38 protein-coding genes and 4 pseudogenes are annotated in these 43627 nt (G+C 66.7%); 20 read left to right on the top strand and 22 right to left on the bottom strand.

Annotated elements, in window-relative coordinates; genetic code table 11:
- The 3 genes from ACYP5B_RS02300 to ACYP5B_RS02290 all read right to left on the bottom strand — a co-directional run.
- Positions 1-1287: sensor histidine kinase (locus tag ACYP5B_RS02300; protein ID WP_459568412.1), on the bottom strand; the 1287-nt coding region annotated here is incomplete at its 3' end.
- A gap of 3 nt (positions 1288-1290) precedes the next feature.
- A complete protein-coding gene (locus ACYP5B_RS02295) occupies positions 1291-1992 on the bottom strand; it encodes a response regulator (RefSeq protein ID WP_459568411.1) in 702 nt (233 codons plus the stop codon).
- A 6-nt stretch (positions 1993-1998) separates the two neighbouring features.
- On the bottom strand, positions 1999-2316 hold the full coding sequence (locus tag ACYP5B_RS02290) for a PepSY domain-containing protein (RefSeq protein WP_459568410.1): 318 nt from the start codon (positions 2314-2316) through the stop codon (positions 1999-2001).
- Positions 2317-2550: 234 nt separating this feature from the next.
- On the opposite strand from ACYP5B_RS02290, the gene ACYP5B_RS02285 reads away from it, so the two are divergent.
- From ACYP5B_RS02285 to ACYP5B_RS02260, 6 genes are all read left to right on the top strand, one after another.
- Complete coding sequence (locus ACYP5B_RS02285; protein ID WP_459568409.1) at positions 2551-2793, top strand: hypothetical protein; 243 nt, start codon at positions 2551-2553, stop codon at positions 2791-2793.
- A gap of 189 nt (positions 2794-2982) precedes the next feature.
- Positions 2983-3945, top strand: coding sequence for a cyclase family protein (locus ACYP5B_RS02280; protein ID WP_459568408.1), 963 nt, complete (start codon positions 2983-2985; stop codon positions 3943-3945).
- Between the two features lie 132 nt (positions 3946-4077).
- A complete protein-coding gene (locus ACYP5B_RS02275; RefSeq protein WP_459568407.1) occupies positions 4078-5760 on the top strand; it encodes a class I adenylate-forming enzyme family protein in 1683 nt (560 codons plus the stop codon).
- 346 nt (positions 5761-6106) lie between these two features.
- Positions 6107-6571 (top strand): HU family DNA-binding protein, encoded by a 465-nt coding sequence (locus tag ACYP5B_RS02270; protein WP_150984488.1) that lies wholly within the window; start codon positions 6107-6109, stop codon positions 6569-6571.
- A 236-nt stretch (positions 6572-6807) separates the two neighbouring features.
- On the top strand, positions 6808-7770 hold the full coding sequence (locus tag ACYP5B_RS02265) for an alpha/beta hydrolase fold domain-containing protein (protein WP_459568406.1): 963 nt from the start codon (positions 6808-6810) through the stop codon (positions 7768-7770).
- Between the two features lie 65 nt (positions 7771-7835).
- Entirely contained in the window at positions 7836-9425 is a 1590-nt protein-coding gene (locus tag ACYP5B_RS02260) for an FMN-binding glutamate synthase family protein (RefSeq protein ID WP_400098242.1), read from the top strand.
- Between the two features lie 9 nt (positions 9426-9434).
- Here the strand turns inward: ACYP5B_RS02260 and ACYP5B_RS02255 are convergent, their stop codons facing one another.
- The 4 genes from ACYP5B_RS02255 to ACYP5B_RS02240 all read right to left on the bottom strand — a co-directional run bounded on the left by ACYP5B_RS02255 (position 9435) and on the right by ACYP5B_RS02240 (position 13763).
- The gene (locus ACYP5B_RS02255) at positions 9435-10349 is read right to left on the bottom strand and encodes a helix-turn-helix domain-containing protein (RefSeq protein WP_459568404.1); all 915 of its coding nucleotides are present in this window, start codon (positions 10347-10349) and stop codon (positions 9435-9437) included.
- Positions 10350-10441: 92 nt separating this feature from the next.
- Entirely contained in the window at positions 10442-11404 is a 963-nt protein-coding gene (locus ACYP5B_RS02250; RefSeq protein ID WP_459568463.1) for a Bug family tripartite tricarboxylate transporter substrate binding protein, read from the bottom strand.
- A 59-nt stretch (positions 11405-11463) separates the two neighbouring features.
- A complete protein-coding gene (locus tag ACYP5B_RS02245) occupies positions 11464-12495 on the bottom strand; it encodes an NADPH:quinone oxidoreductase family protein (protein WP_400098288.1) in 1032 nt (343 codons plus the stop codon).
- Positions 12495-13763, bottom strand: coding sequence for a CaiB/BaiF CoA transferase family protein (locus ACYP5B_RS02240; RefSeq protein WP_459568402.1), 1269 nt, complete (start codon positions 13761-13763; stop codon positions 12495-12497). Before ACYP5B_RS02240 ends, ACYP5B_RS02245 begins: the two co-directional genes overlap by 1 nt.
- 100 nt (positions 13764-13863) lie before the next feature.
- Between ACYP5B_RS02240 and ACYP5B_RS02235 the strand changes: the two genes are divergently transcribed.
- Complete coding sequence (locus ACYP5B_RS02235; protein WP_400098248.1) at positions 13864-14814, top strand: LysR family transcriptional regulator; 951 nt, start codon at positions 13864-13866, stop codon at positions 14812-14814.
- A gap of 202 nt (positions 14815-15016) precedes the next feature.
- Here the strand turns inward: ACYP5B_RS02235 and tnpA are convergent.
- A pseudogene (gene tnpA / locus ACYP5B_RS02230) lies at positions 15017-15380 on the bottom strand (IS200/IS605 family transposase).
- A 133-nt stretch (positions 15381-15513) separates the two neighbouring features.
- Between tnpA and ACYP5B_RS02225 the strand changes: the two are divergent.
- From ACYP5B_RS02225 to ACYP5B_RS02215, 3 genes and pseudogenes are all read left to right on the top strand, one after another.
- Positions 15514-15795, top strand: a pseudogene (locus ACYP5B_RS02225) (efflux RND transporter permease subunit); the annotation flags it as partial.
- Positions 15796-16398: 603 nt separating this feature from the next.
- A pseudogene (locus tag ACYP5B_RS02220) lies at positions 16399-17094 on the top strand (carbohydrate porin); the annotation flags it as partial.
- 254 nt (positions 17095-17348) lie between these two features.
- The gene (locus tag ACYP5B_RS02215; protein WP_459568462.1) at positions 17349-18080 is read left to right on the top strand and encodes a hypothetical protein; all 732 of its coding nucleotides are present in this window, start codon (positions 17349-17351) and stop codon (positions 18078-18080) included.
- An 87-nt stretch (positions 18081-18167) separates the two neighbouring features.
- On the opposite strand, the gene kdgD is transcribed toward ACYP5B_RS02215, so the two are convergent.
- The gene (gene kdgD, locus ACYP5B_RS02210) at positions 18168-19082 is read right to left on the bottom strand and encodes a 5-dehydro-4-deoxyglucarate dehydratase (RefSeq protein WP_400098250.1); all 915 of its coding nucleotides are present in this window, start codon (positions 19080-19082) and stop codon (positions 18168-18170) included.
- Positions 19083-19587: 505 nt separating this feature from the next.
- Here kdgD and ACYP5B_RS02205 point away from each other — a divergent pair.
- From ACYP5B_RS02205 to ACYP5B_RS02195, 3 genes are all read left to right on the top strand, one after another.
- Positions 19588-20943 carry an MFS transporter gene (locus ACYP5B_RS02205; RefSeq protein ID WP_400098252.1) on the top strand — a complete coding sequence of 452 codons (1356 nt, stop codon included), beginning with the start codon at positions 19588-19590 and terminating at the stop codon, positions 20941-20943.
- 128 nt (positions 20944-21071) lie between these two features.
- On the top strand, positions 21072-22610 hold the full coding sequence (gene garD, locus ACYP5B_RS02200) for a galactarate dehydratase (RefSeq protein WP_400098294.1): 1539 nt from the start codon (positions 21072-21074) through the stop codon (positions 22608-22610).
- A 280-nt stretch (positions 22611-22890) separates the two neighbouring features.
- Positions 22891-24273 carry an FAD-binding oxidoreductase gene (locus ACYP5B_RS02195; RefSeq protein ID WP_400098254.1) on the top strand — a complete coding sequence of 461 codons (1383 nt, stop codon included), beginning with the start codon at positions 22891-22893 and terminating at the stop codon, positions 24271-24273.
- A 21-nt stretch (positions 24274-24294) separates the two neighbouring features.
- Here ACYP5B_RS02195 and ACYP5B_RS02190 read toward each other — a convergent pair whose 3' ends face one another.
- Positions 24295-24816: an OsmC family protein gene (locus tag ACYP5B_RS02190; protein WP_400098256.1), complete on the bottom strand. Its 522-nt coding sequence runs from the start codon at positions 24814-24816 to the stop codon at positions 24295-24297.
- Positions 24817-24929: 113 nt separating this feature from the next.
- On the opposite strand from ACYP5B_RS02190, the gene ACYP5B_RS02185 reads away from it, so the two are divergent.
- Positions 24930-25298 carry a type II toxin-antitoxin system RelE/ParE family toxin gene (locus tag ACYP5B_RS02185; protein ID WP_459568398.1) on the top strand — a complete coding sequence of 123 codons (369 nt, stop codon included), beginning with the start codon at positions 24930-24932 and terminating at the stop codon, positions 25296-25298.
- Positions 25288-25608, top strand: a complete 321-nt coding sequence (locus ACYP5B_RS02180) for a helix-turn-helix domain-containing protein (RefSeq protein ID WP_400098259.1) — start codon at positions 25288-25290, stop codon at positions 25606-25608. The genes ACYP5B_RS02185 and ACYP5B_RS02180 overlap by 11 nt, the downstream gene beginning before the upstream one ends.
- A 35-nt stretch (positions 25609-25643) precedes the next feature.
- Here the strand turns inward: ACYP5B_RS02180 and ACYP5B_RS02175 are convergent, their stop codons facing one another.
- The 7 genes and pseudogenes from ACYP5B_RS02175 to ACYP5B_RS02145 all read right to left on the bottom strand — a co-directional run bounded on the left by ACYP5B_RS02175 (position 25644) and on the right by ACYP5B_RS02145 (position 31299).
- Positions 25644-26582, bottom strand: coding sequence for a LysR family transcriptional regulator (locus ACYP5B_RS02175; RefSeq protein ID WP_318232301.1), 939 nt, complete (start codon positions 26580-26582; stop codon positions 25644-25646).
- Positions 26583-26613: 31 nt separating this feature from the next.
- Positions 26614-27504, bottom strand: coding sequence for a 2-hydroxy-3-oxopropionate reductase (locus ACYP5B_RS02170; protein ID WP_400098261.1), 891 nt, complete (start codon positions 27502-27504; stop codon positions 26614-26616).
- 51 nt (positions 27505-27555) lie between these two features.
- Positions 27556-28347 (bottom strand): 2-dehydro-3-deoxyglucarate aldolase, encoded by a 792-nt coding sequence (gene garL, locus ACYP5B_RS02165; RefSeq protein ID WP_400098263.1) that lies wholly within the window; start codon positions 28345-28347, stop codon positions 27556-27558.
- Positions 28348-28387: 40 nt separating this feature from the next.
- A pseudogene (locus tag ACYP5B_RS02160) lies at positions 28388-28555 on the bottom strand (hypothetical protein); the annotation flags it as partial.
- Between the two features lie 70 nt (positions 28556-28625).
- Positions 28626-29000: a 5-carboxymethyl-2-hydroxymuconate Delta-isomerase gene (locus tag ACYP5B_RS02155; RefSeq protein WP_318232304.1), complete on the bottom strand. Its 375-nt coding sequence runs from the start codon at positions 28998-29000 to the stop codon at positions 28626-28628.
- 45 nt (positions 29001-29045) lie between these two features.
- Complete coding sequence (locus ACYP5B_RS02150) at positions 29046-30140, bottom strand: malate/lactate/ureidoglycolate dehydrogenase (protein WP_400098266.1); 1095 nt, start codon at positions 30138-30140, stop codon at positions 29046-29048.
- A 112-nt stretch (positions 30141-30252) separates the two neighbouring features.
- Positions 30253-31299: a Bug family tripartite tricarboxylate transporter substrate binding protein gene (locus ACYP5B_RS02145; RefSeq protein WP_400098268.1), complete on the bottom strand. Its 1047-nt coding sequence runs from the start codon at positions 31297-31299 to the stop codon at positions 30253-30255.
- A gap of 281 nt (positions 31300-31580) precedes the next feature.
- On the opposite strand from ACYP5B_RS02145, the gene ACYP5B_RS02140 reads away from it, so the two are divergent.
- The 4 genes from ACYP5B_RS02140 (at position 31581) to ACYP5B_RS02125 (ending at position 36945) form a co-directional block, all read left to right on the top strand.
- On the top strand, positions 31581-33284 hold the full coding sequence (locus tag ACYP5B_RS02140; RefSeq protein ID WP_459568393.1) for a thiamine pyrophosphate-binding protein: 1704 nt from the start codon (positions 31581-31583) through the stop codon (positions 33282-33284).
- Between the two features lie 37 nt (positions 33285-33321).
- A complete protein-coding gene (locus ACYP5B_RS02135) occupies positions 33322-34746 on the top strand; it encodes an FAD-binding oxidoreductase (protein WP_459568391.1) in 1425 nt (474 codons plus the stop codon).
- Positions 34747-34836: 90 nt separating this feature from the next.
- Positions 34837-35829: a Bug family tripartite tricarboxylate transporter substrate binding protein gene (locus ACYP5B_RS02130; protein WP_459568389.1), complete on the top strand. Its 993-nt coding sequence runs from the start codon at positions 34837-34839 to the stop codon at positions 35827-35829.
- 42 nt (positions 35830-35871) lie between these two features.
- Entirely contained in the window at positions 35872-36945 is a 1074-nt protein-coding gene (locus tag ACYP5B_RS02125) for an Ldh family oxidoreductase (protein WP_400098275.1), read from the top strand.
- A gap of 34 nt (positions 36946-36979) precedes the next feature.
- On the opposite strand, the gene ACYP5B_RS02120 is transcribed toward ACYP5B_RS02125, so the two are convergent.
- The 4 genes from ACYP5B_RS02120 to ACYP5B_RS02105 form a co-directional block, all read right to left on the bottom strand.
- Positions 36980-37507 (bottom strand): nucleoside deaminase, encoded by a 528-nt coding sequence (locus ACYP5B_RS02120; RefSeq protein ID WP_318232311.1) that lies wholly within the window; start codon positions 37505-37507, stop codon positions 36980-36982.
- A 132-nt stretch (positions 37508-37639) separates the two neighbouring features.
- Positions 37640-38446 (bottom strand): IclR family transcriptional regulator, encoded by an 807-nt coding sequence (locus ACYP5B_RS02115; protein ID WP_459568386.1) that lies wholly within the window; start codon positions 38444-38446, stop codon positions 37640-37642.
- A 39-nt stretch (positions 38447-38485) separates the two neighbouring features.
- Positions 38486-40051 carry a class I adenylate-forming enzyme family protein gene (locus ACYP5B_RS02110; RefSeq protein WP_459568384.1) on the bottom strand — a complete coding sequence of 522 codons (1566 nt, stop codon included), beginning with the start codon at positions 40049-40051 and terminating at the stop codon, positions 38486-38488.
- Positions 40052-40184: 133 nt separating this feature from the next.
- Positions 40185-41789, bottom strand: a complete 1605-nt coding sequence (locus ACYP5B_RS02105) for a methyl-accepting chemotaxis protein (protein WP_459568382.1) — start codon at positions 41787-41789, stop codon at positions 40185-40187.
- Positions 41790-42077: 288 nt separating this feature from the next.
- Between ACYP5B_RS02105 and ACYP5B_RS02100 the strand changes: the two genes are divergently transcribed.
- Positions 42078-42875 carry an EAL domain-containing protein gene (locus ACYP5B_RS02100; RefSeq protein WP_459568380.1) on the top strand — a complete coding sequence of 266 codons (798 nt, stop codon included), beginning with the start codon at positions 42078-42080 and terminating at the stop codon, positions 42873-42875.
- On the opposite strand, the gene ACYP5B_RS02095 is transcribed toward ACYP5B_RS02100, so the two are convergent.
- Positions 42782-43627 (bottom strand): response regulator transcription factor (locus tag ACYP5B_RS02095; RefSeq protein WP_459568378.1); only part of this gene is annotated, 846 nt, incomplete at its 5' end. The genes ACYP5B_RS02100 and ACYP5B_RS02095 overlap by 94 nt on opposite strands.

The following is a 43627-nucleotide window of genomic DNA, read 5'->3' as shown; positions in this document are numbered from 1 at the left end:
GCCCAGCTCGCTGCTGCCGAGCTCCAGTCCCCCTTCATACAGGGCCGCCATCTCGCTGACGATGGCCAAGCCCAGTCCGCTGCCGGCAGCGGACTCATCCAGCCGCCCAAAGCGTGCGGTAGCCAGCTCGCGGGCCTCGGCCTGCATGCCTGGGCCATCGTCTTCCACTACGACTTCAAGCATGCCGCCGCGCTCGGCGAGCTGGACGCGAACGCGCGAGCGAGCCCATTGGCAGGCGTTGTCGAGCAGGTTGCCGAGGATCTCGATCAGGTCCTGGCGGTCGCCGGCGAAGTGCCCGTTGCCTTCCACCCGGATATCGATCTCGCGCCCGCTGTGCAGGCGGGTCAGCGCGCGCGCGAGCTCGCCTGCCGCGGGGCCGGCTTCGATGCGCGCCCCGCGCGTGCTCGCCGCCCCTGCCGCCCGTGCGCGCGCCAGGTGGCGATCCACCTGCCGGCGCATGGCCTCGACCTGGCTGGCGGCAGCGCGCGCCGCTTCGCCGGGCAGGCGCTCGGCTTCGTTGGCGAGGATGGCGAGGGGTGTCTTGACGGCGTGGGCGAGGTCGGCCGCCTGGCGCCGCGAGCGCTCCAGCGCATCGGCGTTGCGCGCCAGCAAGCTATTGATCTCGGTGACCAGCGGCACCACCTCGGACGGCCACGTGCCCCCCAGCCGGCTCTCGCGGCGTGCCTGCAAGGTAGCCAGCGCCTGGCGCAGCCGCGCCAGCGGCGCGAGGCCAAACTTCACCTGGGCCGCCACCGCCAGCAGCAGGCCCGCGCCCAGCGCCGTCAGCGACCAGCCCAGCAGCCGGTTGAAGGCCTGGCGCGCCGCGCGCAGCTCGGTGCGATCCAGCGCCACCGACAGCATCACCGGCGTATCGGCCGACGCCAGCACGATGGGGCGCGACACTACCAGCAACGATTGCCCGCTTGGCCCGGGCCGGATCTCGGCATGGCTGCCCGCTACCTTGTTGCCCACCGTGGCTGGCATCTCGGCGTCCCAGAGCGAGCGTGAGCGCAGCGTGGCCCCTGGCGCCTGTGCCTGCCAGTAGGCGCCGGAGTAAGGCAGATCGAAGCGCGGGTCGGCCGGGGCGTGGGTCAGCGCGAGCTTGCCGTCGGCGCTCCAGTCCAGCGCGGCAGCCAGGCTGGTGAGCTGGTTGTCGAGCTGGCGCACATAGGTATCGTTGACATGGCGCGCAAACAGGGTGGAGAGCAGCCAGCCGGTGCCGCCCAGCGCCGCGGCCAGCCAGATGGCCGCGACCGCTAGCAGGCGGATGGCTAAGGACTGGCGCATGGGTCAGTTGGCGGGGGCTGCCGAAGCTTCGGGAGCGTCGGGAGACGCCGGCGGGCGCAGGCGGTAGCCCTGTCCGCGCACGGTCTCGATCACGTCCACGCCGAGCTTGCGCCGCAGGCGTCCGATGAAGACTTCGATGGTGTTGCTGTCGCGGTCGAAATCCTGCGCGTAGATGTGCTCGGTCAGCACGGCCTTGCTGATGATCGCGCCCGGGTGGTGCATCAGGTAATCCAGCACCTTGAACTCATGCGCGGTCAGCATCACCGCGGCGCCGTCGACGGTCGCCACGCCCGTGCGCGCGTTCAGGCGCACCGGGCCGCATGCGAGCTCAGGCGCGGGCATGCCGTGGGCGCGGCGGATCAGCGCGCGAATGCGGGCCAGCAACTCCTCCATGCGGAAGGGCTTGGCGAGATAGTCGTCGGCCCCGGCATCGATGCCTTCCACCTTGTCGGTCCAGCTGTCGCGCGCGGTCAGGATCAGCACCGGCAGGCTCACCTGCGCCGCGCGCCAGCGGCGCAGCACGGACAGTCCATCCAGCCCGGGCAGGCCGAGGTCGAGCACCACGGCATCGTAAGGCTCTTCGGCGCCCAGGTGCCAGGCATCGATGCCGTGCGCGGCCGTATCGACCGCGTAGCCCGCGCTGACCAGGCTGGCGTGGATCTGGGCGGCCAGCACGGCCTCGTCTTCTACCAGGAGGATGCGCATGGGGGGTCAGGGCTTCTTGCGAGCCTGGTCAAGGTCGCGCCCCTTGGCCTTGAGCAGGGTGGCGGTCTTTGCGTCGTACTCGAGCTTGGCCACCGAGCCGCTCGCCAGCAGCAGCTTGACCTCGTACTGCCAGACGCCATCGTCGCGGTCGAGCTTGACGCCGATCACATCGCCCGTGTACTGCGCCGACACCGTCTCCAGGATGCGCGTGAGCGGCAAGATCTCGCCGGACTGCACGGCGGCGCGGGCGCGGTCGGCGTCCTTGTCGGCATGGGCTTGCGGCGGTGCCGCCAGCAGCAGCGACAAGGCAGCTAGAAACGGCAACAGTGCGCGAGGCAGGGATGAGGTGCGCGGGGAACGCGCGGTGCGGGACGAAGGCAATGGCGTGAGGGAGCGGGGCAATACGATTGTGAGCAAGCCTTGATGGAACGAAGCAGTCTGCCGTGCCTTGCCTGAACGCAAGCTGAACGGCGCGCTCAGCATGGGTTCAGGCAGGGATCACGACAATGGGCGCCATTGAATCGATTGTCATCGTCACAAGTTCCCAGGAGTCAGGCCATGCAAGGCGTCCGCGCTTCCAATGATAACCCTTCCGATATGCACCGCCGTGCCACGCGCGACGGCCTCGCGCTGGCCGCCGCGGTGATCGTCGTCCTGTTGGGCGTCGTGTCCCTGTTCTGGGCGCAGGTCGATGCGCGCGCCGTGCTGCACGAATGGAAGCACATGGACAGCGGCCTGTCCATGATCGTGCTCGGGGCCCTGGTGCTCGGGCCGCTGCTGGCCTTTGGGCTGGGCGACTGAAGCGGGTCCCTGAAACCCTCGGACGGGTTTTCCATGTGTGGACATTGTCCTGCGCCTGGTCCTACACTCGACCCACAATAAAACGCACGACCGTTCTAATTTATGTTCTCCACGCATGTTCGACCATGCACCGCGGACATGACCGGCACAGTGCGATCCCCCAGGGTCAATCCAAAAAGGAGACATGGCATGGAATCGAAGAACGTCCCGCTGGTAGCCGAGTTGCTGCGCGATGCACCGAAGAACTGGGGCAAATGGGGGCCGGATGACGAGGTCGGATCGCTGAACTATCTCACCCGGGCGGAGGTGCTGCGCGGCGTGGCTTGCGTGCGCTCCGGCAAGACCTTCACCCTGCAGATCCAGATGGGAAACCCCGCCGGCGACCCGGTCTGGCCGGGGCGTTCGCAGGCACGCCGCCTCAACGTGATGGACAAGGGCCACTACCTTTGCGGCAAGGGCCCGAAGTTCCCCGGCGAGGCCGAGTACGCGGACGACATGATGATCATGTACCTGCAGGGCTCGACCCAGTACGACGCCCTGGGCCATGTCTGGTACGGCGATCAGCTGTGGAACGGCTACGATGCCAAATCCACCATCGGCGGCCTGGAAAAGGCCAGCATCCTGCCGATCGCGGAGCGCGGCGTGGTCGGGCGCGGCATCCTGATCGACATGGCGCGCCATCGCGGCAAGGACGTGCTCGGCCCGGGCGAGACTTTCACCCACCTGGACTTGCTGGCCGCGGCCGAGATGCAGGGCGTGCGCATCGAGAAGCACGACATCCTGGTGATCCGCACCGGCTGGATCGGCTCCTTCTACAAGCGCGACCAGGCCGAGTTCTATCGCGAGTTCGTCGAGCCGGGCCTGACCTACAGCCCCGAACTGGTCGAGTGGTTCCATCGCATGGAGATTCCCAACCTCGTCACCGACACGATTGCCAACGAGGTGACGGTGGACCCGGTCTCGGGCGTGGCCTTGCCGCTGCACAATGCGCTGATGCGCAACCTGGGCGTCACCCTGACCGAGATCGCGCAGCTGGACCCGCTCGCGGCGGACTGCGCGGACGATAAGCAGTGGACCTTCCTCTATACGGCAGCGCCGCTCAAGGTCGTGAACGGCAGTGGCGCGCCGGTCAACCCGGTGGTCATCAAGTAAACCAAGCAGAAAACCAGCCCTCGGCGCCGCCCGGTGGAGAAGCCTCAATGGCCTATTGCGCCGGGCGGCGCCAGCTTCGTTTCGACCAAGCGCAATTCTTGACACTACCCGCCGTGCCTATCGAGGTGCCTCATGACGCCCTATGAAGAGAAACCCTGGCTCTCCAGCTACAACGCCGGCCAGCCGCACACCATCACCCCGCAGTTTACCGACGCGCTGTCCATTTTCCGGGCCGCCGCGGAGCGCGCGCCGGCCAGCCCGGCAATCCACTACTTCGACGCCACGCTCAGCCATGCCGAGGTGGATGCGCTTTCCGACGCGCTGGCGGTAGCGCTATCATCGCGCGGCTGTACGCGCGGCGAGCGGGTTGCACTGTACCTGCAGAACGTGCCCCAGTTCGTCATCGGGCTGGTTGCCGCGTGGAAGCTCGGCGCCATCGCGGTGCCGGTCAACCCCATGAACCGGGCGCGCGAACTGCGCCTGGTGCTGGCCGACTCCGGCGCGAAGGTACTGATCTGCCACGAATCGCTCTATGCCGATGTGGTGAGCGGGCTGTTCGATGCTGAGCGGCGCGGCCAGGGCGACGGCAGCGCGCCCCTTGCGCTGCCAGCGGTGATCACCACGTCCGAGCTGGATTTCCAGAGGCGCGCCGATCCGCGCTTGTTTGCCGCGACCAAGCGCCAGCCCGCCGAGGGCGTGCCCGATCTGCTGGCGCTGGTGCAAGAGTACCTGGGCCAGAGCCCTGCGCCGGTCACGCTCGCGGCAAACGATATCGCGATGCTGGTGTACACCTCCGGCACCACCGGTGTGCCCAAGGGTGCGATGAACACCCATGGCAATGTTGCTTTCAATGCGCAGGTGTACCGCGACTGGATCGGATTGCGGGAGGGGGGACCGATCCTCGGCGTGGCGCCGCTCTTCCATATCACCGGCCTGGTGGGCCACGTGGCGGCGGCCTTTATCTGCGCCGCGCCCCTGGTGCTTGCCTGCCGCTTCGAGCCGGGCGTGGTGCTGGAGGCCATCCGCGACCGGCGGGTCGAGTTCACCATCGGCTCGATCACGGTCTTCATCGCGCTGATGAACCACCCCGAGGCTACCCGCGAGCATTTCGCCACGCTGGGCAAGATCTACTCGGGTGGCGCGCCGATCCCGCCGAGCGTGGTGGAGCAGTTCCGCGCCAGGTTTGGCCACTATATCCACAATGGCTACGGCCTGACCGAAACCAACTCGCCCACCCACGTGGTGCCGCTGGGCCGGGCGGCACCGGTGGATCCGGCCTCCGGCACGCTGGCGATCGGCGTGCCCGCCTTCAACGTCGATTCCTTCATCGGCGACGATGCGGGCGCGCCGGTGCCGGTGGGCGAGGTCGGCGAGATCATTTCGCGCGGGCCGATGATCGTGCCGGGCTACTGGAACAAGCCGGAGGAAACAGCAAAAGCCATGGCGGGCGGCTATTTCCACACCGGCGATGTTGGCTTCATGGACGCGCAAGGCTGGTTCTACCTGGTCGACCGCAAGAAGGACATGATCGTTGCCGCCGGCTACAAGGTCTGGCCGCGCGAGGTGGAAGACGTCTTGTATACGCACCCCGCGGTGCGCGAGGCGGCGGTGGTGGGCATCCCCGACGCCTATCGCGGCGAGACGGTGAAGGCCGTGGTCAGCCTGAAACCGCAGGCCAGTGTCACGCCGGAAGCGCTGCTGGCCTGGTGCAAGGAGCGCATGGCCGCCTATAAATACCCGCGCGTGGTGGAGATCATCGACGAGCTGCCGAAGACGGTCACGGGCAAGATCCTGCGGCGCGAGCTGCGCGGCTAAGGGTGCCGCGCGCGCAAGAAGGCGGCTGAAATCCTCGGCGCGCGCGCGGCATCCGGCGTGGCAAAAAAGACGAAATCGCGCGTTTACCCCTTGTAAATAGAGTCCACGGACGCATCCACTGCTGCGTCCGCGCGACACAACGGCAGGCCGCGCGAGGTAAAACATCAAAAAAACCCGGGGAAAACCCCGGTTTTTACACTCGCACACACGAAAACCCCTTGACGTGCCGTTGTTTCCGCTATGATTCAGTCGATGCCGCGCGCCGATAGTCGATCGACGAAGCGTCGAGCGACATCGGATGCCACATCCCGTGCGACATCATTCTGTTCAACTCATATTTATCGATATGGCGACCAAAGCGAATCCGACCGCGAAGACTGCAACCAAGACCGCTGCCAAGAAGGCACCGGCAACCAAAGCCGCTCCCGTAAAGGCTGCTGCCAAGAAGGCCGCGCCGGCCAAGAAGGCTGCTCCGGCTGCCGCGGTGACCCCGCGCCCGCTGAAGGACACCTTCAACAAGTCGAGCCTGGTCGCTCACCTGGTAGCACAGACCCAGCTGGACGCCAAGGCCGTGAAGACGGTGCTGGCCCATCTGGAAAACACCATCGTCAGCGCACTGCACAAGAAGGGCGCCGGCGAATTCACGCTGCCCGGCCTGATGAAGGTCACGGCTCAGCAAGTACCGGCCAAGAAGAAGCGCTTCGGCAAGGACCCGTTCTCCGGTGAAGAGCGTTGGTTCCCGGCCAAGCCGGCGAGCGTCAAGGTCAAGGTACGCCCGCTGAAGAAGCTGAAGGACGCAGCTGCCGCCTGATAGGGGCCCTGTTTCCAGCCTGAAAAGGAGCCGCTAGCCGGCTCCTTTTTTGTATGCGGGATGCGCCCAAGCCGTCTGGAATGACGAGGGCTGTCGCTCCCTTTCCCCCGGCCCCTCCCGCGAGCGGGAGAGGAGAGCAAACCGGTTGCGGAAATGGGACGTTTTTCGCTTCCTTCCCGCGTTGCAATCGACCAGCCGGCCAGCACGAAGCCGATGCAAGACTCCGGGAGATCGTCATGCCTAGCATCCAGTGCCGCCTGTGGCGGCTTGCCTTGCGCCTGGTCCGGCGCAAACAGCGTTTTTCCAGCGCGCAGGCGCTGCATGAGGAAATTCGCCGCCGCCGCAAGATCGGCCGCGCGGATCCCACGCCGCGCTTGATGGCGCGTCATGCGGTGAGCATGGAACCCGTGGCCGGCGTGGAGGTCTACACCGTGCGCCCGCGGGACGGCGACAGCGGCAGGCAGATCCTTTACCTGCATGGCGGCGGCTACGTCTTCGATATCGTCAGCCAGCACTGGGACTTCATCGGCAAGCTGGTGGACGCGCTCGGCGCGACGGTGACCGTGCCGATCTATCCGCTGGCGCCCGAGCATACCCACCGTGAAGTCTTTGCAGGATTACTGCCGCTCTACGACCAGCTGGTCCGCGGCAAGCCGCCCGCCAGCCTGACCGTCATGGGCGACTCCGCCGGCGGTGGCATGGCGCTCGCGCTGGCGCAAGTGGCCCGGGATACCGGGCGCGCGCTGCCCGGCCGCCTGGTCTTGCTGTCGCCGTTCCTGGATGCCACCGGCAGCAACCCGGCCATCGATGCGCTCGAACCCCTCGATCCGATGCTGTCGAAGCTCGGCGGCATCGAGTGCGGCCGCGTCTATGCCGGCGGCGATCCGGTCACGCTCCCACAGGTCGGCCCCATCTACGGCAGCCTGCGTGGCCTGCCACCAGTGACGCTTTTCATCGGCACCCACGACGTCCTGCTGCCAGACTGCCGCACCTACCGCGCGCTTGCGGAGCAACAGGGCTTGCCGCTGCGGTATTACGAGTACGAGGGCATGTTCCACGTGTGGATACTGTTGCCGATGCCGGAATCCGATGCCGCCTTCGCGCAGATCGTCGCGGCCGTGGAGGCCGATCAAGCCCCGCAGCGGCCACCGGAGGTGCGCGCCGGGCAGGGCGGTGCAACCGGGTATCAGCCCATGTAACAAGGAACGGCGATAATCGTGGGGTTGCCGGCCGTGTGCCGGCCATAAGGAGTCAAGGAGTCCCCATGCTTTCTCGTCGTTACGGCGCGGTCTGGCTGACCGCGCTCGCCTTGCTGGTCCTTGCGGCACTCGCCGCCGTTCAACGCATCTCCCCGGCGTGGCTGGCAGCGCCGGTCGTGCTGCTGCTGGTGGGCATGCATGACATCGCGCAGTCGCGTCACTCCATCCTGCGCAACTATCCGATCTGGGGCCACCTGCGCTTCTTGTTCGAGTTCATCCGCCCGGAGATCCGCCAGTATTTCATCGAGGACGACACCAATGAGATGCCGTTCTCGCGCCAGCAGCGCAGCCTGGTCTACCAGCGTGCCAAGAACGAGGTCGACAGCCGGCCCTTCGGCACCGAGATCGATGTGCGCCTGGCGGGCCACGAGTGGATCAGCCACTCGCTCGCGCCGACCCGCATCCCCTCCGCCGACTTCCGCATCACCGTAGGCGAGGGCCGCGCCCAGCCTTACTCGCTGTCGATCTTCAACGTCTCGGCCATGAGCTTTGGCGCGCTGTCGGGCAATGCGATCCGCTCGCTCAATCGCGGCGCCAAGCTCGGCGGCTTTATCCACGATACCGGCGAAGGCTCCATCTCGCCGTATCACCGGGCCGAAGGCGGCGACCTGATCTGGGAGGTGGCCTCCGGCTACTTCGGCTGCCGCCGCCCGGACGGTGGCTTCGATCCCGACAAGTTCGCCGAACAGGCGCGCTCGCCACAGGTCAAGATGATCGAGGTCAAGCTCTCGCAAGGCGCCAAGCCGGGCCACGGTGGCGTGCTGCCGGCGGCCAAGGTGACGCCGGAGATCGCCGCCACGCGCGGCATCGGCATGGGCGAGGATTGCATCTCGCCGGCCACGCACAGCGAGTTCTCCACGCCGCTGGGCCTGCTGCAGTTTGTCGACCGGCTGCGCACGCTGTCCGGCGGCAAGCCCACCGGCTTCAAGCTTTGCATCGGGCACCCGTGGGAATTCTTCGGCATCGTCAAGGCCATGCTGGAATCCGGCATCCTGCCGGACTTCATCGTGGTGGATGGCGCCGAAGGCGGCACGGGAGCGGCGCCGCTGGAGTTTGTCGACCATATCGGCGTGCCGCTGCAAGAGGGGCTGCTGCTGGTGCACAACACGCTGGTGGGCGTGAACCTGCGCGACAAGATCCGCATCGGCGCGAGCGGCAAGATCATCACCGCCTTTGACGTGGCGCGCACGCTGGCCACCGGTGCCGACTGGTGCAACTCGGCGCGCGGCTTTATGTTTGCGCTCGGCTGCGTGCAGGCGCAGAAGTGCCATACCGACCGCTGCCCCGTGGGCGTGGCCACGCAGGATCCAGTGCGCCAGCGCGCCATCGTGGTGCCTGACAAGGCGGATCGCGTAGCCAGCTTCCACCGCCAGACGCTGCATGCGCTGCTGGAAATCCTGCAGGCAGCCGGCCTGAAGCATCCGGGCGATCTCAAGCCGCACCATATCGTGCGGCGCATCTCGCCCAACGAAGTGCGGCTGATGTCCGAGTTGCTCAAATTCCTCACGCCGGGGGACCTGATCAACGGGAACTTCCGCTACCAGCTCTACGAGAAGTACTGGCCGCTGGCGCGTTCCGACAGTTTCTCGTTGTAAAGCAAGGCGCTAGCGCGTGGCTTGCGGCGCCGGCAGGCGGGCGCGCCCGTGCTGCCGGAAGGCGCTCGGTGTCTGGCCCACGTGCTTGGCAAAGAAGCGCGCGAAATACGCGGCATCCGCAAAGCCCAGCGTCGAGGCGATCTGCTTGATGTCGAGATCGCTATAGAGCAGGTCGCGCTGCGCCTCCACGATCAGGCGCGAATGAATCAACTGCAGCGCACTCCTGCCGGCCAGTTGCTGGCAGATGCGGTTGAGCTGGGTGGGCGAGATACCGAGCGTGTCGGCATAGCCCGCCAGGTCCTGGTGATTCCGAAAACGCGCCTCCACGAGTTGCTGGAACTGCTGGAAGTGGCGCGCGGTCCTGCCCGCCGGCTGCGCCCCGGTTGCACCCGCGCCGCAAGCGCGCCGGGCAATGCCCACCAGCAGCAAGGACAGCAGCGCCGACAAGGCAGCGCCGCGCCACAGCGATACCGCGTTCATCTCCGCACGGAACAGTTCCAGCGCTCCGGCAAGCACGGTGGCGTCATCGCGTTCGCTGCCGGCCGGGCCACCGAACTGGTCATGGTAGGGCCGCTCGAACAGCGGTAGCGCATCCGGCACGCCAGCCAGCAACGTGTGCAGGTAGTGGTCGGTCATGGTGATCACGATGCCATCCACGTCCGGCGTAAACCGAAAGCCATGCACGCAACGCGGCGGCACCGTCACCACGGTACGCGAGCCCAAGGGATACTCGCGGTCATCGAGCAGCGCGCGGCCGCCGCCCTGGTGCACGTAAAGGACCTGGAAAAAGCGTTCGTGGCGGTGCGGCTTGATTTCCCAGTCGTTGACGCCGCTGCGCTCCGGGATCGACTCGAAATGCAGTTGTTCCAGCAGGGGCTCGTTTGAGTTGACCCCGTAGAGGGAGTAGGTCGGGACGGTTTTCATGGGGCGGGGGCGGGCACCGGGATGGCAATTGTCCCGCCGGGGGTCGGATCTGTCCATCGGCGCTGCCGCCTGCCACGGCAGCGCGCCGATGGCTATTGATCCGCCTTGGCGCCCGACTTGCGCACGATCTCGGCCCACTTGTTGCCCTCTGCCACGGTGTAGCGCGCGAACTCGGCGGGGGAGGAGCCCACCGGCTCGGCGCCCATGTCGGCGTACTGGCGCTGCACGTCCGGCTGCCGCAGCGCTTGCGCGGCGTGGGCCGCCAGCTTCTGGACGATCGGGGCCGGCGTGCCGCGCGGCGCCCACAGGCCGTACCAGGTGCTGATATTGAAGCCGGGCAAGCCGGATTCCGCCACCGTGGGCACGTCCGGCAGGGCACGCGCGCGCTTGAGCGTGGTGACGGCCACGGCGCGCAGCTTGCCGGCCTTGATGAACGGCATCGCCGACGGCATCGAGTCGAACATCAACTGGATCTGGCCGCCCATCAGGTCGGTCAGCGCGGGCGAGCTGCCTTTGTACGGCACGTGCTGCATCGAGACATTGGCGGCGAACTTGAACGATTCGGCCGCCAGTTGCTGGGCCGACGCATTGCCGGCCGAGCCGAAGTTGATGCTGCCGCCCCTGGCCTTGGCATACGCGATCAGGTCCTGCACGGTCCGGACCGGCGAATCGTTGTTGACCACCAGCACCAGCGGCACATCCGCCAGTTGCGTGATGGGCACAAAATCGCGGAAGGCGTCGTAGCGCATCTTGGGGTAGATGCTCGGATTGATCACATGCAGCGAGGCATTGGCCAGGATCGTGTAGCCATCGGGCGCGGCCTTGGCAACCACTTCAGCGCCGATCATGCCGCTGGCGCCCGGTTTGTTGTCGATCACCACCGTCTGCCCGAGCGTGTCGCCCATCTTGACGGCGACCACGCGCGCGAGCAGGTCGGTAGGGCCGCCCGGGGGGTAAGGGAGCACCATGCGGATCGGGCGCTGCGGGAAATCGCCGGCGGCACGGGCGGGCGATGTGCCCAAGCTAGCAAAGGCGGCTGTTGCCAACGTGGCCATCAGAGCAAGGCGTAGCGCGGATCGGCGATGTTTGGTGTGCTGTGTACTGCGCTGCGTGTTCAGGACCCTGAATCGGAATGGCATGAATTTGTCTCCTTGATTTTTAGCACGACTTTGCCGACGACCTGCCTGGCTTCCAGAGCGCCCAGCGCCTCGGCCAGCCCGGTCATCGGGTACACCTTCGACACGGTCGGTCGAATCTTGCCTTCGCTGGCCCAGCCGCACAGCGTCTGCATGACGGCCTGCAGCGCAGGCGCATGCTGTGCCCGCTCGTTGGCAGGCGTCCAGCCGATATAGCGGCCTGCAAAAAATCCATGCAGCGTCAGGTTCTTTACCAGCAGCAGGTTCAGCGGCGCCTGCGGGATGCGGCCGCTGGCAAAGCCGATGCTGAGTATCCGCGCATTGGCCGCCGCCGCGCGCAGCGCCTGGTCGAACAGGTCGCCGCCTACCGGGTCCACCACCACGTCGGCACCGCGCCCGCCAGTCACGCGTTTGACGGCGGCGGCGAGGTCGTCCGGTGCAAGTGCATGCATGGCGCCGCGGCGCAGGGCCTGCGCGCGTTTCGCTTCGGTGCTGGCACAGGCGATCACCTGCGCCCCGAGCTGGTGGGCGATTTCCACCGCCGCCAGGCCGACGCCGGCGCCGGCGCCAAGCACCAGCACCGTGTCGCCGGGCTGCACCGCGCAGCGCCACACCAGGCCGCAGTAAGCGGTGCCGTAGGAGAGCGGGATCGGCAGGGCTTGCAGCGCGTCGAGCGTATCGGGAATGGGGTAGACGGTGTATTCCGGCAGCGTGACTTCTTCTGCAAAGCAGCCCCAGTCGGCAATGGCTACCACGCGGTCGCCAGGGTGCAGGCGGGTTACGGCGGCGCCGCAAGCCACCACGCGGCCGACCGCCTCGGTGCCAGGCACGAATGGCAATGGCGGCTTGGTCTGGTAGCGGCCCGCCACCATCAGGCCTGTGGCATGGCTTACGCTGGCGTATTCCACGGCCAGAGTGACCGCGTGCGGATCCGCAAGCGCCGGCCGCGGAATGCTAGCAAGGCGGACGTCCTGCGCTTCGCCGAAATGTTCGCAGAGCAGGGCCCGCATCATGCCGTGCCTCCCGTGGTGGTTTTACCCGCCAGAGGGCTGGCCTGCCTGGCCACGCCCGTCGCCAGTAATTGCGCGAGCTGGTCCGGGGTGACACCGAATTCACGCAGCACGGCTTCGGTGTGTTCTCCGACACGCGGCGCGGCGGTGGCCGCTCGCCGCAGGCCCTTGGTAGGGATGCCGGCAAACGGCAGGGCGCCCAGCCCCGCCTGCTCGACCGTCTGGAAGGTCCCCTGCTGCGCCGCTTGCGGGTGGTCGAGCACTTGCTGGTAGTCGCGCACCGGCGCATGAAGGATGTCGTGCGCCTGCAAGATGCCGAGCCAGTGCGCCGTGCTTTGGCTGCTGAGCACCGTAGCCACGGCGTCCTGCAGCCAGGCCGCGTGCGCCATGCGGCTGGCGTTGTCCGCAAAGCGCGCATCTTCCGCCCAGCCTGGGCGATCCAGCGCGCGGCAGAGCCTGCCGAATTGCGCATTGTTGAGCGCCAGCAAGGTGAGGCTGCCATCGCTGGTGGCAAAGACGCCATTCGGTGCGCTCACCGGCCCGGCGGCCACGGCGCCCTGGATGGCGTACTCTAGGATGTTGTTGGCCTGCAGCGCCACGCAGGCGTTGAACAGGCTCAGCTCGACATGCGCGCCCACGCCGCTGCGAAAGCGCCTGCACAAGGCGGCGGCACAGGCCTGCGCCGCGTACAGGCCGGTGGCCGCGTCAGCCAGCAGCATGCCGATGCGGCGCGGCGTGCCGTCGGCCATGCGGTTCGTATGCATCAGGCCGCTGTCGGCCTGCATCACGGAGTCCGAGGCGGGATAGTCGGCATAGGGGCCGCCCGCGCCGTAGCCGCTGATGGACACATAGACCAGCGCCGGGTTGCGCGCGGACAGCGCGGCGTAGCCCACGCCAAGCCGCTCGGCAACCTGCGGCCGGAAGTTCTGCACCACGATATCCGCCTGCAGCGCGAGGTCGAACAACAACGCCTTGCCGGCGTCGGTGGCCGCATCGATGCAGACGCCGCGCTTGCCGGCGTTGTACGCGATCGACAGCGCGCTGTGCTCGCCGCGTACCACGCCAACATGCCGGCCCCAGTCTCCGGCGGGCGGATCGACCTTGATGACGTCCGCGCCTTGTTGCCAGAGGATATGCGCGCAATACGGGCCCGCAATGCCCTGGCTGATATCCAGGATGCGCAGGCCGGCGAAGGGCAGGTCGGCGTCGGCTTCGGATGAAGGAACGGAATGCGAGGGTAGTGGGTGTTGCGAGTTGGTCTGGGTCATCGGTAGGGATCGAAGAGTCGCAAGGTGGCGTCGGATGCTTTATGCTAGGGCGTACTCCTGGCCGCGACAATCCGCCGACCTGTGCCATCCGTGTTGACTCATGATTGACAATAACGCTAGCTTCGACTTGAACCTCATCCGGCTGTTTGTCACCCTGGTGGAATCCAGGACACTCACGGCCGCTGCCGTGCGCGGTGGCATGACCCGCTCCAATGTCTCGCGCCGGCTCAAGGCGCTGGAGCAGCACATGGGCGCGCAACTGATGCGGCGCACCACCCGCCACGTGGAGTTGACCGAGGCCGGGCGCCTGCTGTATGCGCACGGCGTGCGCATGCTGGATGAGTTGCAGGCGGCGGGCACCTCCATCGACAGCCTGGGCCAGACCGTGCGCGGCGATGTGCGGATCCGCCTGCCAACCGGGCTCGGGCACCTGTACCTGGCGCAGGTATTGCTGGAATTTGCCCGGCAGTACCCGGCCATCTCCCTGCGCGTGCTGATCAACGACTATATCGGCGACCTGATTTCGGCCGAGGTGGATGTGGCGCTGAAGATCACCTCCCTGCCGCCGGAGGATCACGTGGCGCGCAAGATTTGCGAGGTGGGCTGGTGCCTGTGCGCATCGCCCGGCTTCCTGGCGGAGCGCGGGCCGGTGAGCCGCGCGGAGGATCTCGGCCACTGCGACCTGATCGCGCCGGCGTCGCTGGGGCGCCGCTTCGATCTCAAGCTGAAGCTGGCCGGCACGCCGCTGATCCTGCGGGTCGCCCCGCGCATCCAGTCCGGCGACTACCCCTTCTTGTTCGAGTCGATGATGGCGGGGCTTGGCGTTGCCTTGCTGCCGCGCTATGCCGTGTGGCAGCAGATCGGGCGCGGCGAAGTGGTGGAGGTGCTGCCGGAGTACGAGCCCGAAGGCGTGGGCGACAGCATCTACATGCTGACCGCGCCGAACCGGTTTCCCACGCTGGCCACCCGCACGTTGATGGACTTCATCCGGGCGCGGCTGGAAAGCCAGGCGGGGAATTGGGTTGGGCGTGGGGCCTTATCGATCCCGTAGCCAGGATGCGCGGCGCGCTCGCATAGCGGACACACGCGCATCAGCAATGGCCCATCGTAGCGCCGCCGTCCATCTGCGTAGGGCGTCTCGGTAAAGGAGGGCTCATCTGTTAGCGGGAATGAGCTTGATCGGATGCGCGTCAAACCTCGGCCTTCAGGCGGAGGAAGGATAGCGCGGACGGCGTAGGCGTCCAATGCTGAGCCTAGTGCGGCGTTTTCTGCTGTTCGATGTATTGCCGCACAATCTCGATAGGCGCACCGCCACAGCTTCCAGCGAAGTAGGACGGCGACCAGAGAGCGCCTCAGTTTCTTGCGGATGCTGAGGTATCCCTTTTGTCGAATCGGGCGGCTGGACATGCCTTTCAGGCTGTTCACCAAGAATGACACTGAGACCTAGGGCGGATAGTTCACCAGCAAGTGAACATGGTCGTCCTCGCCGTCGAACTCCACCGGTTCGGATTCGAAATCCAAGCAGACGCTGGCAAAGATGCCGCGCATGTCGCCGAGTATCTCCTTGGTGAACACATTGTGCCGATACTTGGTCACGAAGACCAAATGCACGTGCATCAGGAAAACGCAATGCGATCAGCCAAAACCACGCGATGGTGTGCATCGCATCTGCGTAGCGCCGTAGGAATCCCCTCCCTTTCCACCGAAAGGCGGCGGCCGCAGGTCGAGGGAGGGGAGGATGTCAACATCTGTCGCCATGGTCAAGATCGGCTTCACGCCACGGCTGGGCAAATCCGGCCGCGACAACGAAGACGACGTGGTCACCGCCGTCGTGGTGATGAACCGGACCTTGCAGACCAATGAGGTGGTCGCACGCGTCAAGGCCGAGATCGAGAAGATCAATAGCGACGGCACTTTGTCCGCCGGCGTCAAGGTCGAGTCCTACTACGATCGCTCCAGCCTGGTGTCGGTCACCACCCACACCGTCCTGCACAGCCTTTTCTTTGGCTGCCTGCTGGTGTTCTTCATCCAGTCGGATGCGGCCAATGCTGATGACCGCGTTGTCGGCATGTATCGGCTTGCTGCCGGCGGCGATCTCCACCGGCATCGGCAGCCAGGTGCAGCGCCCGCTGGCGACTGTGGTGGTGGGGGGGGTGCTGGTGGGGCCGTTGATGCTGCTCGTGATCGTGCCTGCGCTGCGGATGGTATTCCTCGGCAAGGATGCGGACTCGGACAATGCTTCCACCGTGGTCAAGCCTACCGTCCCCCATTGATGGATGCCCATCAGGCCCATGTGAGCAGAGCCTGATGGGCAAGGGCTACCAGTAGGTCCGAGATGGCCGCGCGAGCGGCGAAAATCATGCAAGAGGCGTGGTGCGTCACTAGCTATGCCGGGGCGCAACAATGCCTCGCTGGACGACGAGGCAATAGCGCATGTTGCGTTACCTCGTCGGCGGAACGTGTGAAGATCGACTACAACTACTGTCCATACTGGTCTCCTTACTCCTTATTGGTAGTGGGTTGCGTTACCCGGCGCAAAGCTTGGAACGCTCTCCCATAGCACAGAGCGCACGTTGCGCTCCAGGCCAAGTTGCCCTACCGGTCGCGACAGCGCGGCCCGCCCGGGTGCCACGCAGTATCCGGCCCGAATCCAACCGTGTTCCGTGCCCGGGCTTTCCCGCGCCAGACCTGGGGCCTGGGTGGGGGCGAAGAGAAGGTGGAGGCGGATTTCAACCAGCTCGCAACCACCGTCGACAAGCGGCGGGTGGTGCTGACGGCCGGCAACGTTCCCGTGCTCGACATCTTCAATGCGGTTGAGTACGCGCACGATCCGCGCATGCTGTTTCTCATCTGGTCATTCATGACGCACGGCTCGTTCGACTACGCGGCAGATGCACGCGGCTACAACTGGGGGATCGCGCTCGAATACATCGACGATGACTGGGCGGTTCGCATCGGGCGTTTCCTGCAGCCAATCGAATCCAATGGCCTGCCGCTCGATACCCGCTTCCTGCAGCACTACGGCGACCAGATCGATTTGGAGAAGGGCTACCGGCTGTTCGGCCAAGAGGGCAAGGCGCGCTTGCTGCTATGGCGCAACAAGGCGAAGATGGGCAACTTCCGCGACGCCATCGCCTTTGGCAATGCCAACCGCAGCACGCCAGGTGTGGGTGATGTGCGCAGGGAGCATGCCAAGGTCGGCGTTGGCCTGAGTTTCGAGCAAAAGGTCGGGCAAGACCTTGGCCTGTTCGCGCGCGCGGACTGGTCGGACGACAAGACCGATACTTACGCCTTTACCGAAGTTGGCCGCAGCGTTTCCTTTGGCGGCATTTACCTCATGCCATCCCTGTTCAGCCAGCCCTTGCAGAGACGCTAGTCCGCGCGATGGGTCCCAGCGCTCGCGCCAAGAATGCGAACGACTCTAATTGCGCTTTTCATTGGCGAATTCGGATATGCATGACAAGCCAGGTGCGCGGAGCTAATATTCCGGCAGCTTCGCCGCGAGCCTCCACGAGTCAGCGCTGAATGAACGCCTTGTCCCGCGTATCCGCCGTTCTTTGCCTGTGCTCCGCGTTGCCCGGCTTCATGGTCCATCCAGCGTGGGCGGTGCTGCCGGATGAGATCCAGGTGTACACCGGCGATATCAACGCGCCGGGCAAGTTCGGCCTCGAGCTGCATCTCAACACCACGCCAAGCGGCCATTCACAGCCATCGTATCCAGGCGAAGTCACCACCCCGCACGGCTGGCGTGTGACCGCCGAATTCTCTTACGGCCTCTCGCCTTCCTGGGAGCTTGGGCTTTACATCCCTACCATGCTGTCGCGTGACAACAGCTACTACGTGACGGGACCCAAGCTTCGTGTGAAATGGATGCCGGTCCGCGCGGTGGATGGCGCTGGATACTTTGCTGGCGCAAACGTGGAACTCGCGCGAGTTGGACAGCGATTCGAGAGCGCCACCAAGGCGCTGGAGCTGCGACCCATCATCGGCTATCAAGACGCGAGCTGGCTCTTTGCCTTTAACCCTGTGCTCGGATGGGACCTGGCCGGCGTGGACAAGAGCGCGGCACCGAGCGCAACGCCTAGCTTCAAGGTGGCCCGAACGGTGTTGCCAGGCTTGCGCGCGGGCGCCGAGTATTACATGGATCTGGGCCGCGTCAATCATCCGGCGACCGGGCCCGGGCAAGCGCAAACCGCCTATCTTGCTTTCGATGTGGATCGCGGCCCAATCGTCTTCAACTTTGGCATCGGCCGCGGGCTGTCGCGCGCGGCTGACCGTTGGACGCTCAAGTGGATCTTCGAAATACCATTCTCCTGAGCGGCCGGCCTCCAGAGGGGCGAGCGAGAATGGAGCTGGGCATGGCCACACCGGCGCTTGTGCACGCCGGCGCGGCTAACCGGCCCCTTACTGCGGGCCCAGCTTCTTGATCAGCGCATCCAGCATCGCCAGTTCCTGCTCGTCCAGGTCCGTCAGCGGCGCGCGGACCGGGCCGGCATCGTGCCCGACCAGCTTGGCGCCGGCCTTGACGATGCTCACGGCGTAACCTGCGCGGCGATTACGGATGTCCAGGTAGGGCAGGAAGAACTCGTCGATCAGGCGGTTGGTGGTGGCGTGGTCGTCTGCGGCAATCGCGCGGTAGAAGTCCATCGCCGTCTTGGGGATAAAGTTGAACACGGCCGAGGAGTACACGGGCACGCCCAGCGCCTTGTAGGCGGCGGCGTAGACTTCCGCGGTGGGCAGGCCGCCCAGGTAGGACAGGCGGTCGCCCAGCTTGCGGCGGATGCGCACCATGCCTTCGATCTCGCCTACGCCATCCTTGAAGCCGATCAGGTTGGGGCAGCGGTCGGCCAGGCGCTCGAGCATTTCCGCGTTGATGCGGGAATTGCCGCGGTTGTACACGATCACGCCGATATTGACCGACTTGCAGACTTCTTCGATATGGTTGGCAATGCCGTCCTGGCAGGCTTCGGTCAGGTAGTGCGGCAGCAGCAGGATGCCCTTGGCGCCCAGGCGCTGGGCTTCCTTGGCATAGGCGATGGCCATGCGGGTCGGGCCGCCGGCGCCGGCCAGGATGGGCACCTTGCCTGCGCAGGTTTCCACCGCGGTACGGATGACATTGGAGTAGTCGTCCGGCGTCAGCGAGAAGAACTCGCCGGTGCCACCGGCGGCAAACAGGGCGGTGGCGCCGTAGGGGGCCAGCCATTCCAGGCGCTCTACATAGGTCTCGGGGCGGAAGTTGCCTTGCGCGTCGAAGTCGGTCACGGGGAAGGAAAGCAGGCCTTCCGAGACGATCTGCTTGAGTTCTTGTGGTGTGGTCATGATGGCTGGTCCTGATACCCGCAAGGGCAGGGGGTTGGTTCACTGGGTCTTGTGCTTGATTTTTGCAGGCACAATTTCGAGATACGTCATCGTACAACTAGGAATTTGAATGTGCAAGTGTTTTTGCTCGGGTGCGGTTGGATCCCCGGCGTTGCTTGCGTGGCACTTTGCCTGAAGGCGGCGGCAGTCATCTGAGACGGCCTGGGTGAGGCGTCGAGCGGCGCGAGCAGAATCTCCGTAAATCACTGTGAAAGCTGGCTGAAAGCTTGTCGCGTCCCGTTTTTCGGGAGAAGGGCGCGGGTGCGATCACGGCTGGGCGGTTAGGACGGTCTCGCTGAGGGTGTTGCATCCTAATTCGGGTAAACACTTAATGTTGTCGACCAAGCCGGATGCCTATAATTCCGGTCATACGATGACATATCACGTAGCCGACCAAGCACGCGAGAAGGAGGCCAGCCGCAAGCCAGCTTCCAGATCTTCCAGCCGGCTCCGTGCAGGAGACCCCATGAATCTCAGCAATACCATCAGCGTGGCCGGCGAGGCCACCCGTCGCAGCAATGTTCGTTACTGGATCCTGCTGATGATCTTCGTGGTGACGACGGTGAACTATGCCGACCGCGCCACGCTTTCCATCACCGGCCCGGCGATGCGCTCGGAGTTCGGTTTCGATGCGGTGCAGATGGGTTTCATCTTCTCGGCCTTCAGCTGGGCCTATGTGATGGCGCAGATCCCGGGCGGCTGGCTGCTGGACCGCTTTGGCGCGCGCCGCATCTATGCCTGCAGTATTTTCCTGTGGTCGCTCTTCACGCTGCTGCAGGGTTTTATCGGCGTATTCGCCACGGTCGGCGCGGCCGTGACCACGTTGTTCGTGCTGCGTTTTGCCGTGGGGCTGGCCGAGTCGCCGGCGTTCCCGGCCAATGCCAAGGTTGTGGCCAGCTGGTTTCCCACGGCGGAGCGCGGCACGGCTTCGGCTATCTTCAATTCCGCGCAGTATTTTGCCGCGGTGCTGTTTACGCCCCTGATGGCCTGGCTGACCCACGCGCTGGGCTGGCACCACGTCTATATGTGGATGGGCGCGCTGGGCATGGTGCTGGCCGGTCTCTGGCTCAAGGTGGTACGCAGCCCGGCGACCCACCCGGGCGTGAATCGCGCCGAACTGGACTATATCAAGCAGGGCGGCGGCCTGATCGAGATGAGCGGGGACGCTGGCAAGAAGGACAAGGAAGCACCCGGCACGCGCTGGTTCTACGTGCGCCAGCTGCTCTCCAACCGGATGCTGCTGGGCGTGTACCTGGGCCAGTACTGCATCAACGTGCTGACGTACTTCTTCCTAACGTGGTTCCCGGTGTACCTGGTGCAGGCGCGCGGCATGTCGATCCTGAAGGCGGGTTTTGTCGCTTCGTTGCCGGCGATCTGCGGCTTCCTGGGTGGCGTGCTGGGCGGCGTGATTTCCGATGGGTTCCTGCGCCGGGGCTATTCGCTGACGGTAGCCCGCAAGGTGCCGATCGTCGCCGGCATGCTGCTGTCGGTCAGCATGATTGCCTGCAACTACGTGGATAGCGAATGGCTGGTAGTGGGCTTCATGGCGCTGGCCTTCTTCGGCAAGGGCATCGGCGCGCTGGGCTGGGCCGTGGTGGCGGATACGGCACCGAAGGAAGTGATTGGCCTGGCCGGCAGCATCTTTAACATGTTCGGAAATATCGCGGGCATCGTCACGCCGATCGTGATCGGATATATCCTTGGCACCACCGGTTCCTTCAATGGCGCGCTGGTCTTCGTCGGCGCCAACGCGCTGGTGACCGTGATCAGCTACCTGGTGATCGTCAAGGAAATCAAGCGCGTCGAGCTCAAGCATCCCTGAATTCAGTGGCGCCGGCTGCGCGGGTGCAGCCCCGGCGCAGCGGCCAAGCGTTTCGGAAGGAAAAAAAAGACATGTCGGTTATCGATATCAAGGTAGAGCAGCCAGCCGGTGCGCAGCCGGCTGCGCAGGTGCAGGGCACCCCGCTGTACATCCGCATCCACGAGCTGGATAACGTGGCGATCGTCGCCAACGATGGCGGCCTGCCCGAGGGCACGGTGTTTCCCTGCGGGCTGACCCTGCGCGAGCGGGTGCCGCAGGGCCACAAGGTGGCGCTGGCGGATCTGGCAGCCGGTGATGCCGTGGTGCGCTACAACGTGGTGATCGGCTATGCGCTGCGCGACCTGCCCAAGGGTAGCTGGGTCAACGAGCGCGTGATCGAGATGCCGGTGGCGCCCGAGCTGGACAACCTGCCGATCAGCACGCGCGTGGCGGACCCGCTGCCGCCGCTGGAAGGCTATAGCTTCGAGGGCTTCCGCAATCCGGACGGCTCGGTCGGCACCCGCAACATCCTCGCCATCACCACCACCGTGCAGTGCGTGTCGGGCGTTGTTGCGCACGCGGTGCGGCGCATCAAGGCCGAGCTGCTGCCGCGGTATCCCAATGTGGACGACGTGGTGGGGCTGGAGCATACCTACGGCTGTGGCGTGGCCATCGATGCGCCGGACGCCATCGTGCCGATCCGCACGCTGCGCAATATCGCGCTGAACCCGAATTTCGGCGGCACCGCCATGATGGTGAGCCTGGGTTGCGAGAAGCTGCAGCCGGAGCGCCTGTTGCCGGCCGGCAGCTTGCCCGGCGGCCTGGATGTTGGCGTGGTGTGCCTGCAGGACGACGAGCACGTTGGCTTCGAGAGCATGATCGATTCCATCATGGCGATGGCGCATACCCACCTGGCCAAGCTTGACCAGCGCCGCCGCGAAACCTGCCCGGCCTCGGAGCTGGTGGTGGGCGTGCAGTGCGGCGGCAGCGATGCGTTTTCAGGCGTGACCGCCAATCCCGCCGTGGGGTTTGCCACCGACCTGCTGGTGCGCGCCGGCGCGACCGTGATGTTCTCGGAAGTCACCGAGGTGCGCGACGGCATTGACCAGCTCACGGCGCGCGCGGCCACGCCCGAAGTGGCGCAGGCGATGATCCGCGAGATGGACTGGTACGACCGCTACCTGGAGAAGGGCCGGGTCGACCGCAGCGCCAACACCACGCCCGGCAACAAGAAGGGCGGGCTGTCCAATATCGTCGAGAAGGCCATGGGCTCGATCGTCAAGTCGGGCAGCACGGCCATCACCGGCGTGCTCTCGCCCGGCGAAAAGCTCAAGCACAAGGGCCTGATCTACGCAGCCACGCCTGCCAGCGATTTCATCTGCGGCACCTTGCAGCTGGCCGCCGGCATGAACCTGCACGTGTTCACCACCGGCCGCGGCACGCCGTACGGCCTGGCCGAAGTGCCCGTGATCAAGGTGGCAACGCGTAGCGATCTTGCACGCCGCTGGCACGACCTGATGGACGTGAATGCCGGGCGCATCGCCACCGGCGAGGCCACTATCGAGGACGTGGGCTGGGAGTTGTTCCGGCTGATGCTGGATGTGGCGAGCGGGCGCAAGAAGACCTGGGCCGAGCACCATAAGCTGCACAATTCGCTGGCGCTGTTCAACCCGGCGCCGGTGACCTGACCCGTTTGCACGGCCAGCGTGCCCGCCAGAAAAGCCGCCGGGACAACGCTACACGGCCGGGACCAGTGTCCCGGCCGCTTTACATTCGTCCGGGGCCAACCTTAAATGAGGAAGGATTCGGCCCCCCTCCTGGCTCCCACGCCTGCCGCTTTTCCCCCTTCAGTTCGCCATGCCATCCTTTGCCCCGACATGACGCCGGAGACGGATCAAGCCGCGCCTTGTGGCATGCGGCCAGTACCGCGGCCGAACCCATATCCGGGATTCCGTCGCGAGGTGCATCATGGCCGATCTGTCTAGTGAGCTGGTCAGTGGTTTGAAGTCGAAACTCAGAGGCCAGGTGCTGCAACCTGGCGAGGCGGGCTATGAGGCGGCGCGAAAAGTCTGGAACGCCATGATCGACCGGCGCCCCGCGCTCATCGTCAAAAGCGCCGGCGCGGCCGATGTCATCGATACGGTAGCGTTCGCGCGGGACAACGGCGTGCTGCTGTCGGTACGCGCCGGCGGCCACAATATCGGTGGGCTGGCCCTTTGCGAGGGCGCGGTCACGCTGGACCTGTCGGACATGAAATCGGTGCGGATCGATCCCAGCGCACTGCGCGCCTATGTCGAGCCCGGCGCCACGCTGGGCGATTTCGACCACGAGGCGCAGGCCTTCGGGCTGGCCACGCCGCTTGGCATCAACTCCACCACCGGCGTGGCGGGACTCACGCTGGGCGGCGGCTTTGGCTGGATCAGCCGCAAGTACGGCACCACCGTGGATAACCTGGTGAGCGCGCAGGTGGTGACAGCCGATGGCAAGCTGGTGCACGCCAGCGCCACCGAGCACCCCGACCTGTTCTGGGCCATACGCGGCGGCGGCGGCAACTTCGGCGTGGTCACCATGTTCGAGTTCGCCCTGCGGCCGGTCGGCCCGGAGATCTACGGCGGCCTGATCGTCTATCCGCTGGAGCAGGGCGTGGCCGTGTTGCAGGCCCTGCGCGACCGCTTCGACGGCATGCCCGACGAGCTGACCGTGTGGGCCGTGCTGCGGCTCGCGCCGCCGCTGCCGTTCCTGCCGCCGGAGACACATGGCAAGCCCATCGTGGCGCTGGCCATCTGCTACATCGGGCCGCCAGCCAACGGGCCGCAACTGGTCGAGCCATTGCGCCATCTCGGCACGCCCTATGGCGAGCATGTCGGGCCCATGCCGTTTGCCGCCTGGCAGCAGGCGTTCGATCCCTTGCTCACGCCGGGGGCGCGCAACTACTGGAAATCGCACAACTTCGCCGGCCTGGACGATGGCCTGCTCACGTTGTTGACGGACTACGTCAGCAAGCTGCCCTCGCCGCACACGGAGATCTTTATCGGCGCCATGGGCGGGCAGACCAACCGGGTCGCGGCGCACGCCACGGCGTATCCCAATCGTGATGCCAACTATGTGATGAACGTGCACGGACGCTGGACCGAGCCGGCCGACGACGACGCCTGCATCGCCTGGTCGCGCGAGGTCTTCCAGGCTGCGGCGCCGTACGCGCTTGGCTCGGTATACGTGAATTTCCTGACGCAGGAAGAGGGCGATCGCGTCAGCGCGGCGTACGGGCCGAACTATGCCCGGCTGGTCGAGGTCAAGCGGCGGTACGATCCCGACAACCTGTTCCGCCACAACCAGAACATCAAGCCTTAGTCCTGGTGGCGAGCTGGCTCGCTATGCCGCCGGCCCCGCGCCGACGGCATGGGTAACGCCGATCTGTGTTCCGCCGGCGAGCGTCTGGTACACCACGCAGTAGCGCTCGGTCAGCCGCAGCAGTGTTTCAACCTGGTCGGGCGGTGCGTCCGTATCCAGCTCAAACCGCACCCGGATTGCCTGGAAGCCCACGGCGGTTTCCTTGCTCACGCCAAGCGTGCCGCGAAAATCGAGATCACCCTCCACCAGCACGCGAGCGCTGCGCAGCGCAATGCCCAGCGCCGTCGCCACCGCATTCAGCGTGACACCGGCGCAGGCGGCCAGGGCCTCCAGCAGCATGTCCCCGGAGCAGGCGCTCAGCCCGGTGCCGCCGGTGGCGGGATGCAGGCCGGCTTCGACCAGCGCCTTGCCGGTTTCGACATTGCAGGTAACGCCTTCGCCTAGACGGCTCGATGCACGCAAGGTGATCGAGGCCGCCTCGGGGTGTTCGCGATACTTCTCCTTGAGCGGGGCCTGGATGGTGCGGAGTTGGTCGGCGTTCATGGGGGCTCCTGACGCTTGGTATTTCGAGTGCATCATGCGGCGCGTATCGTGCGATATGTTGAGCGGTATTGCACTCAGTGCTAGATTTTGTTATCCGAATTCTGGCAATTCGCATGAAAGTCCTTGCCCCGCGTGTCTTCAAAACATCCTGGTTCAGCAAGGCCGCCGGCAAGGCTGGAATAGACGATGCCGAATTATGCGGGACCGCACAAGGGTTGCAGCAGGGCCAGGGCGATGACCTAGGCGGCGGCGTCTGGAAGGCGCGGCTCAACAAGAACAGGCATCGCACAATCGTCCTCCACAAAGTCGAAAAGCGATGGATATTCACCTACCTGTTCGCAAAGAAAGATCGAGAGAACATCAGCGTCAAAGAGCTGGAAGGGTCCAAGAAGCTGTCGAGGGATTATGCGGCCGCCTCCCTCTCGCAGATCGCTGGACTGCTCGATCAAGGTGAACTATTGGAGATCTGCCATGACTACTAAACGCGTCAAAACCGACGCCTTCGAGGCAATCCACAGCGCTGCATCAGGCCTCTTGAGGGTGAAGGCCATCAACAAGAAGACCATGCGCGAGTATGACGACCTGTGCCTGGAGGCACCGCCACACTTCGGGGCTGAGGACATCGTCAAGATCCGCAAATCGGTCAACGTGAGCCAGCCCATTTTTGCCCGCTACCTGAACACAAGCACGTCGACGATTCAGAAATGGGAGACCGGGCAGAAGCAGCCCAGCGGGATGGCCGCGCGGCTGCTGCAGGTAGTCCAAAAGCATGGTTTGGAAGTACTTGCCTGAACGCCACTTTCCACTTTCAGGACAGCTTAGCGGTTTCAAATCAACCGCGCCCCCGGCCAGGCCCCCGACATCACAATATTGCGCACCGACTGCCTCACCGTCTGCATGATGTCCCACAGCTCAGGCACCGGCGTGCGGTTACGCGCGGTGGCAAGCGCCACCTGCCGCGTCACCACCGGATCCACCAGCCGGGCTGAATGCAGCCGGCCTTGCGCCACGCGATCCGCGACGGCGGCAAAGGGCAGCAGGGTGGCGCCGCAGCCGTCTTCCACCAACCGCATCGACACAGTATTGGACGCGTCGCACTCCAGCGCCAGTTGCAGGCTGGTGCCCGCCCGAGCCGCGAGCGATTCGGCCAGCACGCGCAAGCCGTGTCCCGTGCTGGGCAGGATCAGCGGCACTTCGCCAAGGCGGCGTACGGGAAAGGTCGGGCCGAGGTGGCTCCAGGATGTCGGCGTGACCAGCGTCAGGTCTTCTTCCAGCAGGATGTCGACCTTCAGCGCGCCTTGCTGCTCAGGCAGATAGAGCAAGGCAACGTCAATCTCGCCAGCCGCCAGCCAGGCCAGCACAGGGCTGGCCAGTCCTTCGACAAAGCGCACCTTGGTCGCGGGAAAGCGCTGTTTGAGCGCGGTGCCGATGCTGGCGAACGCGGTGTTGGCGATGGTGGGCTGCGCCGCGATCACCAGTTGCGCCGGGCCTTGCGCGGAGGACGCGCGGATGGCTTCACGGGCTTCGGCCAGCGTGGCCGCTACCTGCCGCGCGTAGACGATCAACGTCTGGCCAGCTTCGGTCAGCACCACGCCGCGTCCGCTGCGGTGGAACAGGCGGGTATCCAGCGCGGCCTCCAGCCGGGCGATCTGCCGGCTTACGGTGGACTGGTCCGCGCCCATTTCGAGCGCGGCGCGCGAGATGCTTTGCGTGTTGGCGACGCAGACGAAGCAGGCCAGATCCTCGGAGTTCATCGCGGTGGTCATGTCGTCGTGCCGGCGGCCGCAGTCCCTGGCATCAGGCCTTGTCGCCGATGGCGTGCCCGGACATATGCTCGAGCGCGCGCACCAGGCCGGAATGGTCCCATTTGGCGCCGCCGAGCGCGCCGCACACATTGAACAGTTGCTGGCACGAGGCGGTGTTGGGCAGGCTCACGCCCAGCTTGCTTGCCGTGGAGAGCGCGAGGTTGAGGTCCTTCTGGTGCAGTTCGATGCGGAATCCCGGATCGAAGGTGCGCTTGATCATGCGCTCGCCATGCACTTCCAGGATGCGCGAGCTGGCGAAGCCGCCCATCAGCGCCTCGCGCACGCGGGCGGGGTCCGCGCCGGCCTTGGCGGCGAGCACCAGGGCTTCCCCCACGGCTTCGATGGTGAGGGCCACGATGACCTGGTTGGCCACCTTGGCGACCTGGCCGTCGCCCACGCCGCCCACCAGCGTGATGTTCTTGCCCATGAGCTTGAGCAGCGGCAGCACGCGGTCGAACACGTCCTGCTTGCCGCCGGCCATGATCGATAGCGTCGCAGCCTTGGCGCCGACTTCGCCGCCGGACACGGGGCCGTCCACATAGTCGCAGCCCAGCGCTTCGATCTTCCCGGCAAAGATGCGCGTGTCGATTGGCGAAATGGAACTCATGTCCACCACGGTCTTGCCTTTGGAGAGGCCCGCCGCCACGCCGTTCTCGCCGAACAGCACGCGCTCCACGTCGGGTGTGTCGGGCAGCATGAGGAAGATCACATCGCTTTGCTGCGCGACCTCGGTGGCGTTGGCGCAGGCTTTGGCGCCGGCATCTAGCAACGCCTTGGGCGGGCCGCTGCGCGAGTGCACATAAAGCGTGTTGCCGCCTGCCAGCAGGTGCTGCGCCATGGGCGTACCCATCACGCCCAGTCCGATGAATCCGATCTTGCTCATGTCAGTCCTCTCTTGGTGCCGGATGCAGCTAGATGCCACCCGATGCAGCGCTTAGCTGGCGAAACGATCGCGCAGCGCTTGCGTCGCGCTACGGAAGATATTCTGGTCCAGGCCTACCGCCACGAAGCTCGCGCCCATGTCCAGGTAGCGGCGCGCGTCGGCTTCTACCGGCGTCAGCGTGCCCACGGCCTTGCCGGCGCGCTTGGCGGCCTCGAAGATGCGCGCCACCTGCGCCTGCACTTCGGGGTGATTCGGATTGCCGAGGTGGCCGCAGGCAGCCGCCAGGTCGTTCGGGCCGATAAAGATGCCGTCCACGCCATCCACCGCGCAGATCTCGTCGGCCGCATCCACGCCCTTCTGGCTTTCGATCTGTACCAGCACGCAGATATTGTCGTTGATCTGGCTGAAGTACTCCGGCACCGTGCCATAGCGGTTGCTGCGCTGGACCGACGACACGCCGCGCACGCCTGCAGGCGGGTAGCGGGTGGCGCTGACCGCGCGCTCGGCCTGTTCGGCGCTTTCCACAAAGGGAATCAGGAAGTTATAGAAGCCGATGTCCAGCAGGCGCTTCATCAGGACCGGATCGTTGGCGGGCGGGCGCACTACCGGCGCGCTCACGCTGCCTTGCAGGGCCATCAGTTGCGGGATGAAGGTGAGCACGTCGTTGGGCGAGTGCTCGCCGTCGAGCAGCAGCCAGTCGAAGCCGGCCAGGCCCAGGATCTCGGTGGTGGTGGCGTTGCCCAGCGAGCACCAGCAGCCGATCACGCGCTTGTGAGCCAGCACGTCGGCACGGAAGCGGTTAGGCAGGGGCGAGGGCAGGTTCGAGTACGGGAGGGTGGACATTGCGTTGGTATTCCTGTTTTCAGTGTCGAAGGCGAATGCGTCAGCCTGTGATGCCGATCTGCCAAGGCGCGAACTCCTGGTCGCCCAGGCCCAGCAACTCACTCTTGGTGCGCTGGCCGGAGGCCGCGGCAAGGATCTGCAAGAAGATGCGTTCGCCCATGCTTTGTATGGTGGCGGTACCGTCGAGGATCTCGCCGCAGCTGATGTCATCCAGCCTCGGGGAGGCTTCGGGGCCATCGTTGCTGCTTGTCTGCCTGTCTGCTGGCTTGCCCGGTGCTTCAGTGCGAGCCGCTGACGATCTGCTTGGTGAAGCTGGCGCGTTCCATCTCGACCACTTCCACGCTGACCTGCACGCTGTCTTCCGCGTTGGCAGGGCGCACGGCGTCGGCGATGACCTCGCAGATCGCTCTGCTCAGCGCCTGGCGCACGTCCAGCTCGCGGCCGTCCAGGATGTGCAGGCGCGCATGGACGAAGGCGCGTTCGCGCGCTTCGGTGCCCTGGCGGTAGGAGGTCAGCGTGATGCAGCGCGACTTGATGTCCGGCTCGCCGAACTGGCCGGAAGCCAGCAGCGCGGCATTGGCTTCGTCCAGCAACTCTTCCTGCGAGCAGGTGAGGCGGGTGTTTTCGGTAATTTCAATGATTAGGTGCGGCATGATGGCTAGGCCTGAAAGGTTCGGTGGGTCGCCGGGGCGGGTGGATCAGTCCACCGCCAGCCGGGACAGCGGGCCGGGCGATTTGCCGCGTGCTGCCTGCACGCGCGCCGCGGCGTCGTCGAGCTGGGCCAGCGTGCCGCTGTCCACCGGCATGAACTCGGCGCGGGCGCAGCGCCATGCGCGCTCGGGCTCGCCGGGCAGCAGGATGGCGTCGGTGCCGGGCTGCAGGTGCGATGAGCGCAGCCAGTCGACGAAGGCCTGCACTTCATGGCCGAAGGTGGTGCTGCTGCCCAGGCGCTCGGGGTCGAACACGATGGCCAGCATATTGTTCCAGACCGCGTGCTCGTGGGTCAGGGTCTGCGGGCGGATGGTGTGGCCGCCCGTGACGGCCGCGCCTAGCAACTCGCACATTACCGCCAGCACATAGCCCTTGTGCTCGCCAAAGGGCCGCAGCGCGCCTTGCGCCTCGCCGGCGGGCGGGAACATCACGGCGGGGTCGTCGGTGGGATGGCCTTCTGTGTCGAGCAGGCAGCCCGGGGGCACTGGCACGCCCTTGTTGTTGGCCACGCGCACCTTGCCCAGTGCGATCGCGCTGGTGGCGAAATCCATCACCAGCGGCTCGCCGCCGGCCACCGGCACGCCGATGGTGAACGGGTTGGTGCCATAGCGTGCCTCGTAGCCGCCATGCGGGGCCACGATCGGCTTGGATAGTACATTGACGAAGTGGATAGAGATCATGCCGGCAGCGGTCGCCTGCTCGGCCCAGTGGCCGACCCGGCCAAGATGGTGCGCACTGCGCAGGCCCAGCACGCACACGCCGTGCTCGCGCGCGCGCTCGATGGCCAGGCGCATGGCTTCCTCGGTCACCGCCTGGCCCATGCCGCGATTGCCGTCCAGGCTCAGGATGCCGCCGGCCTCGTGCACTACGCTCACGCGCTGGTTCAGCTGAAGCTGCTCGCCCAGCCAGGACATCACGTACTTCGGGATCATGCCGACCCCGTGCGAGTCGTGGCCGGACAGGTTGGCGCCGACCAGGTGGTCGGCGGTCAGGCGGGCCTCGCGAGCATCGGAGCCGGCGGCGAGCCAGAGATCGACCACCCATTGATGGAGGGCGGGAGTCGGGATGCGGTGTTCACTCATGGGCTTGCGGTTCGAAAGAAGAAGGAGGGATGGGCGGGACAAGGCGGCCCCCATGATAAGCCGCCGGGCCCGGCTTGGGTACCCGGCAAGCCATGCGAGCCATGCGCTGGCGTCATTCCGGCCGGATGTTGGCGCTCTTGATCAGTTGCGCCCACTTGGCCACTTCGCTCTTCTGGAACGCGCCCAGTTCGGCCGGGCCGGCGCCGGACGGCTCGATGCCGAGCGAGGCAAGGCGTGCGCGCATGTCGGGTTCCTGGATGATCTTGCCGATGTCCGCGGCAAGGCGGTTGACGATGGGCGCGGGCGTGCCGGCGGGGGCGAACACGGCTTGCCAGGAAACGATCTCGTAGCCTCGCAGTTTCGGGCCGCCGGCCTCTGCCACGGTCGGCACATCCGGGAGTTCGCGGGCGCGCTTGGCGGCGGTGGTGGCCAGCGCGCGGAACTTGCCGGACTGGATCATCGGCATGGCGGCCACGCTGTTCTCGAACAAGACATCGACCTGGTTGCCCAGCAAGGCTTGCACGGCCGGGCTGCTGCCCTTGAACGGCACGTGGAGCAGCTTGACGCCCGCCATGCTGGAGAACAGCTCGCCGGCCAGGTGCTGCGAGGTGCCGTTGCCGGCCGAGCCGAAGGAGATCGCATCGGGCTTGGCCTTGGCAGCGGCGATTACGTCCTGCACGCTCTTCCACGGGCTGTTGGCGTTGACCACCAGCAGGTTGGGCAGCGTGCCGATCAGGGCCACGGGCTGGAAGTTCTTGATCGGGTCGTATGGCATCTTCGGGTACAGGCTCACATTGATCGAGTGCGAGCTGATGGTGCCGCCGACCAGGGTGTAGCCGTCCGGCGCGGCCTTGGCCACGTAGTCGGAGCCGATGTTGCCGCCCGCGCCGGCGCGGTTCTCCACCACCACCGGCTGCCCGATCATCTGCGACAGGCGCTGGCCGATCAGGCGGCCCAGCACGTCGGTGGTACCGCCCGCGGCAAAGGGAACCACATAGTTGACCGGCTTGGTCGGCCAGGCGTCCTGCGCATGGGCCGGCAGCGCGCCAACGGCGGCCAGGGCGCTGGCGAGCAGGCCAAAGGCGAGGCGATAACGGAAAACCGGATGGGACTGATGGGCTGGCTGGCTGGCCCGGAAGGGCCGCAGGTGCAGAAGCATGTCTTGGTCTCCGTTGTATTTTTGTCTTGGCCATCGTCCTTTGCGCTGCGTGACGCGGCCGCTATGCTCTTGCAAGCGGCGCATGTGGCAGGGTGGGATCGCCTGGCAACAATCTACACGCGTGCCGCGGCAGTAGCCTTGCGTTTTACGCATAACAGAAATGCGCCTTAAGCCAAGCGCCCAAGGCGTCTGCGACATAACAATCGCTACGTTCCCGGTCCTTTCCGGATCCGTCCCATTCCGGCCTCGGCCTGATCGCACTGCACCATTTCTTCTCTGCCATGACCAGCCCATCCGTTGCAGCTACCACGCCTTCCTCTTCATCTTCCACCAAGCCGGCGGCCCGCTCAGGCGGCCGGGTCCTGGTGGACGCGCTGCGCATCCACGGCGCCGAGCGCATCTTCTGCGTGCCGGGGGAGAGTTTCCTGGATGTCCTTGATGCGCTGCACGACCAGCCGGCCATCGACCTGATCGTCTGCAAGCACGAAGGCGCGGCGGCCAATATGGCCGAGGCCGACGGCAAGCTCACGGGCCGGCCGGGCATCTGCTTTGTCACGCGCGGCCCGGGCGCCACCCACGCCAGCATCGGCGTGCATATCGCAGCGCAGGATTCCACGCCCATGCTGCTCTTCGTTGGCCAGATCGCCCGCGGCCACAAGGGCCGTGAAGCCTTCCAGGAAGTCGACTACGGCGCCATGTTCGGCTCCATCGCCAAGTGGGTGGTGGAGATCGAGGATCCGGCGCGCATCCCGGAACTGGTGGCGCGGGCGTTCCAGTGCGCCACCTCGGGCCGGCCCGGCCCGGTGGTGATCTCGCTGCCCGAGGACGTGCTGGACGGCCTGTGCGAAGTGGCCGATACCAGGCGCTATCGCCCGGTGGCGGCAGCACCGCGCGCGGCCGATGCCGATGCGCTGGCCGCCGCGCTGGCCGGTGCCCAGCGCCCGCTGGTGATTGCCGGCGGGGCTAACTGGAGCGCGCAGGCGGCTGCCGATTTCGCGGCCTTCGTGCAGCGCTGGAACCTGCCGGTAGCCTGCGTCTTCCGCCGCCAGGATGTGTTCGACAACCGCGATCCGCACTATGTCGGCCACCTCAGCCTGGGGGTCAACCCCGCGCTGGCCCAGCGCGTGCGCAATGCCGACGTGATCCTGGCCTTCGGCACGCGGCTGGGCGATATCGCCACCGACGGCTACACCTTGCTGGAAGCGCCGCAACCGCGCCAGCGCCTGATCCACCTGCACGCCGACAGCGCCGAGCTGGGCCGCGTGTACCAGCCAGAGCTGGCCATCCACGCCGGCATCGAGCCCGGCGCGGCCATGCTGGCCGCGCTTACGCCGCCGGCGGCCGTGCGCTGGGGCGAATGGACCAGCGCCGCGCGCGACGCGCATTGCGCATTCGCGGCTTCGGCCAAGCCGCATCCGCAGCTCACCGGCGTGGATATGGGCGCGGTGATCGCGCACCTGGACCGGGTCTTGCCCGATGACGCCGTGCTGACCAACGGCGCCGGCAACTACACGGTCTGGCTGCATCGCTACTATGCCTATCGCCAGCCGCGCACCGAGCTGGCCCCCACCTGCGGCGCCATGGGCTACGGCCTGCCCGCGGCGGTCGCTGCCAAGCTGCGCGACCCGCAGCGCACGGTGGTGTGCTTTGCCGGCGACGGCTGCTTCCTGATGTACCCGCAGGAGGTGGCCACGGCCGCGCAGTATGGTGCCAACCTGATCGTGGTGGTGGTCAACAACGGCATGTACGGCACCATCCGCATGCACCAGGAGAAGCGCTATCCAGGGCGCGTCAGCGGCACGGATATCCCGAGCCCGGATTTCGTGGCGATGGCGCAGTCGTGCGGGGCCTGGGCAGAGCGCGTGACGCGTACGGAGGACTTTGCCGCGGCCTTTGCCCGGGCCCAGGCAGCGGGCAAGCCCGCGGTGCTGGAACTGGTCACGGACCCGCGCCAGATCACCCCGACGATGCGGATCGCGGACTAAAAAACAAAAAAGCAAAATACAAGACAGGAGACACCCCATGACCGATGCCACGCTGGCCGACTTGCGCAGCCGGTTTGCCGGCCGCTTGCTGAGCGCACCTGAAGACACCGCGCCGTTTCTCACCGACTGGCGCCGCAGCTGGACCGGCCGCGCGCTGGCGGTGGCCCAGCCCGATACCACGGCCGACGTGGCGGCCGTGGTGCGCTGGTGCGCGGCGCGCCAGGTGCCGCTGGTGCCGCAGGGGGGCAATACCGGCATGGTGGGCGGCGCCATCCCCGACGACGGCGGCCGCGCGCTGGTGCTGTCCACGGCGCGGCTGAACCGTATCCGCGAGATCGATCCGATCAACAACACGCTCACCGCCGAGGCGGGCTGCATCCTGGCCGCCGTCCAGCAGGCGGCGCAGGAAGCGGGCCGCTTGTACCCGCTGTCGCTCGGCGCGGAGGGCAGTTGCACCATCGGCGGCAATCTCGCCAGCAATGCGGGCGGGGTGCAGGTGCTGCGCTACGGCAATACGCGCGAGCTGTGCCTGGGGCTGGAAGTGGTGACGCCGGATGGCGAGATCTGGGACGGCCTGCGCGGCCTGCGCAAGGACAACACCGGCTACGACCTCAAACAGCTCTTTATCGGCGCGGAGGGCACGCTGGGCGTGATCACCGCCGCCACCCTCAAGCTGTTTCCGCGCCCGGCCGCGCGCATGACCGCGCTGGCGGCGGTGAGCGATCCGCACGCGGCACTGCGCCTGCTGGAACTGGCCCAGCGCCGGCTGGCCGCCACTCTGACGGCGTTCGAGCTGATGAGCGGCGTGTGCGTGGCTCTGGTGGCGCGACATTTCCCGGACTGCCGCGCGCCCTTCGAACAAGCGCATCCCTGGTATGTCCTGCTGGAAAGCAGCGACCCGCACAGCGAGGCGCGCGCCACGCAGGCTTTCAGCGAACTGATGGAAGAGGCTTTCGAGGCGGGCATCGTGGCGGACGCCGCCATTGCCGCCTCGCTCGCGCAGTCCGATGGCCTGTGGCGGATCCGCCATCACCTGCCCGAAGCCCAGTCGCTGGAGGGCGACAACCTCAAGCACGATATCTCGGTGCCGATCTCTGCGATTGGCGAGTTCATTGCGCACACCAGCGCCGCCATCGTGGCCGCCAACCCCGGCGCACGCGTGCTGGCCTTTGGCCATCTGGGCGACGGCAACCTGCACTACAACGTCAGCGCACCGTACGGCGTGCCGCAGCCGGCGTTCGTGCGGGCCAACGGCGCGGCCATCAGCGCGCTGGTATACGAGGCCGTGCACCGCGTGCGCGGCTCGATCTCGGCCGAGCATGGCATCGGCCAGTTGAAGGTCGACAAGAACGCGCACTACAAATCCGGCGTGGAATTGGCGCTGATGCAAAAGATCAAGCAGGCGCTGGACCCGCACGGCCTGATGAACCCGGGCCGGCTGCTGCCGGGTGCATCGCACTGAGCGCACCGGGTACCGTGCACCACGCACCACGCACCACGCACCACGCACCACGCACCACGCACCACAACAAGAACCACAAAGGAGACACCCATGCATCAAAGCTACAAGCCGTCGCGCCGCGCGCTGCTGGCCGTCCTGGCCGCCACCGCCGCGTGCGTGGCGTTGCCCGTGCAGGCGGACACCTATCCGTCCAAGCCGATCCGCGTGGTGGTACCGTTTGCCGCCGGCGGCAATACGGATATCGTGGCGCGGCTGATCGGGCGCGACCTGCAGAAGGCGCTGGGCCAGCCGGTGGTGGTGGAAAACCGCCCGGGGGCCTCGGGCAATATCGGCGCGGACATCGTCGCCAAGTCGGCGCCGGACGGCTACACCTTCCTGATGGGCACGGTTGGCACCAATGCGATCAACGCCAGCTTCTATCGCAAGATGCCCTACGATACGACCAAGGATTTCACCGCCGTGGCGATGGTCGCCTCGGTGCCGAATATCCTGGTGGTCAATCCCGCCGTGCCGGCGAAGAACGTCAAGGAGCTCACGCAGTTCGTGAAGAGCGAAAACGGCAAGGCCACCTTTGCCTCGTCGGGCGCGGGCAGCTCGATTCACCTGTCGGGCGAGTTATACAAGGTCATGACCGGAACCCAGATGGTGCACGTGCCGTACAAGGGCAGCGTGCTGGCGGTGACGGACCTGATGGGCGGGCAGGTGCAGATCATGTTCGATAACGCGCCGACCTCGCTGCCCTTCGTCAAGTCCGGCAAGCTCAAGGCGCTTGCCGTGACCGGCACCCAGCGCATGAGCGCGCTGCCCAATGTGCCGACGATGGAAGAGGCCGGCCTGCCGGGCTTTGTGACCGGCTCGTGGTTCGGGCTGTTTGCCCCCGCCGGCACGCCGCGCGAGATCGTGTCCAAGGTGAGCGATGCGGTGATGGCAGCCATGCGCAGGCCCGAGTTCCGCGAGCAGCTGGTCAATGCCGGCGCCGAGCCGGACCCGAAGCCCGCCGCTGAATTCCAGACCTTCGCGCTGGCCGAGAAGGCGCGCTGGGAAAAGGTCGTCAAGGCGGCCGGCGTATCGGTCAACGAGTAAAACCCTGGGCGCGCCGGTCGCGCCCGATCTGACGGAGCCCCTATGCAAAGCCAACCCCCAGTCATCGTGCGCCATGACGCCGCCGCGCTGCGCACCATGGCACAGGCCATGTTCGAGCGCGCGGGCATGCCCGCCGACCGGGCCGCCGACGTGGCGGACATCCTGGTCGAAGGCGACCTGATGGGCCACGACACGCACGGCCTGCAATTGCTGCCCACCTACCTGGCAGAGATCGAAAGCGGCAGCATGGCGGTCAAGGAGGACTACGACGTGCTGGCCAACCGCGCCGCCGTGGCCACCTGGGACGGCAAGCGCCTGCCGGGGCCGTGGCTGACGCTGCGCGCCATGGAAAGCGCGATGGCGCGGGCGCGCGACTACGGCACCGGTACCGTCACCATCCGCCGCGCACACCATATTGCGTGCCTGGCGGCGTACCTGGAGCGCGCCACGCGGGCGGGCTTTGTCATGCTGCTGTACTCGTCGGCGCCCGCCGCCATGACCGTGGCGCCATTCGGCGGCACCCGCCCGGTGTTCTCGCCCAGCCCGGTGGCGGCGGGTTTCCCCACGCCCGACGGCCCGGTGCTGATCGATGTTTCCACCTCGATCACCACGGTTGGCTTGACCACGCGGCTCTACAAGGAAGGCAAGCGCCTGCCGCATCAGTGGCTGATCGATGAGAACGGCAACGCCAGCGACGACCCTGCCGTCATGTTCCCGCCGCACGCGGGATCGATCCTGCCGCTGGGCGGGCTGGACGCCGGCCACAAGGGTTATGCGCTGTCGCTGATGGTGGAAGCGCTGACCGCCGGCCTGTCCGGCCATGGCCGCGACGATCCGGGCAAGCGCTGGGGCAATACCGTGTTCCTGCAGATACTGGACCCATCTGCCTTTGCCGGCGAAGACGCCTTTGCGGAACAAATGGGCTGGATTGCGCGAGCCTGCACGGACAATCCGCCGCGCCCGGGCGTGGATCGCGTGCGCCTGCCGGGACAGGGCGCGCTCGAACGCAAGGCGCGCCAGCTGCGCGATGGGGTGGCGCTGAACCCTGCCATCCTGCCGCAGCTCAAGCCCTGGCTGGAGAAGTTCGGCATGTCGGCGCCGGCGCCGCTGGCTTGATGCAAGCGCTAGGCTGGGCCTGGGCGAGGCGAGTTCAGCCCTGCCAGAAGCCCGCGTGCGCCCGCGCCGCTTCGTCCTCCAGCGCGGGGCCCAGCACGGCAACGCTGTGCTGCCCGCGCGCGAAGACCTCGCGGCAGGGCAGGGAGAAGGTGGGGTTCTCGGGGTGCGCGCCAGTCAGCGTCAGCAGCCGGTGCTCGGATAGCGCGTACACCACCCGGCCGATGTTGCACCAGTAGATGGCGCCGGCGCACATGCAGCAGGGCTCCGCGCTGGTGTAGAGCGTAGCGCTGGCGAGCGCCTGCGCGGACAGCTTGCGGGCGGCTTCGGCCGCGGCGGCCAGTTCGGCATGCTGGGTAGGGTCGCCCTCAGGCGGCATTGAGTTGTTGCCGGCGCTGGCGATGATATTGCCGTCGGCGTCCGCCACCAGCGCGGCAAAGGGATGCCGCCCGCGCGCGCGGGACGCCTCCGACAGGCGGATGGCCTCGCGCAGCAGGCGCAGGTCCTGCTCGCTCAGTGCGGTGGTGGCTGCGGCGTTCGCGTCGGCGGCAATCAGTGTGGCCATGGTCGGGTTCCGGTTGGTTGGTAAATTGCGTGGATGGCGTGGATGGCGTGGGGCTGTGCGTCTCGACAATGGTACCGGGAGCCAGAAAGGTGACCCGCCGCCCGGCGCGGATGGCCGCTGAGGCGTCGGCGCCTAGCGCTCCTGCGCGCGCAGCGCGGCTTCGATGCCGCGAATGCTCTCGACCAGGCGCGGACGCACCGTCTCAAGCAAGAGCCCGGCCGGCACGATGGCACTCGGGCCGCTGCATGACAGCGTCATCGGCGGCAGCGCCGGGCCGGGCCGGAACGCGGCGGCGATCGAGTTGATGTCCGGCAGCCATTCGCCAAACGACGTGGTGCAGCCCTGGCCTTCCACCTCCGCGCGGCTGCGCGCCACAATGGCTTGCGCGCTGGCGGCATCCATCCCGTCGTGTTGCCGGAAGGCAGCCAGCGCTTGCCGTTGCTCCAGGGCGGGCAACGCTTCCAGGTAGGCACGCCCGGCGGCCGAGGTCAGCCCGGAAATGCGCGTGCCGACCGCCACCCGCAACGTCAGGTACGACTCCGACTGGCAGTTCTCAAAGATCAGCATCTGCGCCCGATCGCGCACGATCAGCGACGTCACGCCTTGGGACAGGTCGGCCAGCTCCTGCATGAACGGCCGCACCACGGCCAGCATATCCACGCCATGCTGCGCCGCGGGCGCCAGGGCCAGCGCCGAACTGCCGAGCTGGTACTTGGCCTGCTGCGGGTCCAGCCGCAGGTAGCCCAGCTCGGTCAGCGTATGCGTGAGGCGCGACACGGTCGATTTCGGCAAGTCGCAGCGCTGCGCCAGCTCGGCGTTGCCCAGCCGCGTCTCGAAGCTGCGGAAACTCGCCAGCACGTCGAGGCCCCGCGCCAGCGCGGTCACGAAATGCCGGTCTTCCTTGTGCTGCGGTATGGCTTCGGTCTGCGGGTCGGACATGGGTGGCCTCGGCTGGCTTGGGGTTGCTGGCTTTCCGTCTCAGCCTGCGCTGGCCAGCAACTCGCGCAGCTTGGCCTTGAGGATCTTGCCGGACGGCGCGGCCGGCAGGTGGGCCACGATCCTGACTTCGGCCGGGATCTTGTAGGGCGACAGCTGCTCACGCAGGAACGCGCGCAGCGCGGCCTGGTCCAGCGTCATGCCCTCGCGCACTTCCACGAAGGCGATGACTTCCTCGTTGCCTTCCACCGCGCGTCCCACCACCGCCGACTGCAGCACGGCCGGGTAGGCGTTGATCGATTGCTCGACTTCCTCCGGGTACACGTTGAAGCCGGAGTGGATGATGATTTCCTTGGAGCGCCCCACGATGGAGACGGCGCCGTCGGCGTCGATGCGGGCCAGGTCGCCGGTGTGCAGCCAGCCGTCGGCGTCGATCACCTGCGCGGTCAGGTCGGGGCGGCGGTAGTAGCCCTTCATCACGTTGGGGCCGCGCACCAGCAGCTCGCCACTGCCATCGGGCAGGGGCTCGCCCAGGCGGATCTCCACATCCGGTACCACCGGGCCCACCGAGCAATCCGTGCGCGGCGACTCCACCCGGGTCTGGCAGACCGTGGGCGAGGTCTCGGTCATGCCATAGCCGTTGTGCAGGATGATGCCGAAGCTGGCTTCAAACGCCGCCTTGAGCGTGGCGGTAAGCGGTGCGCCGCCCGATTGCGCCATGCGCAGCGCGGGCGCTTGCAGCGGGGTTGCCTGGGCGCGGCTCCATTCGATCAGCTTGGCGTACATGGCGGGCACGCCATGCAGCACGGTGAGCTGCTCCGCGACCAGCGCGTGCGCCAGCTTCTCGGGGCGGAAACGCGGTTCGTAGAACACCGTGGCGCCGTTGGAGAGCGGGCCCACCAGCAGCACGGAGAGGCCGTAGACGTGCGAGATCGGCAGCACGCCGTAGACCCGGTCTCCCGGCTGCACGCGCGCCTGCAGGCGGTTGGAGCGGCCGATGAACATCAGGTTGGCGTGCGTCAGCATCACGGCCTTGGCGGCGCCGGTGGTGCCGGTGGTGTAGATCAGCGCGGCAACCTGGTCGCGCGCCGCTCCGTCCACCGGCTCGGCCACGGCGGCTGCATTGAGCACGCCGAGCAGCAGCTTGCCCGCATGCGGCCATGTGGCCGGCTGCGCGCCGCGCGCGAGACCGTGCTCGCGTGCGTCAGGATGGGCGTTGTCAAGGTAGAGGGCGACGCGCGCGCCCGAGTGCTCGATGATGTTGTCGATCTCGCGGGCGGACAGGCGGGCATTGACCGGCACGGCCCACGCGTCCAGCGCGCTAAGCGCCAGGATCAGCACCGCGCAGCCCACGCTGTTCTCGGTCACCAGTACCACGCGATCGCCGCCGCGCACGCCGACGTCAGCCAGTGCGCGGGCGGTTTCGGCAATGGCGCCGTCCAGCTCGCCGTAGCGCAGGGACCGCTCGGCGTCCATCAGGGCCACGCGCTCGGGATGGCTCTGGACCCAGGGGCCGATGGTCTGGTGCAAGCGAGAGAATGAAGTGGAAGGCGAAGTGGAGGGGGCGGCAGCCGGCGCGTGCGCGGCGGGCGTGGGGGTGCTACTCATCACGGTCTCCAGATAAGGCGTCCGGCGTGGGCCGCCGGATTTTTCGATGGCGGAATGGTCCCACCGATCGCCTCATGCGTCAACTGCACCGTGGAATCAGTGTTCTGCATTGCAGAACACTGATTGTCCAGCCTCAGAACCGAAAGCGCGCGACCCCAGCTGACAGGCCTGCCGCTTGCTCATCCAGGCTGGCCGCCTGCACGGTGACGGCTTCGACCAGTTCGGCGTTCTGCCGGCTGGTCTGGTCGAGCTGGGCCACCGCCTCGCCAACCGAGCGGATGCCGCGCGCCTGCTCGTCAGCCACCCCGCACAGCCGCTCGGCCAACCGGTGGCTTTGGCCTACCGCCTGCTCGATGCCGCTCATGGCGCTGACCACTTGCCCGCTAAGCCGTGCCCCACGGGCGATCTCCGAGCTGGCCTGGCCAATGGTGGTACGAATCTCGCGGGCGGAGTTGGCGCTGCGCTGCGCCAGCCCGCGCACCTCCTGCGCAACCACGGCGAAGCCGCGCCCGGCCTCGCCCGCGCGGGCCGCTTCCACGGCGGCGTTGAGCGCCAGGATGTTGGTCTGGAAGGCAATGCTCTCGATCACCTCGACCATTTCCGCGATATTGCGCGAGTGCTGGTTCACCGTGTCCATGGCACCGCTCATCTCGCTCACCACGGCCATGCCGGCGTCGGTGGCTTCGCGTGCCTGGCGTGCCATGGCGCTGGATTCAGTAGCCTGGGCGTGGGCTTGCCCTACCAACGTGGTGAGGCTGGCGACGCTGTCGGCGGCGGCGGCCAGGGCGGCCGCCTGCAGTGCGGTCCGGCGCGACAAATCGTGATTGCCGCTGGCAATGCCTTCGCTGGCCGCGGTGATCTCGGCTGCGGAGAGCTGGATCCCCTCCAGCACGCCGGCGAGCTGGTCCCGCATGCGCGCCAGCAGGCTCATCAGGCTGTGGTCGTCGCCGGGGCGCACGCGCACGGCTTGCTGCAGGTCGCCCGAGGCGATGCGGCTGGCGACCTTGGCCGCGTCCGCCGGCTCGCCGCCCAATTCCGAAAGCAGCAGGCGCGAGGCAAACCAGGCCAGCGCCGCCGCCGCGGCAAGGCTCGCCACCAGCATGCCAACCATCATGGCCTGGGCGCGTAACTGGCTGGCAGTCACCGTGGCTACCGTATCGGCGGCCTGCTGCTCCTGCTGCTTGCGCGTGACCTCGACCAGATCGGCCAGCTTCTGCAATTGCTCGCCAAGAAAATGGCCGTCGACCGAGACGGCGCTGTCGAACTGCAGGGCGTCGAGCGGCTGCTTGCGCAGCAGCGTGACATAGTCGCGCAGCATCGCCGCGGCGCTGTCGCGTTCGGCTTGCAGCGCCTTTGCCTGCGCGGGCGCGGCCGTGCGGACCGTGGCAAGGGCCTGGTCGAGGCGGGCGAGGGCGCTATCGATGTCGGCCGCTGCGCCATCGCGCTCGGTGCCGCTGGTGGCCATGGTCAGCGCAAGCTGGGCGCGGCCCAGGCGGGCAAGCGCCGATTGCGCGCGTTCCGCGGCGATGGCGCCCTGCATATCGCGTTGATAGAGCGTATCGGTCATCTGCTTGACCGAGACCAGGCTGAAGATGCCCGTCAGCCCCACCACGGCGCCGAACACATAGACCAGTGCAAACGCCGCGCACATGCGCGCGCTGAGCGGAAGCCGGCCCAGCCAAGCGGGCATGCGCCGGCCGGCGCGGCGTGGAAGGCGAAGGTTGATGGCTTGCAACACGGTTGAGACTCCGATGGACCACGCGGCCCATTTGCTGACCCTGGGGTGCCGCCATCTCGCGCGCCAGCTTGTAGCGCCGGCTTGCCGCGGGCGACGGCATGACTTTGTTATGGCTTGCATGCTCGCTGCAACCTGTGACGCATGGATGACATCCCGGCATTGCGCAGGGGTAATCGGCTTTGTCATCCGCGTGACACATCCTTGACATGAAATAGAGGGCGAGTCACATCGACTCACCAGCTTCTTGCGCCTGGCGCCGCGCCTCCCCACGTCACGTTCACTCCGTCCATGCAGATTGCCTCCCCCCTGGCTGGCGCGCCCGTGCCGCGGCTACGCTTGCCGCCGCTCCACGCCGTCTTCCAGCCGATAGTGCTGCTCGGCACCGGCCAGGTGCTGGGCTACGAGGCGCTGGTCCGGGGGCCTGCCGATTCGCCGCTGGCCATGCCGGATGCCTTGTTCCGCCTGGCTCGCGACGAGGCCGAGACCATCGAACTGGAGTTGCAGGCGGCGCGCACGGGGCTGTCCACTTGCCTTGCGAATGGCTTGCGCGGCAAGCTGTTCCTCAACTTCAGCGCCATGGCCCTGCGCTACCTGCTGGCCGACGGCGGGGGTGCCATGCGGGCACTGGTGGCGAACAGCATCGCACCGGATCGGGTAGTGATCGAGGTCACGGAGCAAACGCCCATCGAGGACGCGGAGCGCTTCGGGCAGGCCATGGCCGTGCTCTGCGAACTGGGCATGCAGTACGCGCTCGATGATTTCGGTACCGGCCATGCCAATCTCGACCGGCTGGTCCACCTCGCGCCGCATTACACCAAGCTCGACAAATCGCTGGTGCGGGGCATCGGCACTTGCCCACGCCGGCTTGAGATAGTGCGCACGGTGCTGGCCCTGGTCAATGCGTTGGGTGGCGCGGTGATCGCCGAAGGCATCGAGGACGCCGATGAGCTCGCGGTGCTGCGCGATCTCGGCGTGCCCTTTGGGCAGGGCTACTACCTCGGCCGGCCGGCGCCGCGCCCAGCGCTCAGCCCAGCGCTGGGCGGGCCAGGCCACGACGTCCGCGCGCCGGCCTCATCCAGGCGATAGCCCTGGCCATACACCACCGTGATCACCAGGCCATTGCGCGGATGCAGCTCCAGCGCCCTGCGCAGGCGCGATACCAGGCTCGCCGGCGCGCGGGATAACGGCGGCAGCGAAAAGCCCCAGATCGCGCGTTCGATATGGGCGTGGGACAAGACACGGCCGACGTTGGCAAACAGCAACATGGCCAGGTCGAACTCCTTCGGGGTCAGCGAGAGCCGGCGCCCCTGGAACACGGCCTCGTGCGCCAGGCAATCCAGTGAATAGAGCCCGACTGTCATGTCCGGGTTTGGCGCTTGCCGGCGCGAGGCGGTGCGGCGCTGCAGCGCCTGCAGCCGGGCTACCAGCTCGCGCGCGCGCAGCGGGCGGATCATGTAGTCGTCGGCGCCCGCCTGCAGGGTACTGACGACCGAGTCTTCGTCGCGCCGGTTGGAAACCACCATGACCGCCACCTCGTTGCGCCAGGCGCCGCGCACCGCGCGCACGGCTTCCAGGGCAGGCATGTCGGCGAGCTCGTGGTCGATCAGCAGGACGTCGTAGCCGGACTGGTCGATGCCACGGAAGAGTTCCCGGCTTGCGTGATAGGTGTGGCAATACACGCCGGCGCGAGAGAGGGCGTCTGCGATGGCCTTGGCCTGAAGCGACAGATCCGCTAGCAGTGCAATCTTCATCAGTTCGCGCGGGAAACATCGGCCTTCAGGCCGGTGAGGGATAGCGCGCGACGCGAAGCGTCGCCCCTGTGCCCGCTCTCCTTCGTG

The sequence above is a fragment of the Cupriavidus sp. 8B genome, from assembly GCF_054589115.1.
This window is presented reverse-complemented; position numbering and strand designations above follow the sequence as displayed.

Bases quoted from the DNA above. Each gene is read 5' to 3' on its own strand.
- ACYP5B_RS02285 (WP_459568409.1), top strand. From the start codon at position 2,551: ATGCAAGGCGTCCGCGCTTCCAATGATAACCCTTCCGATATGCACCGC.
- ACYP5B_RS02120 (WP_318232311.1), bottom strand. From the start codon at position 37,507: ATGGCCACACTGATTGCCGCCGACGCGAACGCCGCAGCCACCACCGCA.
- ACYP5B_RS02190 (WP_400098256.1), bottom strand. From the start codon at position 24,816: ATGAACGCCGACCAACTCCGCACCATCCAGGCCCCGCTCAAGGAGAAG.
- ACYP5B_RS02110 (WP_459568384.1), bottom strand. From the start codon at position 40,051: ATGAGTAGCACCCCCACGCCCGCCGCGCACGCGCCGGCTGCCGCCCCC.
- ACYP5B_RS02245 (WP_400098288.1), bottom strand. From the start codon at position 12,495: ATGCGGGCCCTGCTCTGCGAACATTTCGGCGAAGCGCAGGACGTCCGC.
- ACYP5B_RS02205 (WP_400098252.1), top strand. From the start codon at position 19,588: ATGAATCTCAGCAATACCATCAGCGTGGCCGGCGAGGCCACCCGTCGC.
- ACYP5B_RS02265 (WP_459568406.1), top strand. From the start codon at position 6,808: ATGCCTAGCATCCAGTGCCGCCTGTGGCGGCTTGCCTTGCGCCTGGTC.
- ACYP5B_RS02250 (WP_459568463.1), bottom strand. From the start codon at position 11,404: ATGGCCACGTTGGCAACAGCCGCCTTTGCTAGCTTGGGCACATCGCCC.
- ACYP5B_RS02275 (WP_459568407.1), top strand. From the start codon at position 4,078: ATGACGCCCTATGAAGAGAAACCCTGGCTCTCCAGCTACAACGCCGGC.
- ACYP5B_RS02145 (WP_400098268.1), bottom strand. From the start codon at position 31,299: ATGCTTCTGCACCTGCGGCCCTTCCGGGCCAGCCAGCCAGCCCATCAG.
- kdgD (WP_400098250.1), bottom strand. From the start codon at position 19,082: ATGACCACACCACAAGAACTCAAGCAGATCGTCTCGGAAGGCCTGCTT.
- ACYP5B_RS02115 (WP_459568386.1), bottom strand. From the start codon at position 38,446: ATGTCCGACCCGCAGACCGAAGCCATACCGCAGCACAAGGAAGACCGG.
- ACYP5B_RS02240 (WP_459568402.1), bottom strand. From the start codon at position 13,763: ATGACCCAGACCAACTCGCAACACCCACTACCCTCGCATTCCGTTCCT.
- ACYP5B_RS02135 (WP_459568391.1), top strand. From the start codon at position 33,322: ATGACCGATGCCACGCTGGCCGACTTGCGCAGCCGGTTTGCCGGCCGC.
- ACYP5B_RS02170 (WP_400098261.1), bottom strand. From the start codon at position 27,504: ATGAGCAAGATCGGATTCATCGGACTGGGCGTGATGGGTACGCCCATG.
- garL (WP_400098263.1), bottom strand. From the start codon at position 28,347: ATGTCCACCCTCCCGTACTCGAACCTGCCCTCGCCCCTGCCTAACCGC.
- ACYP5B_RS02175 (WP_318232301.1), bottom strand. From the start codon at position 26,582: ATGACCACCGCGATGAACTCCGAGGATCTGGCCTGCTTCGTCTGCGTC.
- ACYP5B_RS02295 (WP_459568411.1), bottom strand. From the start codon at position 1,992: ATGCGCATCCTCCTGGTAGAAGACGAGGCCGTGCTGGCCGCCCAGATC.
- ACYP5B_RS02260 (WP_400098242.1), top strand. From the start codon at position 7,836: ATGCTTTCTCGTCGTTACGGCGCGGTCTGGCTGACCGCGCTCGCCTTG.
- ACYP5B_RS02270 (WP_150984488.1), top strand. From the start codon at position 6,107: ATGGCGACCAAAGCGAATCCGACCGCGAAGACTGCAACCAAGACCGCT.
- ACYP5B_RS02100 (WP_459568380.1), top strand. From the start codon at position 42,078: ATGCAGATTGCCTCCCCCCTGGCTGGCGCGCCCGTGCCGCGGCTACGC.
- ACYP5B_RS02150 (WP_400098266.1), bottom strand. From the start codon at position 30,140: ATGAGTGAACACCGCATCCCGACTCCCGCCCTCCATCAATGGGTGGTC.
- ACYP5B_RS02140 (WP_459568393.1), top strand. From the start codon at position 31,581: ATGACCAGCCCATCCGTTGCAGCTACCACGCCTTCCTCTTCATCTTCC.
- ACYP5B_RS02195 (WP_400098254.1), top strand. From the start codon at position 22,891: ATGGCCGATCTGTCTAGTGAGCTGGTCAGTGGTTTGAAGTCGAAACTC.
- ACYP5B_RS02185 (WP_459568398.1), top strand. From the start codon at position 24,930: ATGAAAGTCCTTGCCCCGCGTGTCTTCAAAACATCCTGGTTCAGCAAG.
- ACYP5B_RS02215 (WP_459568462.1), top strand. From the start codon at position 17,349: ATGGTCCATCCAGCGTGGGCGGTGCTGCCGGATGAGATCCAGGTGTAC.
- ACYP5B_RS02255 (WP_459568404.1), bottom strand. From the start codon at position 10,349: ATGAAAACCGTCCCGACCTACTCCCTCTACGGGGTCAACTCAAACGAG.
- ACYP5B_RS02235 (WP_400098248.1), top strand. From the start codon at position 13,864: ATGATTGACAATAACGCTAGCTTCGACTTGAACCTCATCCGGCTGTTT.
- ACYP5B_RS02130 (WP_459568389.1), top strand. From the start codon at position 34,837: ATGCATCAAAGCTACAAGCCGTCGCGCCGCGCGCTGCTGGCCGTCCTG.
- ACYP5B_RS02280 (WP_459568408.1), top strand. From the start codon at position 2,983: ATGGAATCGAAGAACGTCCCGCTGGTAGCCGAGTTGCTGCGCGATGCA.
- ACYP5B_RS02125 (WP_400098275.1), top strand. From the start codon at position 35,872: ATGCAAAGCCAACCCCCAGTCATCGTGCGCCATGACGCCGCCGCGCTG.
- ACYP5B_RS02180 (WP_400098259.1), top strand. From the start codon at position 25,288: ATGACTACTAAACGCGTCAAAACCGACGCCTTCGAGGCAATCCACAGC.
- ACYP5B_RS02155 (WP_318232304.1), bottom strand. From the start codon at position 29,000: ATGCCGCACCTAATCATTGAAATTACCGAAAACACCCGCCTCACCTGC.